At 63.5% G+C, this 57671-nt stretch carries 51 protein-coding genes and 2 tRNA genes (2 of these 53 cut by a window edge); 35 read left to right on the forward strand and 18 right to left on the reverse strand.

Translation table 11 applies throughout. The features are described 5' to 3' along the window. The 6 genes from hflX to C4K40_RS02840 form a co-directional block, all read left to right on the forward strand. A protein-coding gene (gene hflX / locus C4K40_RS02815) for a ribosome rescue GTPase HflX (protein ID WP_022641367.1) crosses the window boundary here: on the forward strand, positions 1-551 show its 3' portion. Its footprint begins 751 nt before the window's first position; 551 of the gene's 1302 nt are visible here — the last part of the coding sequence; its start codon lies beyond the left edge, outside the window; it ends in the stop codon at positions 549-551. Between the two features lie 96 nt (positions 552-647). Next, on the forward strand, positions 648-1826 hold the full coding sequence (gene hflK, locus C4K40_RS02820; protein ID WP_022641566.1) for an FtsH protease activity modulator HflK: 1179 nt from the start codon (positions 648-650) through the stop codon (positions 1824-1826). After that, the gene (gene hflC / locus C4K40_RS02825) at positions 1826-2695 is read left to right on the forward strand and encodes a protease modulator HflC (protein ID WP_022641567.1); all 870 of its coding nucleotides are present in this window, start codon (positions 1826-1828) and stop codon (positions 2693-2695) included. The genes hflK and hflC overlap by 1 nt, the downstream gene beginning before the upstream one ends. A 292-nt stretch (positions 2696-2987) precedes the next feature. Further along, complete coding sequence (locus C4K40_RS02830) at positions 2988-4175, forward strand: ATP phosphoribosyltransferase regulatory subunit (RefSeq protein WP_022641568.1); 1188 nt, start codon at positions 2988-2990, stop codon at positions 4173-4175. Positions 4176-4229: 54 nt separating this feature from the next. After that, the gene (locus C4K40_RS02835) at positions 4230-5522 is read left to right on the forward strand and encodes an adenylosuccinate synthase (RefSeq protein ID WP_022641569.1); all 1293 of its coding nucleotides are present in this window, start codon (positions 4230-4232) and stop codon (positions 5520-5522) included. A 139-nt stretch (positions 5523-5661) separates the two neighbouring features. Beyond that, positions 5662-7596, forward strand: coding sequence for a methyl-accepting chemotaxis protein (locus C4K40_RS02840; protein ID WP_031320654.1), 1935 nt, complete (start codon positions 5662-5664; stop codon positions 7594-7596). Between the two features lie 50 nt (positions 7597-7646). On the opposite strand, the gene C4K40_RS02845 is transcribed toward C4K40_RS02840, so the two are convergent. The 4 genes from C4K40_RS02845 to C4K40_RS02860 form a co-directional block, all read right to left on the reverse strand. After that, positions 7647-9206 carry an iron ABC transporter permease gene (locus C4K40_RS02845; protein WP_053132346.1) on the reverse strand — a complete coding sequence of 520 codons (1560 nt, stop codon included), beginning with the start codon at positions 9204-9206 and terminating at the stop codon, positions 7647-7649. Beyond that, positions 9206-10231 (reverse strand): extracellular solute-binding protein, encoded by a 1026-nt coding sequence (locus tag C4K40_RS02850; protein ID WP_053132342.1) that lies wholly within the window; start codon positions 10229-10231, stop codon positions 9206-9208. Before C4K40_RS02850 ends, C4K40_RS02845 begins: the two co-directional genes overlap by 1 nt. Positions 10232-10413: 182 nt before the next feature. Beyond that, positions 10414-10500, reverse strand: a tRNA-Leu gene (locus C4K40_RS02855). 183 nt (positions 10501-10683) lie between these two features. Beyond that, positions 10684-10770: transfer RNA gene (locus C4K40_RS02860), tRNA-Leu, on the reverse strand. A gap of 225 nt (positions 10771-10995) precedes the next feature. On the opposite strand from C4K40_RS02860, the gene rnr reads away from it, so the two are divergent. From rnr to C4K40_RS02910, 10 genes are all read left to right on the forward strand, one after another. Beyond that, the gene (gene rnr, locus C4K40_RS02865) at positions 10996-13602 is read left to right on the forward strand and encodes a ribonuclease R (protein WP_053132339.1); all 2607 of its coding nucleotides are present in this window, start codon (positions 10996-10998) and stop codon (positions 13600-13602) included. Further along, on the forward strand, positions 13599-14354 hold the full coding sequence (rlmB, locus tag C4K40_RS02870) for a 23S rRNA (guanosine(2251)-2'-O)-methyltransferase RlmB (RefSeq protein WP_053132337.1): 756 nt from the start codon (positions 13599-13601) through the stop codon (positions 14352-14354). The genes rnr and rlmB overlap by 4 nt, the downstream gene beginning before the upstream one ends. A 252-nt stretch (positions 14355-14606) precedes the next feature. Beyond that, entirely contained in the window at positions 14607-15032 is a 426-nt protein-coding gene (gene rpsF / locus C4K40_RS02875; RefSeq protein WP_022641809.1) for a 30S ribosomal protein S6, read from the forward strand. A 28-nt stretch (positions 15033-15060) separates the two neighbouring features. Then, positions 15061-15291 (forward strand): 30S ribosomal protein S18, encoded by a 231-nt coding sequence (gene rpsR, locus C4K40_RS02880; RefSeq protein WP_002551829.1) that lies wholly within the window; start codon positions 15061-15063, stop codon positions 15289-15291. 36 nt (positions 15292-15327) lie between these two features. Further along, positions 15328-16227, forward strand: coding sequence for a hypothetical protein (locus C4K40_RS02885; protein WP_031320687.1), 900 nt, complete (start codon positions 15328-15330; stop codon positions 16225-16227). 21 nt (positions 16228-16248) lie between these two features. Continuing rightward, positions 16249-16695: a 50S ribosomal protein L9 gene (gene rplI, locus C4K40_RS02890; RefSeq protein WP_007921484.1), complete on the forward strand. Its 447-nt coding sequence runs from the start codon at positions 16249-16251 to the stop codon at positions 16693-16695. A gap of 124 nt (positions 16696-16819) precedes the next feature. Next, a complete protein-coding gene (gene dnaB, locus C4K40_RS02895; RefSeq protein ID WP_053132335.1) occupies positions 16820-18217 on the forward strand; it encodes a replicative DNA helicase in 1398 nt (465 codons plus the stop codon). A gap of 181 nt (positions 18218-18398) precedes the next feature. Further along, on the forward strand, positions 18399-20696 hold the full coding sequence (locus tag C4K40_RS02900) for a YgiQ family radical SAM protein (RefSeq protein WP_053132333.1): 2298 nt from the start codon (positions 18399-18401) through the stop codon (positions 20694-20696). A gap of 178 nt (positions 20697-20874) precedes the next feature. Then, complete coding sequence (locus C4K40_RS02905; protein WP_053132331.1) at positions 20875-21807, forward strand: NAD synthetase; 933 nt, start codon at positions 20875-20877, stop codon at positions 21805-21807. Beyond that, entirely contained in the window at positions 21804-22265 is a 462-nt protein-coding gene (locus C4K40_RS02910) for a hypothetical protein (RefSeq protein WP_053132330.1), read from the forward strand. Before C4K40_RS02905 ends, C4K40_RS02910 begins: the two co-directional genes overlap by 4 nt. Before the next feature lie 30 nt (positions 22266-22295). Here C4K40_RS02910 and C4K40_RS02915 read toward each other — a convergent pair whose 3' ends face one another. Continuing rightward, positions 22296-22889 carry a TIGR00730 family Rossman fold protein gene (locus C4K40_RS02915; protein WP_053132328.1) on the reverse strand — a complete coding sequence of 198 codons (594 nt, stop codon included), beginning with the start codon at positions 22887-22889 and terminating at the stop codon, positions 22296-22298. A 350-nt stretch (positions 22890-23239) separates the two neighbouring features. Between C4K40_RS02915 and azu the strand changes: the two genes are divergently transcribed. Beyond that, the gene (gene azu / locus C4K40_RS02920; RefSeq protein ID WP_022641902.1) at positions 23240-23686 is read left to right on the forward strand and encodes an azurin; all 447 of its coding nucleotides are present in this window, start codon (positions 23240-23242) and stop codon (positions 23684-23686) included. A gap of 56 nt (positions 23687-23742) precedes the next feature. On the opposite strand, the gene nadE is transcribed toward azu, so the two are convergent. The 3 genes from nadE to C4K40_RS02935 form a co-directional block, all read right to left on the reverse strand. Beyond that, complete coding sequence (gene nadE / locus C4K40_RS02925; RefSeq protein WP_022641903.1) at positions 23743-24570, reverse strand: ammonia-dependent NAD(+) synthetase; 828 nt, start codon at positions 24568-24570, stop codon at positions 23743-23745. A 3-nt stretch (positions 24571-24573) separates the two neighbouring features. After that, a complete protein-coding gene (gene pncB / locus C4K40_RS02930; RefSeq protein ID WP_022641904.1) occupies positions 24574-25788 on the reverse strand; it encodes a nicotinate phosphoribosyltransferase in 1215 nt (404 codons plus the stop codon). 128 nt (positions 25789-25916) lie between these two features. Beyond that, entirely contained in the window at positions 25917-26810 is an 894-nt protein-coding gene (locus C4K40_RS02935) for a LysR family transcriptional regulator (RefSeq protein ID WP_022641905.1), read from the reverse strand. Positions 26811-26980: 170 nt separating this feature from the next. Between C4K40_RS02935 and C4K40_RS02940 the strand changes: the two genes are divergently transcribed. The 10 genes from C4K40_RS02940 (at position 26981) to C4K40_RS02990 (ending at position 38057) form a co-directional block, all read left to right on the forward strand. Continuing rightward, a complete protein-coding gene (locus C4K40_RS02940) occupies positions 26981-28471 on the forward strand; it encodes an aldehyde dehydrogenase family protein (protein ID WP_022641906.1) in 1491 nt (496 codons plus the stop codon). A 74-nt stretch (positions 28472-28545) separates the two neighbouring features. Further along, complete coding sequence (locus tag C4K40_RS02945) at positions 28546-29829, forward strand: FAD-binding oxidoreductase (protein ID WP_031320728.1); 1284 nt, start codon at positions 28546-28548, stop codon at positions 29827-29829. 362 nt (positions 29830-30191) lie between these two features. Beyond that, positions 30192-31328 carry a branched-chain amino acid ABC transporter substrate-binding protein gene (locus C4K40_RS02950; protein ID WP_022641908.1) on the forward strand — a complete coding sequence of 379 codons (1137 nt, stop codon included), beginning with the start codon at positions 30192-30194 and terminating at the stop codon, positions 31326-31328. Between the two features lie 162 nt (positions 31329-31490). Further along, positions 31491-32405, forward strand: coding sequence for a branched-chain amino acid ABC transporter permease (locus C4K40_RS02955; protein WP_022641909.1), 915 nt, complete (start codon positions 31491-31493; stop codon positions 32403-32405). Between the two features lie 2 nt (positions 32406-32407). After that, complete coding sequence (gene livM, locus C4K40_RS02960; protein ID WP_053132324.1) at positions 32408-33703, forward strand: high-affinity branched-chain amino acid ABC transporter permease LivM; 1296 nt, start codon at positions 32408-32410, stop codon at positions 33701-33703. Continuing rightward, entirely contained in the window at positions 33700-34572 is an 873-nt protein-coding gene (locus tag C4K40_RS02965; RefSeq protein ID WP_022641910.1) for an ATP-binding cassette domain-containing protein, read from the forward strand. The genes livM and C4K40_RS02965 overlap by 4 nt, the downstream gene beginning before the upstream one ends. Then, entirely contained in the window at positions 34569-35285 is a 717-nt protein-coding gene (locus C4K40_RS02970) for an ABC transporter ATP-binding protein (protein ID WP_022641911.1), read from the forward strand. Before C4K40_RS02965 ends, C4K40_RS02970 begins: the two co-directional genes overlap by 4 nt. A gap of 6 nt (positions 35286-35291) precedes the next feature. Continuing rightward, a complete protein-coding gene (locus tag C4K40_RS02975; RefSeq protein ID WP_124421258.1) occupies positions 35292-35483 on the forward strand; it encodes a hypothetical protein in 192 nt (63 codons plus the stop codon). 626 nt (positions 35484-36109) lie between these two features. Further along, the gene (locus C4K40_RS02985) at positions 36110-36877 is read left to right on the forward strand and encodes an SDR family oxidoreductase (protein WP_053132321.1); all 768 of its coding nucleotides are present in this window, start codon (positions 36110-36112) and stop codon (positions 36875-36877) included. Positions 36878-37151: 274 nt separating this feature from the next. Beyond that, entirely contained in the window at positions 37152-38057 is a 906-nt protein-coding gene (locus tag C4K40_RS02990) for a cation diffusion facilitator family transporter (protein ID WP_031320729.1), read from the forward strand. Between the two features lie 25 nt (positions 38058-38082). On the opposite strand, the gene C4K40_RS02995 is transcribed toward C4K40_RS02990, so the two are convergent. The 7 genes from C4K40_RS02995 to C4K40_RS03025 form a co-directional block, all read right to left on the reverse strand. After that, positions 38083-39222: an AGE family epimerase/isomerase gene (locus C4K40_RS02995; RefSeq protein WP_053132318.1), complete on the reverse strand. Its 1140-nt coding sequence runs from the start codon at positions 39220-39222 to the stop codon at positions 38083-38085. 108 nt (positions 39223-39330) lie between these two features. Then, positions 39331-39903, reverse strand: coding sequence for a HupE/UreJ family protein (locus C4K40_RS03000; protein ID WP_053132316.1), 573 nt, complete (start codon positions 39901-39903; stop codon positions 39331-39333). 34 nt (positions 39904-39937) lie between these two features. Next, positions 39938-40552 (reverse strand): urease accessory protein UreG, encoded by a 615-nt coding sequence (ureG, locus tag C4K40_RS03005; RefSeq protein WP_022641998.1) that lies wholly within the window; start codon positions 40550-40552, stop codon positions 39938-39940. Positions 40553-40576: 24 nt separating this feature from the next. Then, positions 40577-41251, reverse strand: a complete 675-nt coding sequence (locus C4K40_RS03010) for an urease accessory protein UreF (RefSeq protein ID WP_053132313.1) — start codon at positions 41249-41251, stop codon at positions 40577-40579. Then, positions 41248-41748 carry an urease accessory protein UreE gene (ureE, locus tag C4K40_RS03015; protein WP_022642000.1) on the reverse strand — a complete coding sequence of 167 codons (501 nt, stop codon included), beginning with the start codon at positions 41746-41748 and terminating at the stop codon, positions 41248-41250. Before ureE ends, C4K40_RS03010 begins: the two co-directional genes overlap by 4 nt. A gap of 267 nt (positions 41749-42015) precedes the next feature. Continuing rightward, a complete protein-coding gene (locus C4K40_RS03020; protein WP_022642001.1) occupies positions 42016-42648 on the reverse strand; it encodes a TetR family transcriptional regulator in 633 nt (210 codons plus the stop codon). Between the two features lie 162 nt (positions 42649-42810). Then, positions 42811-43359 carry a hypothetical protein gene (locus tag C4K40_RS03025; protein WP_022642002.1) on the reverse strand — a complete coding sequence of 183 codons (549 nt, stop codon included), beginning with the start codon at positions 43357-43359 and terminating at the stop codon, positions 42811-42813. 386 nt (positions 43360-43745) lie between these two features. Here C4K40_RS03025 and C4K40_RS03030 point away from each other — a divergent pair, with 386 nt between their 5' ends. Next, complete coding sequence (locus tag C4K40_RS03030) at positions 43746-45821, forward strand: AsmA family protein (protein WP_053132311.1); 2076 nt, start codon at positions 43746-43748, stop codon at positions 45819-45821. Positions 45822-45878: 57 nt separating this feature from the next. On the opposite strand, the gene C4K40_RS03035 is transcribed toward C4K40_RS03030, so the two are convergent. Both C4K40_RS03035 and C4K40_RS03040 read right to left on the reverse strand, forming a co-directional pair. Continuing rightward, the gene (locus C4K40_RS03035; RefSeq protein WP_022642004.1) at positions 45879-46409 is read right to left on the reverse strand and encodes a bacterioferritin; all 531 of its coding nucleotides are present in this window, start codon (positions 46407-46409) and stop codon (positions 45879-45881) included. Between the two features lie 121 nt (positions 46410-46530). Then, positions 46531-47442, reverse strand: coding sequence for a LysR substrate-binding domain-containing protein (locus tag C4K40_RS03040; RefSeq protein ID WP_022642005.1), 912 nt, complete (start codon positions 47440-47442; stop codon positions 46531-46533). A gap of 137 nt (positions 47443-47579) precedes the next feature. On the opposite strand from C4K40_RS03040, the gene C4K40_RS03045 reads away from it, so the two are divergent. The 3 genes from C4K40_RS03045 (at position 47580) to C4K40_RS03055 (ending at position 49538) form a co-directional block, all read left to right on the forward strand. After that, positions 47580-48218 (forward strand): FMN-dependent NADH-azoreductase, encoded by a 639-nt coding sequence (locus C4K40_RS03045; protein ID WP_053132309.1) that lies wholly within the window; start codon positions 47580-47582, stop codon positions 48216-48218. A gap of 9 nt (positions 48219-48227) precedes the next feature. Then, positions 48228-48542, forward strand: a complete 315-nt coding sequence (locus C4K40_RS03050) for a multidrug efflux SMR transporter (protein ID WP_022642007.1) — start codon at positions 48228-48230, stop codon at positions 48540-48542. 105 nt (positions 48543-48647) lie between these two features. Beyond that, complete coding sequence (locus tag C4K40_RS03055) at positions 48648-49538, forward strand: triacylglycerol lipase (RefSeq protein WP_022642008.1); 891 nt, start codon at positions 48648-48650, stop codon at positions 49536-49538. 12 nt (positions 49539-49550) lie between these two features. On the opposite strand, the gene C4K40_RS03060 is transcribed toward C4K40_RS03055, so the two are convergent. After that, complete coding sequence (locus C4K40_RS03060) at positions 49551-50438, reverse strand: DMT family transporter (protein ID WP_022642009.1); 888 nt, start codon at positions 50436-50438, stop codon at positions 49551-49553. Positions 50439-50534: 96 nt separating this feature from the next. Between C4K40_RS03060 and C4K40_RS03065 the strand changes: the two genes are divergently transcribed. From C4K40_RS03065 to C4K40_RS03080, 4 genes are all read left to right on the forward strand, one after another. Continuing rightward, entirely contained in the window at positions 50535-51323 is a 789-nt protein-coding gene (locus tag C4K40_RS03065) for a helix-turn-helix transcriptional regulator (protein WP_022642010.1), read from the forward strand. Positions 51324-51394: 71 nt separating this feature from the next. After that, a complete protein-coding gene (locus C4K40_RS03070) occupies positions 51395-51694 on the forward strand; it encodes a PsiF family protein (protein WP_053132307.1) in 300 nt (99 codons plus the stop codon). Positions 51695-51931: 237 nt separating this feature from the next. Next, entirely contained in the window at positions 51932-53635 is a 1704-nt protein-coding gene (locus tag C4K40_RS03075; protein WP_053132305.1) for a ShlB/FhaC/HecB family hemolysin secretion/activation protein, read from the forward strand. A gap of 35 nt (positions 53636-53670) precedes the next feature. Continuing rightward, positions 53671-57671: the start of a hemagglutinin repeat-containing protein gene (locus C4K40_RS03080; protein ID WP_053132302.1), read on the forward strand. Its footprint extends 5641 nt past the window's final position; 4001 of the gene's 9642 nt are visible here — the first part of the coding sequence; its start codon is at positions 53671-53673; its stop codon lies off the right edge, out of view.

Raw genomic sequence — 57671 nt, forward strand, 5'->3', positions numbered from 1 at the left:
CCGATACCGTGGGCTTCATTCGCCACTTGCCGCACAAACTGGTCGAGGCGTTCCGTGCGACTCTCGAAGAGTCGAGCAACTCCGACTTGCTGCTGCATGTGATCGACGCCCATGAGCCTGAGCGCATGGCCCAGATCGAGCAGGTCATGGTGGTGCTGGGGGAGATCGGGGCTCAAGACTTGCCGATCCTGGAGGTCTATAACAAACTCGATTTGCTCGAGGGGGTTGAGCCGCAGATCCAGCGCGATCCCGATGGCAAGCCGCAGCGGGTCTGGCTTTCGGCCCGTGACGGGCAAGGGCTTGACCTGCTCAAGCAGGCCATCGCCGAGCTTTTGGGTGAAGATTTGTTCGTGGGCACCTTGCGCTTGCCCCAGCGTTTTGCTCGACTGCGAGCACAGTTTTTCCAGTTGAACGCTGTGCAGAAAGAAGATCACGACGACGAGGGTGTCAGTTTGCTGGCCGTTCGCCTGCCCCGTACCGAGTTGAATCGGCTGGTCAGTCGCGAAGGATGGCAACCGTCGGACTTCATCGAGCAACACACTTTGCAATAAAAGCCTGGGCATGCGGTTGTGCCGCTGTAGCAGGCATTCTGTAGCATTGGCCGGCGCGCCGTGGGCGCGTCTTTGCTTTATCAGATGGAGAGCGCTATGGCTTGGAATGAGCCGGGTGGCAACTCGAATAATCAGGACCCTTGGGGCGGTAAGCGCCGCAATAACGGCGATCGCAAGGGGCCGCCAGATCTCGACGAGGCCTTCCGTAAGCTGCAGGAAAGCCTGAATGGGTTGTTCGGTGGTGGTAAGAAACGTGGTGATGACGGCCCCAGCTCCGGCAAGGGCGGTGGTTTCGGCTTGCTGGGCATTGGTCTTGTGGTGTTGGCGGCGGCATGGCTGTACAGCGCCGTCTACGTCGTCGACGAGCAGGAGCAGGCCGTGGTGCTGCGCTTCGGCAAGTATTACGAGACCGTTGGCCCGGGCCTGAACATCTATTTCCCGCCGATCGATCGCAAGTACATGGAAAACGTCACGCGTGAGCGTGCCTACACCAAGCAGGGCCAGATGCTGACCGAGGACGAGAACATCGTCGAGGTGCCACTGACCGTGCAGTACAAGATCAGTAACCTGCAGGACTTCGTGCTGAACGTCGACCAGCCGGAGATCAGCCTGCAGCACGCGACCGACAGTGCCCTGCGCCATGTGGTGGGCTCCACCGCCATGGACCAGGTGTTGACCGAGGGTCGTGAACTCATGGCCAGCGAGATCAAGGAGCGTCTGCAGCGTTTCCTCGACAACTATCGCACCGGTATCACCGTGACCCAGGTGAACGTGCAGAGCGCGGCGGCCCCGCGTGAAGTGCAGGAAGCCTTCGACGACGTGATCCGTGCTCGTGAAGATGAGCAGCGTTCGCGCAACCAGGCTGAAACCTACGCCAACGGCGTGGTTCCTGAAGCTCGCGGTCAGGCCCAGCGCATTCTCGAGGATGCCAACGGTTACCGCGACGAGGTGGTCTCGCGCGCCAAGGGTGAGGCCGATCGCTTCACCAAGCTGGTCGCCGAGTACCGCAAGGCGCCAGAGGTTACTCGCCAGCGCCTGTACCTGGACACCATGCAGGAAGTCTTCAGCAATACCAGCAAGGTGCTGGTGACCGGTGGCAAGGGCGGGCAGAACAACCTGCTGTACCTGCCGTTGGACAAGATGATCGACAGTGGTCGTAGCGGTGGCTCCTCGGTAACGGGCTCTGCTTCTACTTCCAGCAATGAAGCGAATGCGCGCGCGGCGGTTGAGCATATGCAGCAACAGCAGCAGACGCGTTCTAGGGAGAGTCGCTGATGAGCAATAAATCGCTGATCGCCCTGATCGTGGGTGTAGTCGTGGCGGTGGTTGCCTGGAACAGCTTCTACATCGTGGCTCAGACCGAGCGCGCGGTGTTGCTGCAGTTCGGTCGTGTGGTCCAGGCCGATGTCCAGCCTGGCCTGCATGTGAAAGTGCCCTACGTGAACCAGGTGCGTAAGTTCGATGCACGCCTGATGACCCTGGATGCACCGACTCAGCGCTTCCTGACCCTGGAAAAGAAAGCGGTGATGGTGGATGCCTACGCCAAGTGGCGGGTGAAGGACGCCGAGCGTTTCTACACCGCGACTTCCGGTCTCAAGCAGATCGCTGACGAGCGCCTGTCCCGCCGCCTGGAATCGGGCCTGCGCGACCAGTTCGGTAAGCGCACCCTGCACGAAGTGGTGTCGGGCGAGCGCGATGCGCTGATGGCCGACATCACCGGCTCGCTGAACAAGATGGCGGAGAAGGAACTGGGCATCGAAGTCGTGGATGTCCGGGTCAAGGCTATCGACCTGCCCAAGGAAGTGAACCGCAGCGTGTTCGAGCGGATGAGCACCGAGCGTGAGCGTGAGGCTCGCGAGCATCGTGCCAAGGGTAACGAGCTGGCCGAAGGTATCCGTGCCGACGCCGATCGTCAGCGCCGTGTACTGCTGGCCGAAGCCTATCGTGAGTCCGAAGAGGCGCGCGGTGATGGCGACGCCCAGGCTGCGGCTATCTATGCCAAGGCCTACGGCCAGGACCAGGAGTTCTACGCGTTCTACCGTAGCCTGCGAGCCTACCGTGAAAGCTTCGCGAACAAATCCGACGTCATGGTCCTGGATCCGAGCAGCGACTTCTTCCACTACCTGGAAAAGTCCAAGCCTTGATCCGCCCTTGACCCAAGGGCACCCCGCCGGGCGGCTAAAACGCCTCGCGGGGTGATCCTTTGGGAAAACGGGTGTATGATGCGGCAGCCGGGAAATTCCCGGCTTTTTTGCGTCTGCATGTTTGATTGGCCGTGGCTCGTTCAAGAGTCCGGCGAGATTTTTCGAGGAAAAGGGTCTGTACAGCCGATTTCTGGCTGCCTGTCCGGCTGAGCTCGCGTCGGATGCGACTGTTTTCTGCTTCACTCTAAGGCTGGCCCCAGGCTTGCCGCCCGGACCATAGGGGAATGGCGTAATGGCAACGGTAGACCGCTGGCTGCTGCCAGATGGCATCGAAGAAGTATTGCCGCCGGAAGCGGCGCGCATCGAAGTAGCGCGTCGTCAGGTGTTGGATCTGTTTCAGAGCTGGGGTTACGAGTTTGTCGTCACTCCCCATATCGAATACCTGGAATCCCTGTTGACGGGCGCCGGCCAGGACCTGGACCTGCGCACCTTCAAGGTCATCGATCCGCAATCGGGCCGGCAAATGGGGTTCCGTGCCGACATCACGCCACAAGTGGCGCGTATCGACGCCCACACCCTGCGTCGTGAAGGGCCGAGCCGCCTGTGCTACGCCGGCAGCGTGCTGCATGCCCAGCCGCGGGCCCTGTCGACTTCCCGTAGCCCGATCCAGCTGGGTGCCGAGTTGTACGGCGACGCGAGCCCAAGCAGCGACGTCGAGGTCATCAGTCTGATGTTGGCCATGCTGCAGCTGGCCGAGGTGCCGGATGTGCACATGGACCTGGGCCACGTGGGGATCTACCGCGGCCTGGCCCAGGCTGCCGGCCTGTCCGGCGCCGTGGAGCAACAATTGTTCGACGCCTTGCAGCGCAAGGCGATCGATGAAGTCATCAGCCTGACCGAAGGGCTGCCGGCGGACCTGGCGCAGATGCTGCGTTCGCTGGTGGACCTGTGCGGTAGCCGTGAAGTGCTGAGCGATGCTCGCCGTCGCCTGGCCGGCGCGCCGACTCCGGTGCTGGTGGCCCTGGATGAGCTGCTGACGATTGCCGAGCGTCTGTCGGTGCGTTTCCCGGATCTGCCACTGTATTTCGATCTTGGCGAACTGCGTGGCTACCACTACCACACTGGCGTGGTGTTCGCGGTATTCGTCCCTGGCGTGGGTCAATCCATCGCCCAGGGCGGTCGCTACGATGACATCGGCGCGGATTTCGGGCGTGCCCGGCCGGCTACCGGTTTCTCCACCGACCTCAAGACCCTGGTGACCCTGGGGCGTGCCGAGATCGAATTGCCGTCGGGTGGTATCTGGATGCCCGACAACACCGACGCAGCACTCTGGCAGACCGTCTGCCAGTTGCGCAGCGAAGGCCAGCGCGTAGTCCAGGCCTTGCCTGGGCAACCCTTGGCCGCTGCCGCGGAAGCGGACTGCGACCGGCAATTGGTTCAGCAAGATGGTATTTGGCAAGTATTGCCACTGGTTTCCTGAGTTTTCATGCCGGCTCTCGCCGGCACCAAGTTTGCGCGAATGAGGACAAATGTTATGGGTAAGAATGTCGTAGTCCTGGGCACCCAGTGGGGTGATGAGGGCAAAGGCAAGATCGTTGATCTGCTGACCGAACATGCCGCCGCCGTAGTGCGCTACCAAGGTGGCCACAACGCCGGCCATACCCTGGTGATCGACGGTGAGAAGACCGTTCTGCACCTGATCCCGTCCGGCGTGCTGCGCGAGGGCGTGCAGTGCCTGATCGGCAACGGCGTAGTGGTGGCTCCGGATGCCTTGATGCGTGAAATCGTCAAGCTGGAAGAAAAAGGCGTACCGGTACGCGAGCGCCTGCGCATCAGCCCGTCCTGCCCGCTGATCCTGTCCTACCACGTAGCGCTGGACCAGGCCCGCGAGAAAGCCCGCGGCGAAGCCAAGATCGGCACCACCGGTCGTGGCATCGGCCCGGCCTACGAAGACAAGGTGGCTCGCCGCGGCCTGCGCATCGGCGACTTGTTCCACCGCGAGCGTTTCGCCGCCAAGCTGGGCGAGTTGCTGGACTACCACAACTTCGTCCTGGTCAATTACTACAAAGAGCCGGCCATCGACTTCCAGAAGACCCTGGACGAGTGCATGGAGTACGCCGAGCAGCTCAAGCCGATGATGCTCGACGTCACCGCCGAACTGCATCAGCTGCGTCGCGATGGCAAGGACATCATGTTCGAAGGCGCCCAGGGTTCGCTGCTGGACATCGACCACGGTACCTATCCGTACGTCACCAGCTCCAACACCACCGCTGGCGGCATTGCCACCGGTTCTGGCGTGGGTCCGATGTACATCGACTACATCCTGGGCATCACCAAGGCCTACACCACTCGTGTTGGCTCGGGCCCATTCCCGACCGAGCTGTTCGATGACGTCGGTGCCTTCCTGGCCAAGCGTGGCCACGAGTTCGGCGCCACCACTGGCCGTGCCCGCCGCTGCGGTTGGTTCGATGCCGTGATCCTGCGTCGCGCCATCGACGTCAACAGCATTTCGGGCCTGTGCCTGACCAAGCTGGACGTACTGGACGGCCTGGAAACCATCAACATCTGCGTTGGCTACAAGAACCAGGATGGTGCAGTCATCGACGCGCCAACCGACGCCGACAGCTACATCGGCCTGGAGCCGGTGTACGAGCAGATGCCGGGCTGGAGCGAGTCGACCCTGGGCGTCAAGACCCTGGAAGAGCTGCCGGCCGCCGCCCTGGCCTACATCAAGCGCATCGAAGAGCTGGTCGGCGCGCCGATCGACATTATCTCGACAGGCCCGGACCGCAACGAGACCATCGTCCTGCGCCATCCGTTCGCTTGATAAGCTGTTGATGTAGCAAACAAAGGGTCCCTCATGGGGCCCTTTGTCGTTTCTGCCTGCCGCACGGCACGACCCTTGCTGGGAAATCCACTTCTAGAGTGCCATCAGAATAATGGCGTCAAAAGTAGAGGGATTTCCTGTGTCGGCCGTTCTCTCACTGTTACAAAGCCGTTTACTACGGCCTGTATTCGTTACTCTCGGTATCGCCCTTTTGGTGCAAGTGCTGGTCGCCGTTGCCCTGACCCGGAGCACGGTGACAGCCCTGGAGGCAAACCTGGCTTCGCGCCTGGGCGGTGACAGCCAGAAGCTTGCGGGGGAACTGGAGCAGGCGGGCAAGGAGGTTACCTCCAGCCTGGAGAGCCTGTCCGCCAGTACTCGCCAGCGGCTTACGGCTGGCTTGTCGTCGCGGCTCAAGGAGGAGCAGGTACAGCTGCGCGACGCGCTGGAGAAAGACCTGAAGGATTCCGCCAACGATATGGCCCAGTTGCTGGCCTCGGTGGCGCCTCGGGCCATGTGGGACAACGATGTGCCAACCTTGTCCGAGTTCGCGCGGCGGGCCCAGCGCAATCCTAGCGTGCTCTTCGTGGTGTATGACGATGCCACGGGTGCGCACCTGACTCGCTACCTGAACCGTGAAAACCCCATCAACCGCGCCCTGCTGGAGAAGGGCAAGGGCGATCGGGCTCTGGACAAGGTCCTGGATGCGGCGAAGAACGATCCTTCGGTCTACTACATCGAGGCCTCGATCAATCCCAATGGGGTGGAGATCGGCAAGGTGCTGATGGGGGTATCCACGGCTTCCGTGGAGGCAGACATCGCGGCGTTGGACCAGCGCTTCACGGCCTTGATCGCGAGCAGCGACCAACTCGTTGGCGACAGTCTCAAGGGGGCCTCCGCCGACAGTTCGGCGGCGATGCGTTCACGGCTGCAGTCGGCCCAGGGCACGGCGGCCGAGATGCAGGCCAACACTGCCAGTACCGTGCAAGAGGCGGCGGCCACCCTGCGTTGGCAGATTGGCGTAGGCCTGGCCTTGGTAGGCCTGGCGTTGCTGCTGTTGCTGGCGGTGGTGCTGGGGCGGCGGGTGGTCAACAAGCTGCACCTGCTGATTGCCGCGCTCAATGACCTGGCGGCCGGTGAGGGCGACCTGACCAAGCGCGTGCCACTCAACAGCAACGATGAGATCGGCGACATGGCCTCGGCGGTGAATCGCTTCGTCGACAAGTTGCAGCCGATCGTCCGTGAGGCGGGTGATGTGGCGCAGCGCACTGGCGTCGAGATTGGCGCGATGAGCTTGCGTAATGCCGGCGCCGATGCGGCGGCCGAGGCCCAGCGCGACGAGGTGGCGGAGAGCCTGCGGGCCCTGTCGCACATGGCTGACGAGGCCCAGGCGGAAAGCCAGGCCATGCAGGCCGCGTTGCAGCAGGTGGTGGAGATCCGCCAGGCCACTGATGAGACCACCCGGACTTCGGAGCAGGTCGGTAGCTTGATCGAGGCCCTGGCCGGGCAGGTGGATACCGGGGCCAAGGTGATCGAGCGCTTGGCCCAGCAAAGCGAGCAGATCGAGGTGGTGCTGACGGTGATCCATGGCATCGCCGAGCAGACCAACCTGCTGGCGCTGAATGCGGCGATCGAGGCGGCTCGGGCCGGCGAGACCGGACGCGGTTTCGCGGTAGTGGCGGACGAAGTACGGGCCTTGGCCAGCAAGACCCAGAGTTCCACTGGCGATATCCAGGCCCATATCGGCGCTCTGCAGCAAGGTGCGCGCGAAGCGGTGGCGGCTATCGGCCAGGCTGGGCGCCAGGCCAGCGAAGGCTTGCTGGTGCTGCGCGACAGCGCTCGATTGCAGCAGTCGGTGCAGTCATCGGTGGAGCAGGTGCACGCTGCCATTGGCTTGGCTACCCAGGCTGCGGCGCAACAAGCCCAGGGCGCGCAGGCGGTGCGTGGGCGAGTGGAGACCATTCATGCCCAGGCCGAGCGTGCGGCCCAGGCAGTGGTGGAAACCACCGCTAGCGGCAAGGTGCTGGACAGCCTGGCGGCGCAGCTCAAGGCCAGCCTGGGCCAGTTTCGCGCCTGAGGTCGGTACTGGCCGATGGCTCTGGCGAGCCATCGGCCGGCAGGGTGCTTTCAGCGGCTCAGGTACATGCGCGTCGTCAGCAGGTACACCGGCAGGCCCGAGACCAGGATCAACAGCACCGCATAGGGCGCCGCTGCGGCGAACTCCAGGTTCGAGGTATGGGCCCAGACTGCGGTGGCCAGGGTGTTCAGCCCCGTGGGGCTGAGTAGCAGGGTCGCGGTGAGTTCCTTCATCGCATCCAGGAATACCAGGGCGAAGGCCGCACCCAGTGCCGGGAAGATGATCGGCAGGGTGACCCGGCAAAAGGCCTCGAACGACGAAGCTCCCAGGGTTCGCGCCGCCTCTTCCAGCTGTGGTGCTGCCTTGTTCAAGGCTGTGCGAATCGGTGCCTGGGCCAGTGGCAGGAACAGCAAGGCGTAGGCGATCAGCAGCAGCGCCGAGGTCTGGTACAGCGCCGGCACATAGTGCAAGGCGAAGTACACCAGGGTCAGGGCGATCACCAGGCCTGGCAAAGCGTGCAGCAAGTAAGGCAGGCGTTCGGCCCAGATCGCCAGTCGCCCTTTGTAGCGCACCACCAGCAGGCCCACCGGTACCGCCAGCAGCAGGCACAGCGCCGCGCCGCCAAGGGAGAGCGCCAGGGATGAAAGCAGGGCTTCACCGATGGCGGCCATGGGAAAGGCGGCCGATGAACCTATCGCCAGCCAGTAGGCCAGCATTGCCAGGGGAACGCCGCTGCCGATCAGTGCCAGTGCCAGGCAATAGAGCTGTCCGGGCAGGCTCCAGGCTCCCAGGCGCACCTGTTCGGCATGACGGGCGACTCCCTGGCCGATGCGTACGTGTCGGCCCTTGCCGCGGGCTCGCAGCTCCAGCCACAGCAGGGCTAGGCACAACAGCAGCAGGACGGCCGACAGCATCGCCGCATTGGCGTTGCTGAATTCCAGCTCGAATTGCTGGTAGATCGCCGTGGTGAAGGTCTGCAGGCCCATGATCGACAGGGCGCCGAACTCCACCAGCATGTGCAAGGCAATCAGTAGCGATCCGGCCAGTAGCGATGGCCAGAGCAGGGGCAGGGTGATCTTGAAGAACACTCCCCAGCGGTCCTGCCCCAGGGTGCGCGCGGACTCCTCCAGGGATGGGTCGAGATTGCGCAGCGTGGCGGCTACTGGCAGGAATACCAGCGGGTACTTGGAGAGGGTCATCACCAGGATCGCCCCGCCCAATCCTTCGAAGCTGGCGCTCAGGGATACCCAGGTGAAACTGCTGACGAAAGCCGGCACGGCGAACGGCAGGCACAGCACCACGCCCCAGATCCTCCGGCCCGGCAGGTCGCTGCGCTCCAGCAGCCAGGCCAGGGACAGGCCGATGATCGCGCAGGCGCCGGTTGTTCCGAGCATCAACAACAGCGTGTTGCGTAGCAGGCGGAATACGTAGGGGCGCCATAGCAGGTGCCAGGCTTCTGCCCAGCCGGCTTGCCAGGCCTTGAGCACCACATAGCCCAGGGGCAGGAGGCTCAGGCAGACCAATAGCAGGACCGGCAGTAGCAGCCAGGCAGGAGGGGGCTTGCGCCCCGGTGCGCGATGGGCGCGTGCTGCGGAAAACGAAGGGCCCATCAGTTCAGGCCGACATCACGTTCCAGCTCCAGGGCCTGTTCGGCATTGCCCAGGTCGGCGGGTGTCACCCGTGGAGGGTTCAGCTCGCTGAAGGGCTTGAGCCCGCGGTTGGACTCCATGCCCTTGTGCAGCGGATATTCCGCGGTGGTCTGGGTGATCACGCGCTGGCCTTCTTCGCTGGCCATGTAGGCGAGGAATTGCTGGGCTTCCTTGGGATGCTTGCTGGACTTGAGTACCGCAGCACTGGAGACGGTGATCAGGCCGCCGGCGTCGCCATTGGTGAAGTAGTGCAGCTTGGAGTCCAGTTGGCTTCTTTCCCGTTGCAGGGCGAACCAGTAGTAGTTGTTTGCCAGGACCGCGGCCACTTCGCCGTTTTCCACGGCCTTGAGCGCGACCATGTTGTTGCTGTAGACCTTGCCGAACGCTCGTAGCCCGGTCAGCCATTCTTCGGCTGCGTCCATGCCGTGCAGCTTGATGATCGCCACGGCCTGTTCCTGGAAAGCGCCGCTGGTGGGGACGAAGCCGATCTTGCCTTGCCATTGGGGCTGGGAGAATTCCAGTACCGATGTGGGCAGGTCCTTTTCAGCGACTAGCTTGGGGTTGAAGGCCACCACGCGGACGCGGGCGGTGATGCCGATCCAGGTACCGTTGCTGGCCACATACTCCTTGGGCAGTACGGCCAGGGTGGCGGTGTCGGTCTGGGCCAGCAGGCCCTGTTCCCCCAGTTTGTTCAGGGGTGGGGATTCTTCGGAATAGATCACGTCGGCGGGGGAGCGCTCGCCTTCTTCGACTACCTGGCTGGCCAGCTGGTTGCTGCTGCCCTTGCGAACATTGACGTGGATGCCGGTCTTGGCTTCGAAGGCCTTGGCGACCGCTTCGCCGACTTCCTTGTGCTGGCCGTTGTACAGGGTCAGGGAAACGGGTTCAGCGGCTTGGGTGATTGGGGTTGCCAGGGTCAATCCCAGCAAAGTGATGGTCAAGCCACGCAGAAGGGATGTTGGTAGGAGGGTATTTCTGAACATCATTCGCAGGTTTCCTCACTCTTGCATTGCAAAAACTTGTAACAATCATAAACGATATCGTTTCTCATGTGCGCTTTGCGGAGGGCGAGTCTGGTGGAGAGAGGAAAAAATTGGAGGACAGAAACGCAAAAACCCGCTTTCGCGGGTTTTTGTGAGACTTCAGAAAAAATCCTGAAGCTTTGAATTGGTGCCCAGAAGAAGACTCGAACTTCCACGGCCTTGCGGCCACCAGCACCTGAAGCTGGCGTGTCTACCAATTTCACCATCTGGGCAGTATCGCTGACGTCTCCGTCGTTGATGGGGCGAACTATACGGGCAGTATTTTGATCTGTAAACCCCTGTTTTGCTTTTATTAAATCAAATACTTAATAAAATCAGGGACTTAGAACGCAAAAACCCGCTTTCGCGGGTTTTTGTCCGAGTCTTGAAATTGATCTAATCTCAAGCTCTTGAATTGGTGCCCAGAAGAAGACTCGAACTTCCACGGCCTTGCGGCCACCAGCACCTGAAGCTGGCGTGTCTACCAATTTCACCATCTGGGCAGTATCGCTGACGTCTCCGTCGTCGATGGCGCGCACTATACGGACGCTGTTTTGAGCTGTAAACCCCTGGATTCAAAAAAGTTTGAAAAAATGCTCCGGGGGTAGACGGAAGGATGTATCAGGGGAGTGACGAGGTGTTTTCCAGCTTTGTCCAAGCCTGAAATTTCCCGTTTCAATACGCGTATGCCAAACTAACCGGGATATAGACAAGGTGAAATCTATCTAATGGCCGATTGGCAGTCCCTCGATCCCGAGGCCGCTCGTGAAGCGGAAAAATACGAAAACCCTATTCCTAGCCGCGAACTCATCCTCCAGCATCTGGCTGACCGGGGTTCGCCAGCTAGTCGCGAGCAGTTGGTGGAAGAGTTCGGTCTGACCACCGAAGACCAGCTCGAAGCCCTGCGCCGCCGCCTGCGTGCCATGGAGCGCGACGCTCAACTGATCTATACCCGCCGCGGCACCTATGCGCCGGTCGACAAGCTCGACCTGATTCTCGGCCGCATCAGCGGTCACCGCGACGGTTTCGGCTTCCTCGTGCCGGACGACGGCAGCGAAGACCTGTTCATGAGCCCGGCGCAAATGCGCCTGGTATTCGACGGCGACCGGGCTCTGGCCCGGGTTTCCGGCGTGGATCGCCGAGGTCGTCGTGAGGGCGTGATCGTCGAGGTGGTATCGCGCGCCCATGAAAGCATCGTGGGTCGCTACTTCGAAGAAGGCGGCATCGGCTTCGTGGTCGCGGACAATCCGAAGATCCAACAGGAAGTGCTGGTGACCCCGGGCCGCAATGCCAATGCCAAGATCGGCCAGTTCGTCGCGGTGAAGATCACCCATTGGCCAACCCCGCGCTTCCAGCCGCAAGGCGATGTAATCGAAGTGGTTGGCAACTACATGGCGCCGGGCATGGAGATCGATGTCGCCCTGCGCACCTACGATATCCCCCATGTCTGGCCCCAGGCCGTGCTCAAGGAAGCCGGCCGGCTCAAGCCGGAGGTAGAAGAGAAGGACAAGGAAAAACGCATCGACCTGCGAGACCTGCCCTTCGTCACCATCGACGGCGAGGACGCCCGGGACTTCGACGATGCGGTCTATTGCGAAGCCAAGCCCGGCAAGCTGCGCCTGTTCGGCGGTGGCTGGAAGCTGTACGTGGCGATCGCCGACGTCTCCAGCTACGTGAAGATCGGTTCGGCCCTGGATGCCGAGGCCCAGGTGCGCGGCAACTCGGTGTACTTCCCCGAGCGCGTGATTCCGATGCTGCCGGAGGAGTTGTCCAACGGCCTGTGCTCGCTGAATCCGAAGGTCGATCGCCTGGCCATGGTCTGTGAAATGACCATCTCCAAGTCCGGCGAAATGACCGACTACCAGTTCTACGAAGCGGTGATCCACTCCAAGGCGCGCCTGACCTACAACAAGGTCAGCTCGATGCTCGAGCACCCCAAGACCGGCGAAGCCAAGCAACTGCGCGGCGAATATGCCGACGTGGTGCCGCACCTCAAGCAGCTCTACGCGCTGTACAAGGTGTTGCTGGGCGCGCGCCATACCCGTGGCGCCATCGATTTCGAGACCCAGGAAACCCGGATCATCTTCGGCTCCGAGCGCAAGATCGCCGAGATCCGGCCGACTACGCGCAACGATGCCCACAAGCTGATCGAGGAGTGCATGCTGGCGGCCAACGTGGCCACCGCCGAGTTCCTCAAGAAGCATGAAATTCCAGCGTTGTACCGGGTGCACGATGGTCCGCCGCCGGAGCGCCTGGAAAAACTTCGGGCCTTCCTCGGCGAGCTTGGCCTGACCCTGCACAAGGGCAAGGAAGGTCCGACGCCGAAGGACTACCAGGCCCTGCTGGAAAAGATCAAGGACCGCCCGGACTACCACCTGATCCAGACCGTGATGCTGCGCTCGTTGAGCCAGGCGGTGTACAGCGCCGATAACCAGGGCCACTTCGGCCTGAATTACGAAGCCTATACCCACTTCACCTCGCCGATCCGTCGCTATCCGGACCTGTTGACCCACCGGGCCATTCGCAGCGTCATCCACTCCCGGCAGGAGACGCCGCATGTGCGTCGTGCTGGCGCGACGAGTATCCCCAAGGCGCGTATCTATCCATACGACGAAGCCATCCTGGAGCAGCTCGGCGAGCAATGCTCGATGAGCGAGCGGCGTGCCGACGAAGCCACGCGGGACGTGGTGAACTGGCTCAAGTGCGAGTTCATGAAGGATCGCGTAGGCGAGTCCTTCCCAGGTGTGATCACCGCCGTGACTGGTTTCGGTCTGTTCGTCGAACTGACCGATATCTATGTCGAGGGCCTGGTGCACGTCACCGCGCTGCCGGCGGACTACTATCATTTCGACCCTGTGCACCACCGCTTGGCGGGCGAGCGCACGGGTCGCAGCTTCCGCCTGGGCGACACGGTGGAAGTGCGGGTCATGCGCGTCGACCTGGACGATCGCAAGATCGACTTCGAAATGGCGGAAAAAACCTTCAGCGCCCCTGTTGGCCGCAAGAAGCGCGGCGCGGCTGATGCTCCGGCGAGCAAGGTGGTCGAGGAGCGCGCTCCGGCCAAACCCGCTCGGCGCAGTTCCAGCAAGGAAAAGGCCTCCGATGCCTACCGTCCCAGCGATGCCGCGGCGAAAAACGCCGAGGTGCGCAAAAGCCGGGAGATGAAGAAGGCGTTGCTGGCCGAGGCCAAGGCCGGCGGTAAGCCCGCGGCTGGAAAGTCCGGCAAGCCGGCGTTCGACAAGCCTGCCAAGCCCACCAAGCATCGCAAGGGGCCGTCCAAGTCAGGCTCCGGCGCAAAGAGCGGTGGGGCGCGTAAACCTAAGGCCAAGCCATGAGTCAGTTGGAAAAGATCTACGGCGTACATGCCGTGGAAGCATTGCTGCGTCACCATCCCAAGCGGGTCAAGCAGATCTGGCTGGCCGAAGGCCGCAGTGATCCCCGGGTCCAGGTGCTGTTGGACCTGGCGGGGCAGAACCGGGTTGCGGTCGGCCAGGCCGAGCGTCGTGAGATGGACGCCTGGGTCGAGGGCGTGCACCAGGGCGTGGTGGCGGAAGTCAGTCCCAGCCAGGTCTGGGGTGAAGCCATGCTCGATGAGCTGCTGGATCGCACTGAAGGTGCACCGCTGTTGCTGGTGCTCGATGGCGTGACCGACCCGCATAACCTCGGTGCCTGCCTGCGTACCGCCGATGCTGCGGGGGCCTTGGCGGTGCTGGTGCCCAAGGACAAGTCGGCGACCCTGACGCCAACCGTGCGCAAGGTCGCTTGTGGCGCTGCAGAAGTGATTCCACTGGTGGCGGTGACCAACCTGGCCCGCACCCTGGAGAAGCTCCAGCAGCGTGGCCTGTGGATCGTCGGCACTGCCGGCGAAGCCGAGCAGGAGCTGTATGATCAGGACCTGACCGGGCCGACCATCATCATCATGGGTGCCGAGGGCAAGGGCATGCGCCGCCTGACCCGCGAGCACTGCGACTATCTGGTGCGCTTGCCGATGGCCGGTAGTGTCAGCAGCCTCAACGTCTCCGTGGCCACAGGCGTCTGCCTGTTCGAGGCCATGCGCCAGCGCGGCGCCAAGGCCGCGCGCAAGTAACAAGCGGCGAGTCATGGGCGGCAGGTGCTATTGCCTGTCGCTCGCGACCCATGGCTTGCAGTTGTTGTTCAAATATTCACCAATTTCCTTGCGCCGCTGTTTCCCCTTCTCTACAATTGCGCCCCTTGCCGTACGGCAGGTATCCCTTTGTTCGTTTCTTGGGGGCCTGCGACCAGGCAAGACACACAAAGTGTCATTCACTCCTTGTCTGACCGCTTACAGGCGGCAGGCTACAACCCGTAAGGAGCATTCATGCGTCATTACGAAATCATCTTCCTGGTCCACCCGGATCAGAGCGAGCAAGTCGGCGGCATGGTTGAGCGTTACACCAAGCTGATCGAAGAAGACGGCGGCAAGATCCACCGTCTGGAAGACTGGGGCCGTCGTCAACTGGCCTACGCAATCAACAATGTTCACAAGGCTCACTACGTGATGCTGAACGTTGAGTGCACCGGTAAAGCCCTGGCTGAGCTGGAAGACAACTTCCGTTACAACGATGCAGTGATCCGTAACCTGGTCATCCGTCGCGAAGAAGCCATCACTGGCCAATCCGAGATGCTCAAGGCCGAAGAAAACCGCAGCGAGCGCCGTGAGCGTCGTGACCGTCCTGAGCATGCTGACAGCGCCGATGGCGACGACAGCAATGACAGCGACAACAGCGATAACGCTGACGAGTAATCCACGGATCTTTTGAGGAGCCAATCACATGGCACGTTTCTTCCGTCGTCGTAAATTCTGCCGCTTCACCGCTGAAGACGTGAAAGAGATCGATTACAAAGATCTCAACACTCTGAAAGCCTACGTATCCGAGACCGGCAAAATCGTTCCAAGCCGCATCACCGGTACCAAAGCTCGTTATCAGCGTCAGCTGGCCACCGCTATCAAGCGCGCCCGCTTCCTGGCCCTGCTGGCCTACACCGACAGCCACGGCCGCTGAGACCGGGCAGTCGACAAGTAGTAAGGGATTGAATGCATGCGCGCCTTAGCTGAGTTCATCATGCGCGGTCGTGTGCAGGCCACTCTGGTAGTGGCTGGCTGTTCGGCATTGCCGTTGTTGTATTGGTTGGGTGCTGCCGCTGCAAGCCTTGTGCTGCTGCGGCGCGGATTGCAGGGCGCCATTGGTGTCCTGGCTCTGGGAGTGCTGCCAGCGTTGCTCTGGTGGCTGACGTTCGATGATCCACGAGCGCTTCTGGTGCTGCTGGGGTCTTCGAGCCTTGCGTTGGTTTTACGCGCAAGCGAATCCTGGAACCGCGTGCTGCTGGTCAGCATAGCGATGGGGTTGGTGTTCGCTGGAGTCCTGGGTGCGGCATTCCGCCCTCAGATCGAAGCGCTGTCACAGGAACTGATCAAGATCCTGCCGATGGCGTTGGGTGAGGTCTACCAGCAGCTTTCGGTGGAAGAGCGAGCGCGCCTCGCCACGCTGATCGCCCCGATCCTGACCGGCCTGATAGCGGCCTTGCTGCAAGCCATCAGCGTGCTGAGCCTGATTCTTGGGCGTTACTGGCAAGCTGTGTTGTATAACCCGGGTGGTTTTGGTCGCGAGTTTCGCGCCATCAGAATCCCCCTTGGGCCAGCGATGTTGCTGCTGGCGTGCATGCTGGTCGGGCCGAGCTTCGGACCGCAACTGGCCATGCTGACGCCGATGTGCAGTGTGCCGCTGGCCTTCGCCGGGCTGGCCCTGATCCACGGGCTGGTGGCGCAAGGGCGACTGGCCAGGTTCTGGCTGGTTGGGGTGTACATCACGATGCTGCCGTTCATGCAGCTGATCTATCCGTTGCTCGTGGTCTTGGCCATTGTCGACAGCCTGATTGATTTTCGCGGTCGTTTGGCGCCGAAAGACGCCGATAACGGTTCTGCGAACGGTGAAGGTTAAAAGTTAAGAGGTTATTACCAAATGGAACTGATCCTGCTGGAAAAAATCGCCAACCTGGGCAACCTGGGCGATAAGGTAAACGTTAAGGCTGGTTACGGCCGTAACTACCTGCTGCCTTTCGGCAAAGCCACCGCTGCTACCGCTGCCAACCTGGCTGCATTCGAAGCGCGTCGTGCCGAGCTGGAAAAACTGGCTGCAGAGAAGAAGGCTTCTGCCGAAACTCGCGCTGCGCAACTGGCTGAGCTGGAAGTGACCATCACTGCCACCGCTGGTGACGAAGGCAAGCTGTTCGGTTCGATCGGCACCCACGACATCGCTGACGCACTGACCGCCTCTGGCGTTGAAGTTGCCAAGAGCGAAGTTCGTCTGCCGAACGGCACCATCCGTAACGTGGGCGAGTTCGACGTAGCCGTGCACCTGCACGCTGAAGTCGAAGCTACCGTACGCGTTGTCGTGGTGGCTGCTTAAGCAGTACTAAATCGTCTGGCACCTCGTGTGGCTGACGGTTAACATCGGGCACGATCCTGTTCACAGGTCGTGCCCTTTGTCTTTCTGCCGATCCTGATTTCCGTCTCTAGAATTCCAAGTGGCCATGAACGATATTTCCGCTCCCGAGCAATACGATCTGCAAACCGCTGCCCTGAAGGTGCCGCCGCACTCCATCGAGGCCGAACAGGCCGTGCTCGGTGGTCTGATGCTGGACAACAACGCCTGGGAGCGTGTGCTGGATCAGGTCTCCGACGGCGATTTCTATCGACATGACCATCGCCTGATTTTCCGCGCCATCGCCCGCCTGGCCGACCAGAACCTGCCCATCGACGTGGTGACCTTGTCCGAGCAACTGGACAAGGAAGGCCAGACCTCCCAGGTCGGTGGCCTCGGCTATCTGGGCGAACTGGCGAAGAACACCCCGTCGGTCGCCAACATCAAGGCCTATGCGCAGATCGTTCGCCAGCGGGCGACGCTGCGCCAGCTGATCGGCATCAGCAACGAGATCGCCGACAGCGCGTTCAACCCCGAGGGGCGTACCGCCGAGGAAATCCTCGACGAGGCCGAGCGGCAGATCTTCCAGATCGCCGAGGCGCGGCCCAAGACCGGTGGTCCGGTGGGTGTCAACGAACTGTTGACCAAGGCCATCGACCGCATCGATACCCTGTTCAACACGTCCGACGCCATCACCGGCCTGTCCACCGGCTATACCGACCTTGACGAGAAGACCAGTGGCCTGCAGCCGGCCGACCTGATCATCGTCGCCGGCCGTCCATCCATGGGTAAGACCACCTTCGCCATGAACCTGGTGGAGAATGCGGTGCTGCGTAGCGACAAGGCCGTCCTGGTGTACTCCCTGGAGATGCCAGGCGAATCGCTGATCATGCGTATGCTGTCCTCCCTCGGCCGGATCGACCAGACCAAGGTCCGTTCCGGCCAGCTGGAAGACGATGACTGGCCGCGCCTGACCTCGGCGGTCAACCTGCTCAACGACCGCAAGCTGTTCATCGACGACACCGCGGGTATCAGCCCTTCGGAAATGCGGGCCCGGACCCGGCGCCTAGTGCGTGAGCACGGTGACATCGGCCTGATCATGATCGACTACCTGCAGCTGATGCAGATCCCGGGCTCCAGCGGCGACAACCGGACCAACGAGATTTCCGAGATCTCCCGTTCCCTCAAGGCCCTGGCCAAGGAATTCAACTGCCCGGTGGTGGCGCTGTCCCAGCTCAACCGCTCCCTGGAGCAGCGTCCCAACAAGCGTCCGGTGAACTCCGACCTCCGGGAATCCGGAGCGATCGAGCAGGACGCCGACGTGATCATGTTCGTATACCGGGACGAGGTGTATCACCCGGAGACCGAGCACAAGGGCATCGCCGAAATCATCATCGGCAAGCAGCGGAACGGTCCCATCGGTTTCATCCGCCTGGCCTTCATCGGCAAGTACACGCGCTTCGAGAACCTGGCCCCGGGCAGCTACAACTTCGACGACGACGAGTAACCGCGCCTCTTCCGGCACTGGTTGAATGCGGCGAGAGCGCAGGTCTCTTCGCCGCGGATTGTCCTGGCCATGAATTCCGACTGGCGCAGTCGGAATTGGTCATTTTTTGTGCTATATTCCGCGCCCGCGAATTTCCCTGTCATTCAGCGCGTCCTTATCTGCGCCAACACCGGTCATCGACATGCAAGCAGCCAAGCCGTTATTCGACTATCCAAAGTACTGGGCCGAATGTTTCGGGCCAGCACCGTTCCTGCCCATGAGCAGGGAGGAGATGGATCAGCTCGGCTGGGACTCCTGCGACATCATCATCGTCACCGGTGATGCCTATGTCGATCACCCGTCCTTCGGCATGGCGATCATCGGCCGGCTGCTGGAAGCCCAGGGCTTTCGCGTAGGGATCATCGCCCAGCCCAACTGGCAGTCCAAGGACGACTTCATGAAGCTCGGCGAGCCGAACCTGTTCTTCGGTGTCGCGGCGGGCAACATGGACTCGATGATCAACCGCTACACCGCCGACAAGAAGGTTCGCTCCGACGATGCCTACACCCCGGGTGGCCTGGCGGGCAAGCGTCCGGACCGCGCCAGTCTGGTGTACAGCCAGCGCTGCAAGGAAGCCTACAGGCATGTGCCGATCATCCTCGGCGGCATCGAGGCTTCCCTGCGCCGAATCGCCCACTACGACTACTGGCAGGACCGGGTGCGCAACTCGATCCTGATCGATGCCTGCGCCGACATCCTGCTCTACGGCAACGCCGAGCGCGCCATCGTCGAGGTGGCCCAGCGCCTGTCCTACGGCCAGAAGATCGAAGACATCACCGATGTGCGCGGCACCGCGTTCATCCGTCGTGACACGCCCAAGGACTGGTACGAAGTGGACTCCACCCGCATCGACCGTCCGGGCAAGATCGACAAGATCATCAACCCCTACGTTAACACCCAGGACACCGCCGCCTGCGCCATCGAGCAGGAAAAGGGCCCGGTCGAGGATCCGAACGAAGCCAAGGTGGTGCAGATCCTGGCCAGCCCGAAGATGACCCGGGAAAAGACCGTGATCCGCCTGCCGTCCATGGAAAAGGTGCGTAACGACCCGGTGCTCTATGCCCACGCCAACCGCGTGCTGCACCTGGAGACCAACCCGGGCAACGCCCGTGCGCTGGTGCAGAAGCACGGGGAACAGGATGTCTGGTTCAACCCGCCACCGATCCCCATGACCACTGAGGAAATGGACTACGTGTTCGGCATGCCTTATCAGCGCATCCCGCATCCGGTCTATGGCAAGGAGAAGATCCCGGCCTACGATATGATCCGCTTCTCGGTGAACATCATGCGTGGCTGCTTTGGTGGCTGCACTTTCTGCTCCATCACCGAGCACGAAGGGCGGATCATCCAGAACCGCTCCGAAGAGTCGATCATTCGCGAGATCGAAGAAATTCGTGACAAGGTCCCGGGTTTTACCGGAGTTATTTCCGACCTTGGCGGCCCGACCGCCAACATGTACCGCATCGCCTGCAAGAGCCCGGAAATCGAATCCGCGTGCCGCAAGCCGTCCTGCGTGTTCCCCGGCATCTGCCCGAACCTGAACACCGACCACTCGTCGCTGATCCAGCTGTACCGCAGTGCCCGCGCCTTGCCTGGCGTGAAGAAGATCCTCATCGCTTCCGGCCTGCGTTACGACTTGGCGGTGGAATCGCCGGAATACGTCAAGGAGCTGGTGACTCACCACGTCGGTGGCTACCTGAAGATCGCCCCGGAACACACCGAGGAAGGTCCGCTGAACCAGATGATGAAACCTGGGATCGGCACCTATGACCGCTTCAAGCGGATGTTCGAGAAGTACTCCAAGGAAGCGGGCAAGGAGCAGTACCTGATTCCGTACTTCATCGCTGCCCACCCGGGCACCACTGACGAAGACATGATGAACCTGGCCCTGTGGCTCAAGGGCAACGGCTTCCGCGCCGACCAGGTGCAGGCGTTCTATCCGTCGCCGATGGCCAGCGCCACCGCCATGTACCACTCGGGCAAGAACCCGCTGCGCAAGGTCACCTACAAGAGCGACGCGGTGACCATCGTCAAGAGCGAGGAGCAGCGCCGTCTGCACAAGGCGTTCCTGCGCTATCACGATCCCAAGGGCTGGCCGATGCTGCGCGAGGCCTTGCTGCGCATGGGCCGTGGTGACCTGATCGGTTCGGGCAAGCAGCAGCTGATCCCGGCGCACCAGCCGTCTACCGACAGCTACCAGAGTGCCCGACGCAAGAACTCGACCCCGGCCGGCAGCCACAAGGTGGCCAAGGAAACCCGGATCCTGACCCAGCACACCGGCTTGCCGCCCCGTGCCAGCGATGGCGGCAACGCCTGGGACAAGCGCGAGCAGGCCAAGGCCGCGGCCTTCGCCCGCAACAAGCAGGCCGCCAAGGAGCGGGCCGACGCAGCCAAGGGCAAGGGCAAGAAGCCGACCCGCAAGCCGGTGGTGCCGCGCTGATACAACAAGACGCCAGCTGTGAAGCTGGCGTCTTGCTTTCTCCCCCATGGATTTTTAACGGGTACAGGGCAACAAAAGCCCGGTGCTTTGTTAAGGTTGGCGACCTGCATTCAGTGTGATGCCGAGGTGGCCTCAAGCCATCAGGCAACCTTCCACCGCCAGACCAAGGACGAATCTCGTGGCCAGCGTTATCGACGGAGTCATCAGGGACCTCAACATCACCCAGGTCCTCGCCCGCCAGCGGATCGAAAGCCAGCTCAACCTGCCACGGCTGTTCGCCGCCATCGATACCGATCCGGCGATCGCCGGGGCGGGGGTGGTGTACATCGATGCCGACTTCAACGTGATTACCCTGCGCGAGTTCAGGCCGATTTGCAGCATCACCCCCAAGCGTGTGGTCCTGCGGGAAGCGAAGAGGTACATCGCGCCCCAGCAGTTCGTCGACCAGGTGAAGAACAACCCCCGCGAGTCACGCCTGGCTACCGAATCCTTCAATACCTCGCTGTCCTGTGCCGCCGCGGTGATCGGTTGGCTGGTGGTGTTCAGCGGCACCGTCGCCGTGCCCTTCACCGCCGGTGCCAGCGCCTGGATGGTGGCGCTCGGGGTGTCGGCGGCGGTGGCCGGGACCGCCCAGTGCGTGATCGGCGGGGCGCGGGTGATCAACGAGATCCAGGACCCGGCGGCCAACGACCGGATGGACGATGCCGAGTGGTACACCATCGTCTCGCCGATCCTGGATGGCATTTCCCTGGTAGGCGTGGGGGGCTCCGCGCTGACCACGGTCAAGCTGCTCAAGGCCAGCAAGGCGGCCAATACCGGCAAGAGCTGGACCCAGTTGCTCAAGGGCCTCAACCGCCAGGAGCGGGCCAGGCTGACCAAGGAGCTGTTGACCCTGCGCGATCCGAGCCTGACCCCCAAGTTGCTGAAGCTCAAGCAGCGCACCGAAGGATTGACCAAGCGCTATTCGACGACGCAGATCAGGCACGCGACCCTGACGCAGATGCAAGATGCCCTGGGCGCGGTCCTGAGCACCACCGGCAGCATTCGTTCCGGCAACCTGGGCACGGCGAAGACCCTGGCCGTGGGGCTCTACGAGGAGTTCGACGAATGATCGGCGGGGGCAGCATGCGCGAGTTCCTGGCGCGCTATTTCCCGACCTTCATGCTCACGGTGCTGCTGGGCTGCTTCAGCGCATCGTTGCTGTTGTCGCTGGCGCAAGTCACCTACTGGCGCGGCATGGCACCAGAGCAGAGCAACGACTACATGGGCCTGGGCTTGCTGGTGCTGATTGTGTTGCTAGTGGTTGGCAATCTGCTGGTGGTGCGCGGCATTGCCTGGGGCGTGTGGCTGGTGGCCGGTTACTTCGCCCTGTGCCTGGCCCTGGTGGCGCCGATGTTCCAATACCATCCCCACCAGGGCATCTACCTGGTGGGGCTGTTGCTGCCCTTGCTGGGATTACTTTTGCTCAACAGCCGCCGTCACCGGCAAATGCGTGGAAAGCTGGTGGAGATCCGCCATCAGCGGCAACTGCTCAAGGCGTCGTTGAAGCCGCAGCGCAAGCGCCCCTGATAATCACTGTGGGGCGCCTGGGGGAGTGGTTCAGCTCGGCTTTGAATCGACCCACTTGGCCGAGACCGAAGGTTGCCAGGCGCTCAGGGCATCCAGCAGGCCGGCCGGCGACTGGTTGATCTGCAGCATCTGGCGGTGCGCAGTACTGACGAACCCCTCGCCGACGATATGGTCGAGGAAACCTCCGAGTTTTTCGTAGAAGCCGTTCACTTCCAGCAGCCCCAGGGGCTTGCGGTGGTAACCCAGCTGGCCCCAGGTCCAGACTTCGAACAGTTCTTCCAGGGTGCCAAGGCCCCCGGGCAGGGCGATGAAGGCATCGCTGAGTTCGGCCATGCGTGCCTTGCGCGCATGCATGCCATCCACCACTTCCAGGCGGGTCAGGCCGTTATGGCCGATCTCGATGTCTTTCAGGCTTTGCGGAATGATGCCCACGACTTCCCCGCCAGCGGCCATGGCCGCATCGGCGACGATGCCCATCAGGCCCACCGCGCCACCGCCGTAGACCAGGGTCAGGTTGCGTTCGGCGATGGCCCGGCCCATGGCCTGGGCGGCTTCACGGTAGGCAGGATTGGCGCCGGCGCCGGCGCTGGCGCCACAAAATACACAGACTGAAGTTAACGACATGTCTTGCTCCCAGCTCAAAGATCGCCTCAGGGTAAAGGCTCGATGAGTCGAGTCCAAGCATTAAACGTCGCGTTGCGGGGTCTCGTGGGTGCCACTGGCACCACAGGCGTAGGCGGCGAGCAAGCTGCGAAACAGGCTGTTGAACGACATGATCCAGGCTCCGGTGGGGTGGTGGCGGTGATTCTAGGGACAGCTCCCGGGGCTGGCTGCTTGATTGTTTCGATCGGCCTGATAGCAGAGAGTTGTATACAGTTTCTTGATGCAAATCATAGGCAGTAGCGAGAAATTCAGGCAGTCTTGGCTCCCATGGATTCAGATGGATTTTGTTAACCCTGCCTTGGAGATTCACCATGTTTGCCAAACTCGTTGCAGCATCCCTGTTGACACTGGCCAGCAGCCAACTGATGGCCGCCGAGTGCAAGATCGACGTCGACTCTACCGACCAGATGTCCTTCAGCACCAAGGAAATCACCATCGACAAGAGCTGCAAGACCTTCACCGTGAACCTGGGCCACTCCGGCAGCCTGCCGAAGAACGTCATGGGTCATAACTGGGTACTGAGCAAGACCGCAGACATGGCTGGCATCGCTGCCGACGGCATGGCCGCTGGCATCGACAAGAACTACCTGAAGGAAGGCGACACCCGCGTCATCGCCCACACCAAGATCATCGGTGCCGGTGAAAAAGATTCGGTGACCTTCGACGTGTCCAAGCTGACCGCTGGTGAGAGCTATCAGTTCTTCTGCTCGTTCCCAGGCCACAACTCGATGATGAAAGGCGCCGTGATCCTGAAGTAATCAGGCCCGGCTGCAACGAAAAAGCGCCCCTAGGGGCGCTTTTTTGTGCCTGGCGCTCAGGGCGCGAAGGGCATGACCCGCTTGTGGTGGGTCTTGCGATAGGTGTCGCAGATGGTCTTGAAGGCTTCCTCGCGCACTGGCTGGCCGTGCAGGAAGGCATCGATCTCGGCATAGGTGACGCCATGGGAGGCTTCGTCCGGCTTGCCCGGCGACAGGTCCTCGAGATCGGCGGTGGGGATCTTCTCCACCAGCGACTCGGGGGCCCCGAAATACCGGGCAATGGCGCGCACCTGGTTTTTCACCAGGCCGCTCAGGGGGGCCAGGTCGCAGGCGCCGTCGCCGAACTTGGTGAAGAAGCCCATCACGGCCTCGGCGGCATGGTCGGTACCGATCACCAGGCCCTGGGTGGCGCCGGCGATGGTGTACTGGGCGACCATGCGCATCCGCGCCTTGGTGTTGCCCAGTACGAAGTCCCGGGATACCGCGTGCTGGCCTTCGAAGGCCGCCACTTCATTGGCCAGGGCCTTGACCGCCGGGCCGATGTTCACCGTGTGGCGCTCGTCGGGGTTGATGAAGTCCACGGCGGCCTGGGCGTCATGCTCGTCGAACTGGGTCTCGTAGGGCAGGCGCACGGCGATGAAGCGGTAGCGCTGGTCGCCACTGCTGGCACGTAGCTCGACCATGGCCCGCTGGGCCAGCAGGCCGGCGGTCAGCGAGTCGACCCCGCCGCTGATGCCCAATACCAGGGTCTTGAGGCCGGAATTGACCAGGCAGTCCTGGATGAAGCGCACGCGCCGGGCGATTTCCGCTTCCAGGGCGGCGTGGTCGGGAAAAGGTGCTTGGACCTTGAGCTGCTGCGCAATCTCAAGCTGTACGGCTTGCATGATTCACTCCTTGCCAGGTAGGGCAGGTACTTGGAAAACGTGGCGCAAATAGGCGACGAAGTTCGGGTCCTTGCAATGGGTCTTGCCCGCTTCGTCGGAGATCTTGGCGACGGGCTGGCCATTGCAGGCGGCCATTTTAAGCACGATGCTCATCGGCTCCACACCGGGGATGTCACAGGTCAGGTTGGTGCCGATGCCGAAGCTGACATTGATCCGCCCGCGCAGTGTCCGGAAGATCTCCAGGGAGCGCGGCAGGGTCAGGCTATCGGAGAACACCAGGGTCTTGCTCATCGGGTCGATGCCCAGCTTGTGGTAGTGGGCGATGGCCTTTTCCGCCCAGAGGATCGGGTCCCCCGAGTCATGACGCAGGCCGTCGAACAGTTTGGCGAAGAACAGGTCGAAATCCCCCAGGAACGCATCGGTGGTGATGCAGTCGGTCAGGGCGATGCCCAACAGGCCCCGGTACTCGCGGACCCAGCAATCGAGGGCGGCGATCTGGCTGTCGATCAACCGTGGCCCCAGCTGCTGGTGGGCCATGATCCATTCATGGGCCATGGTGCCCAGGGGCTTCATGCCCAGCTCGCGGGACAGGTGCACGTTGCTGGTGCCGACGAAACGCCCGGGGAAGTCATGCTTGAGCACATTCACCACCTCCTCCTGGACGCGATAGGAAAAGCGCCGGCGAGTGCCGAAGTCGGCCACCTGCAGTTCGCCCAGTTCCTCGCTACTGGCGTTGGCGGTCAGCCAGTCGAACTTGCGATACAACTGCTCACGGGCTTGCACCAGCTGGGTTTCCCGGTAGCGGTAGCGATTGCGCACCTCGCTGATGATGGCCAGCATCGGCACTTCGAACAGGATCACATGCAGCCATGGGCCACGCAGGCGGATGAACAACTCGCCGTTCTCGATGCCGGTGTGCACGTAGCGCAGGTTGAAGCGGAACAGCCCGAGAAAGCGCAGGAAATCCGCCTTGAGGAAACTGATGCGCTCGAGAAAGCCCAGCTGGTCGGGGCTCAGGCTCAACTCCGCCAGGTGCTCGAACTGATAGCGGATCTCCGCCAGGTAGGGCCGCAGATCCTCGCTGTTACGGCAGCGAAACTCCCATTCCACCTCGGCGTTGGGGTAGTTGTGCAGCACCGCCTGCATCATGGTCAGTTTGTAGAAGTCGGTGTCGAGCAGGTTCTGCACGATGCGATCGGCAAACACACTCTCGCTCATAACGGGAATCTCCATGCTGGCCGCGACTGACAGGTGCGGCACTCAGCTCTTTCAGTGAAGGCGCTAGTGGCGCATAGACGCCTTGGGCTTTGCCAGTGTTTTTTCGGCCCGGGGCTGAAGTCGGGGAACTACGGATCGATCCGCTCCAGCATCCAGCGCACGAAATCGCGAACCTTGGGCACTTCCGCCGCATGCTCGGGGTAGGCCAGGTAGTAGGCATCCTGGCTGGGCATGGCGTACTCCCAGGCGATCACCAGCTTGCCCTCGGCCAGTTCTTCCTCCACCAGGAACCGCGGCAGCAGGGCCACGCCGCAGCCGACCTGGGCGGCGCGGATGCACATGTAGAAGGTCTCGAAGCGCGGGCCGTGATAGCTGTGCTCGGTCTGGTAGCCCTGCTGCTCGAACCACTCGTGCCAGCCCTGGGGCCGCGAGGCGTTCTGCAGCAGCACCAGGTCGGCCAGTTGCCGGGGATCGGTGAGCGGTTCGGCCGGCAGGCTGTCGGGGGCGCATACCGCCACCAATTCCTCGCTGAACAGCTTCAGGCTCTCGGTGCCGGGGCGCGCGCCCTGGCCGAAGTAGAACGCCAGGTCGCTATGGCCCTGGAGCAGTTCGTCGGGCTCTTGTTCGTTGCACAGGTCCAGGTGGATGTGCGGGTGGCGCAGGCGCCAGCCCTTGAGCCTTGGCACCAGCCAGCGGGCGCCGAAGGTATAGGGCGTGGAGACCCGCAGTACTTCGGTCTCGCCGCCGTAGGAGCGCAGGTAGTGGGTGGACATCTCCACCTGGGTGAGGATCTTGCGCACTTCCACCAGGTACAGGTCGCCGGCCGGGGTCAGCTGCAGGCGCCGGCGCACGCGGCGGAACAACAAGTGCTGGAGCAGCTCTTCCAGCTGCGCCACCTGCTTGCTCACCGCGCTCTGGGTCAGGTTCAGCTCCTCGGCCGCGCGGGTGAAGCTCAGGTGCCGGGTCACGGCCTCGAAGCACTGCAGGGCCGTGATCGACGGCAGGTAGCGTTTGTTCAGCATGGCTTGTCCTTGTTCTTATCGGTGCTGGATGCCGGCCCAGCATGAATAAACGGAATGATATCTCGCTTAAAGGTCGTTTGTTGGCAAGTCTGTGGCCAGCTACAACTACAGGTCTCGACGACCGCCACGGCGGTCCTGGTCTTTCGCTTGCCACCTGTAAGGAGTCACCCATGGTTGCCGCATTGCTTGATCGTCTGGGCGTGAACCCGGCCCTCTACCAGTCGGGCGCACACCCTGTGCATTCGCCCATCGACGGCAGCCGGATCGCCGCGGTGAACTGGCAGGGGGCCGCCGAAGTGGAGCAGCAGGTCAGTCGCGCCGAGCATGCATTCGCCCTCTGGCGCAATGTCCCGGCCCCTCGCCGTGGCGAGCTGGTGCGGCAGTTCGGCGAGGTGCTGCGCGAGCACAAGGCCGACCTCGGCGAGCTGGTGTCCTGGGAGGCCGGCAAAATCACTCAGGAAGGCCTGGGGGAAGTGCAGGAGATGATCGACATCTGCGACTTCGCCGTCGGCCTGTCGCGCCAGCTCTATGGCCTGACCATCGCCTCCGAGCGCCCCGGCCACCACATGCGCGAAACCTGGCATCCACTGGGGGTGGTGGGGGTGATCAGCGCCTTCAACTTCCCGGTGGCGGTCTGGTCCTGGAACACCGCCCTGGCCCTGGTCTGCGGTAACCCGGTGATCTGGAAGCCCTCGGAAAAGACTCCGCTGACCGCCCTGGCTTGCCATGCCTTGCTGGAGCGAGTGCTGAAGAACTTCCATGACGCCCCCGAATACCTGAGCCAGGTGATCATCGGCGGTCGCGATGCCGGCGCGGCGCTGGTGGACGATCCCCGCGTGGCCCTGGTCAGCGCCACCGGCAGCACTCGCATGGGCCGTGAAGTGGCGCCCAAGGTCGCCGCGCGCTTCGCCCGCAGCATTCTCGAACTGGGTGGCAACAACGCCATGATCCTCGGGCCCAGCGCCGACCTGGACATGGCCGTGCGCGCGATCCTGTTCAGCGCCGTCGGCACCGCCGGCCAGCGTTGCACCACCCTGCGCCGCCTGATCGCCCATGAATCGGTGAAGGAAGAGATCGTCGCTCGCCTCAAGACCGCCTATGCCAAGGTACGCATCGGCCATCCGCTGCAAGGCAACCTGGTCGGCCCGCTGATCGACAAGCACAGCTTCGAGGCCATGCAGGATGCCCTGGAGCAGGCGCTGAGCGAGGGCGGGCGGGTGTTCGGCGGCCAGCGCCAGTTGCAGGACCAGTACCCCAACGCCTACTACGTGTCGCCGGCGATCGTGGAAATGCCCGAGCAGAGCGACGTGGTGTGCAGCGAGACCTTCGCCCCGATCCTCTACGTGATCGGCTACCAGGACTTCGATGAGGCCTTGCGCCTGAACAACGCCGTGCCCCAGGGCCTGTCCTCGTGCATCTTCACCACCGATGTGCGTGAGGCCGAGCGCTTCATGTCAGCGGTGGGCAGCGACTGTGGCATCGCCAACGTCAACATCGGCCCCAGCGGTGCGGAAATCGGTGGAGCCTTCGGTGGCGAGAAGGAAACCGGCGGCGGGCGCGAGTCCGGCTCCGATGCCTGGCGTGGCTACATGCGTCGCCAGACCAACACCGTCAACTACTCCCGCGAGCTGCCGCTGGCCCAGGGCATTACCTTCGACTGAGCCCCGCGCGGCACGCCTGCCGGCCAGGCGTGCCAGGGGCGGTTGGTCCATGTGGGTTGATTTCGGAGTTGGCGATGGCACTACAAGAACAATGTCTATGGGAACGATTGACTCCGCAAAGGCCTGACCACGCACCGCTGCGGGGCGAGCAGACGGCGGATGTCTGCATCATCGGCGCCGGCTTCACCGGCTTGTCGGCGGCGGTGCATCTGCTGGAGCAGGGCAAGCGGGTGTGCGTGGTGGAGGCCCAGCGTGCCGGGCAGGGGGGCTCGGGGCGTAACGTCGGCCTGGTGAATGCCGGCATGTGGATTCCACCGGACGAGATCGAGGCCGGCTTCGGCGAACAAGTCGGCAGCCAGCTCAATCGCATGCTCGGTGCGGCGCCATCGCTGGTGTTCAGCCTGGTGGACAAGTACCGCATCGATTGCCAGTTGCGCCGCGAAGGCACCTTGCACATGGCCCACAACGCCCGGGGCGAGGCCGACCTGCGCAGCCGCGAGCAGCAATGGAAGCGTCGGGGCGCGCCGGTGGAGTTGCTCACCGGCGCGGCCTGTGAAACCGCCACCGGGACCAGGAAGATCGCCGCGGCCTTGCTCGATCGCCGGGCCGGGACCATCAACCCCATGGCCTATGTCAGCGGCCTGGCCAAGGCCGCGGCCGACCTGGGTGGCCGGCTGTTCGATCATTCGCCGGTAACCCGCCTGGAACGCCAGGGCCAGCGCTGGTCGGTGCAGACCGACCAGGGTTCGGTGCTGGCCGAGCAGGTGGTGATCGCCTCCAACGCCTACACCGAGGGCGACTGGACCGAATTGCGGCGCAATTTCTTCCCGGGTTACTACTACCAGGTGGCCTCGGTGCCGCTGACCGAAGAGGCTGCCCAGCAGATCCTGCCCGGTGGCCAGGGTTCCTGGGATACCCGCCAGGTGCTGAGCAGCATCCGCCGGGATGCCGAGGGCCGGTTGCTGCTGGGCAGCCTGGGCAATGGCAACCAGAAGCCCCTGTGGTTCCTCAAGGCCTGGGCCGACCGGGTGCAACAGCATTACTTCCCCTACCTCAAGCCAGTGGAGTGGGAGTGCACCTGGACCGGCTGCATCGCCTTCACCCCCGACCACCTGATGCGCCTGTTCGAGCCGGCCCCGGGGCTGGTGGCCGTCACCGGTTACAACGGCCGCGGGGTGACCACCGGCACCGTGGTCGGCAAGGCTTTCGCCGACTACCTGTGCAATGGCGACCCGCAGGCCTTGCCGATCCCCTTTGCGCCCATGCAGCCGTTGCCTGGCGTGGCCCTGCGCAGTTGCCTGTACGAGGCCGGGTTCTCTCTCTACCACGCCGGCCAATGCCTGCGAATCGTTATCTGAATGAGGAAATGCACAGCCATTGACGACGCTTTTCGATGCAGCGACTAGCCTGTAGTGGTGCGGCTCGTAGCAGTTGCGCACCACTGGTGTGCAGTTCGGTGACGCAGGCTGTTACAAGAGGGTTGCACGTTGAATTGTGTCGCGGTTGCAATGATGGCACGAGTGGGTTGCGCCCACTGGAAAACAGGGTTTTACCTTCCGCGGTTTAGACGGTTGCACGCCCAATGAAAATGGGCTCGAAACAGTCGAAATAACAATAAGACAGCGACTTTTCTAAGAATAAAAAACCACTGGCACGGCGCTTGCTCTGAGCATTGATGTAAGTCGCAGTGCCAACTAAAAAAACCTTGGAGCATCACCTCATGTCCCAGACGTTTTACAAGAAAGGCTTCCTGGCCCTCGCAGTGGCAACTGCGCTGGGTGTTTCTGCGTTTGCTCAAGCCGACCTGAAGATCGGCGTAGCGGGTCCCATGACAGGCGCCAACGCGGCATTTGGCGAGCAGTACATGAAGGGTGCACAGGCAGCGGCTGACGAAATCAACGCCAAGGGCGGGGTCAACGGCGAGAAGATCGTGCTGGTCAAGGGCGATGACGCTTGCGAGCCGAAGCAGGCGGTCGCAGTGGCCAACCGCCTGGTGGACCAGGACAAGGTGGCCGGCGTGGTCGGGCACTTCTGCTCCTCGTCGACCATCCCGGCTTCCGAGGTCTACAGCGACGCCGGGGTGATTGCCATCACTCCGGGCTCCACCAACCCCCAGGTCACCGAGCGTGGCCTGTCGGCGATGTTCCGCATGTGCGGGCGTGACGACCAGCAAGGTGTGGTGGCCGGCGACTACATCATCGATGTGCTCAAGGGCAAGAAGGTCGTGGTACTGCACGACAAGGACACCTACGGCCAGGGCCTGGCCGACGCCACCAAGGCGCAGTTGACCAAGCGCGGCGTGACCCCGGTGCTGTATGAGGGCCTGACCCGGGGCGAGAAGGACTTCAGTGCCGTGGTGACCAAGATCCGCGCCGCCGGTGCCGACGTGGTGTACTTCGGCGGCCTGCATCCCGAGGCCGGCCCGCTGGTGCGCCAACTGCGCGAGCAGGGCCTGAAGGACGTCAAGTTCATGTCCGACGACGGTATCGTCACCGACGAGCTGGTGACCACCGCCGGTGGCCCGCAGTACGTCGATGGCGTGTACATGACCTTCGGCGCCGACCCACGTCTGCTGCCGGACAGCAAGGCCGTGGTGGACGCCTTCCGCAAGGCCGGCACCGAGCCCGAGGGCTACACCCTGTACGCCTACGCCTCGATCCAGGCCCTGGCCGCCGGCTTCAATGGCGCCAAGTCGAACAAGGGCGAGGACGCCGCCAAGTGGCTCAAGGCCAATCCGGTGAAGACCGTGATGGGCGAGAAGACCTGGGACGCCAAGGGCGACCTGAAGGTCTCCGACTACGTGGTCTACCAGTGGGACAAGGACGGCAAATACCACCAGCTGGAAAAACAGAAGTGACATGAGTCCGCACGGACCGATACCGGCCCCCTGGTATCGGTCCGTACTCGTGCAGTACTTGCCTTTTCTCGTAGAGCTGCACAACGGACGTGTTGCGCGGATGGGTGATCCCTGTCCGGCGTCGACGCCCTGTGCCGTCTCTCAAGTCCGTGAGATTGCGTTATGGATGGTATTTTCCTGCAGCAACTGATCAACGGACTGACCCTCGGGTCCGTCTACGGTCTGATCGCCATCGGCTACACAATGGTCTATGGCATCATCGGCATGATCAACTTCGCCCATGGCGAGGTGTACATGATTTCCGCCTACCTGGCGGCAATCAGCCTGGCCTTGCTGGCCTACTTCGGCATCGAATCCTTCCCGCTACTCATCCTCGGCACCCTGATCTTCACCATCGTGGTCACCGGGATCTACGGCTGGGTCATCGAGCGCGTCGCCTACAAGCCCCTGCGCAACTCCACCCGCCTGGCACCGCTGATCAGCGCCATCGGCATCTCGCTGATCCTGCAGAACTACGCGCAGATCAGCCAGGGCGCCAAGCAGCAGGGCGTGCCCACCCTGCTGGCCGGGGCCTGGAAGGTGGATATCGGCAGTGGCTTCGTGCAACTGACCTACACCAAGATCTTCATCCTGGTGGCGGCTTTCGCCGGCATGGCACTGCTGACCTACATCATCAAGTACACCAAGCTCGGGCGCATGTGCCGGGCCACCCAGCAAGACCGCAAGATGGCCTCGATCCTGGGGATCAACACCGACCGGGTGATCTCCTACGTGTTCATCATCGGCGCGGCCATGGCCGCCCTGGCCGGGGTGCTGATCACCATGAACTACGGCACCTTCGACTTCTACGCCGGCTTCGTCATCGGCATCAAGGCCTTCACCGCCGCGGTGCTCGGCGGCATTGGCTCGCTGCCCGGGGCCATGCTCGGCGGGATCATCCTCGGTATCTCCGAGTCGTTGTTCTCCGGCTTGATCAACTCCGACTACAAAGACGTGTTCAGCTTCTCGCTGCTGGTGCTGATCCTGATCTTCCGTCCCCAAGGCCTGCTGGGTCGCCCACTCGTGGCGAAGGTGTAAGTATGTCTGCTGCCAATAAACCGATCGACATCAAGAAGAGCGTCGTCGACGCCGTGCTCGCCGGGCTGATCTCGCTGATAGTGTTCGGCCCCATCGTGGGCGTGGTCCTGGACGGCTACAGTTTCAACCTGGAACCGACCCGGGTCGCCTGGCTGGTGGCCATCGTCATGGCCGGGCGCCTGGCCCTGAGCCTGTTCCTGCAGACCCCGCGCGGGCTGAAGATCCTCCAGGGTTTCGAAAGCAGCGGCTCGGGCGTGCATGTGCTGGCGCCGGACTACAAATCGCGGCTGCGCTGGATCATTCCGGCGCTGATCGTGATCGCCATCGTCTTTCCGTTCTTCGCCAACAAGTACCTGCTGACCGTGGTGATCCTCGGCCTGATCTACGTGCTGCTGGGCCTTGGGCTGAACATCGTGGTGGGCCTGGCCGGGCTGCTGGACCTTGGCTACGTGGCGTTCTACGCCATCGGCGCCTACGGCCTGGCCCTGGGCTACCAGTACCTGGGCCTGGGCTTCTGGACGGTGCTGCCCCTGGCGGCGATCGCCGCGGCACTGGCGGGGTGCATATTGGGCTTCCCGGTGTTGCGCATGCATGGCGATTACCTGGCCATCGTGACCCTCGGGTTCGGCGAGATCATCCGCCTGGTGCTCAACAACTGGCTGTCCTTCACCGGTGGTCCCAACGGCATGCCGGTGCCGTCGCCGACCTTCCTGGGCCTGGAGTTCGGACGCAAGGCCAAGGACGGTGGAGTGCCGTTCCATGAGTTCTTCGGCCTGGAATACAACCCCAACCTGAAGTTCCTGTTCATCTACATCGTGCTGTTCCTGGTGGTGCTGCTGGTGCTCTACATCAAGCATCGGCTGACCCGCATGCCCGTGGGCCGGGCCTGGGAAGCCTTGCGCGAGGACGAGATCGCCTGCCGCGCCATGGGGCTGAACCATGTACTGGTGAAGCTCTCGGCCTTTACCCTGGGTGCCTCCACCGCGGGCCTGGCCGGGGTGTTCTTCGCCAGTTACCAGGGCTTCGTCAACCCGTCGTCCTTCACCTTCTTCGAGTCGGCGCTGATCCTCGCCATCGTGGTGCTGGGGGGCATGGGGTCCACCGTGGGCGTGGTGATCGCCGCATTCGTGCTCACCGTGGCGCCTGAACTGCTGCGCAGCTTCTCCGAATACCGGGTGCTGCTGTTCGGCATCCTCATGGTGTTGATGATGATCTGGCGGCCGCGGGGCTTGATCCGCATCAGCCGCACCGGGGTGACCCCGCGCAAAGGCGTTTTGACCCCAAGGAGCGCACCATGAGCGAATACATTCTTTCGGTCGAGAACCTGATGATGCATTTCGGCGGCATCAAGGCCCTCAGCGATGTCAGCCTCAAGGTCAAGCGCAACTCGATCTTCGCCCTGATCGGCCCCAACGGTGCCGGCAAGACCACGGTGTTCAACTGCCTCACCGGTTTCTACAAGGCATCCGGGGGCCGCATCGAACTCAATACCCGGGGCCAGCAGACCAACGTCATCAAGCTGTTGGGCGAGCCGTTCCGGGCCAGCGACTTCGTGTCGCCGAAAAACTTCTCCAGCCGCCTGTACTACAAGATGTTCGGCGGCACCCACCTGGTGAACCGGGCCGGCCTGGCGCGGACCTTCCAGAACATCCGCCTGTTCCGGGAAATGTCGGTGGTGGAGAACCTGCTGGTCGCCCAGCACATGTGGGTCAATCGCAACCTGCTGGCGGGAGTGCTCAACACCAGGGGCTATCGCAAGGCGGAAAGCGATGCCCTGGACCAGGCCTTCTACTGGCTGGAAGTGGTGGACCTGGTGGACTGCGCCAACCGCCTGGCCGGCGAGTTGTCCTACGGCCAGCAGCGGCGCCTGGAGATCGCCCGGGCCATGTGCACGCGGCCGCAGGTGATCTGCCTCGACGAACCGGCCGCGGGCCTCAACCCCCAGGAAACCGAGGCGCTGAGCGCGATGATCCGGTTGCTGCGCGACGAACATGACCTGACCGTGGTGTTGATCGAGCACGACATGGGCATGGTGATGAGCATTTCCGACCATATCGTGGTACTGGACCACGGCAACGTGATCGCTGAAGGCGGGCCGGAGGCGATCCGCAACGATCCGAAGGTGATCGCCGCCTACCTTGGTGCCGACGAAGAGGAACTGGCATGACTCAACCTATCCTCGAGCTCAAGGACCTGGATGTGTACTACGGGCCGATCCAGGCCTTGAAGAAGGTCTCGCTGCACATCGACGAAGGGGAAACCGTGAGCCTGATCGGCTCCAACGGCGCTGGCAAGTCGACCCTCTTGATGTCGATTTTCGGCCAGCCCCGGGCCGAGTCCGGACAGATCCTCTATCGCGGTGTGGACATCACCCGCAAGTCGTCCCACTACATCGCGTCCAACGGCATCGCCCAGTCCCCTGAAGGGCGCCGGGTGTTCCCCGACATGACCGTGGAGGAAAACCTGCTGATGGGCACCATTCCCATCGGCGACAAGTACGCGAGCGAGGACATGCAGCGCATGTTCGAGTTGTTCCCCAGGCTCAAGGAGCGGCGCAACCAGCGGGCCATGACCATGTCCGGCGGCGAGCAGCAGATGCTGGCCATCGCCCGGGCCTTGATGAGCCGGCCCAAGTTGCTGTTGCTGGATGAACCGAGCCTGGGCCTGGCGCCGATCGTGGTGAAGCAGATCTTCGCCACCCTGCGGGAGCTGGCGGCCAGCGGCATGACCATCTTCCTGGTGGAGCAGAATGCCAACCATGCGCTCAAGCTGTCCGACCGCGCCTACGTGATGGTCAACGGCGAGATCCGTCTCAGCGGCAGCGGCAAGGAACTGCTGGTCAACGAGGAGGTGCGCAACGCCTACCTGGGCGGTCACTGACCGGCTGTGGATGAAAAGGCCCTGCCGGTTCGCGCCGGCGGGGCCTTTTTTATCCACACCCGCAGGTTCAGCCTGATTTCCGGGGTTGGCTGTGAGGAGGGTGCTGATTTGCGTCCGACAATTGTGGAAAACCTCTTGGGCAAGTTGCCAAAACGCCGCATGAAGATGCCGCAAACGGTTGTTTTTCCACCGTTTTGAGTTGTCCCCGTTTGTTGTGGAACGGGCTGTGGGTAACGTGGGAGTAGCTGGCTGAAAGCCTTGCAGGACGTGGCTTGCAGGCAATCGTTGGTTTTTTGATCAGTGGCTTTTGGCGATCTTCAGGACGGCTTTGTCAACCTTTTTATTGTCGCAGCAGGCGGTGGGCGAAGCCCTGTACAAGCCTGTGGATAAGTCTGTGATTAAACTCTGGAAAGAACTCCCGGGGCGGCGTGGTTACTGGCCTCTGGCCTTCTATTGTTTGACCGTTCGGTCATCTTTTCAGGCTGCGGCCGCACGGACGGCCGGCCCAGGTCAAGGGAAAAACTTTGCCTGTGCCCGCGCAGGCCTTGTGGATCGTGGCCTGGAGTATTTGCCAGTTGCCCCCAAAGACTGTGGACCGGCCTGTGGATAAGGTGCGCGCACCTGGCTACAGGCCACGCAGGGCCTGGCTTTGCGCCTGGTGATTGTTTTTTGTACAGGCACCTGGGGATATCCACAGCGACTGCGGGCGCTGTGGCCATGAAGCTTCCTGGGTACAGGGCCGGTTGCCGCCCGAGGCCGGGCCGGGCATGCTGCGAAACGTTTTTTTATTGAAATGGCGGCCCGCCCCCAGCAAGGAGAACACCATGACTTCCACTCTGTTCATCACAGGCGCGACTTCCGGTTTCGGCGAGGCTTGTGCCCGGCGCTTTGCCGAGGCCGGCTGGTCGCTGGTACTGACCGGTCGCCGCCAGGAGCGCCTCGATGCCTTGTGCGCGGAGCTCTCCAAGCAGACCGAAGTCCATGGCCTGGTGCTGGACGTGCGAGACCGCAAGGCCATGGAACAGGCCATCGACAACCTGCCGCCGACGTTCGCCAAGCTGCGCGGCCTGATCAACAACGCCGGCCTGGCCCTGGGCACGGATCCGGCGCCCAAGTGCGACCTGGACGACTGGGACACCATGGTCGATACCAACATCAAGGGCCTGATGTACAGCACCCGCCTGCTGCTGCCGCGGCTGATCGCCCATGGCCGTGGTGCCGGGATCGTCAACCTGGGCTCCGTCGCTGGGAACTACCCATACCCTGGCAGCCACGTGTATGGCGGCACCAAGGCTTTCGTCAAACAGTTCTCCCTGAACCTGCGCTGCGACCTGCAGGGCACTGGGGTACGGGTGACCAACATCGAGCCGGGCCTGTGCGAAAGCGAGTTCTCGCTGGTGCGCTTCGCCGGCGACCAGGCCCGTTATGACGCTACCTACGCCGGCGCCGAGCCGATCCAGCCCGAAGACATCGCCGAGACCATCTTCTGGGTCATGAACACCCCGGCCCACGTCAACATCAACAGCCTGGAACTGATGCCGGTCAGCCAGTCCTGGGCCGGTTTCGCCATCGACCGCAACGCCAAGGCCTGACCTGCCACGGTGCAGCTTCGCGGGCAGTGCGCGGTACTTTTGGCGCTGCTGAGCTGGCGAGGCTGCGCCAAGGTCCGCGGGACCTTGCACGGCGCTCATGATCATGCCCAGCGACAGCCGTTATCCACAGCCTCGCAGCGAGGCTGGACGCACGCGGAAATATATAAGCTGATTCGTTTCAGCTTGCCGAAGCCGAGGCACGCTAGAATTCCTCCCCTAAATTTGTACTGCCGCTGTATCGAGGCGGTGTTTTCCAAGTTCCGTGGGAGGAATCGTGAGTAACCGAGGTGAGCAGGCTCTGCTCAAGCAATCGACCGTACTGATGTTCGCCGTGGCGATCGCCGGTATCGCCACAGGTTTTGTTTCTGGCGCCCAATCCATCCTGTTCGATGGTTTCTTTTCCCTGATCGCCACCTTCATCAAGGTGCTGATGCTGATCACCGCCAGGCTGATCACCAAGCCGGGCAACCAGCGCTTCCAGTTCGGCTTCTGGCACCTGGAACCCATGGTGCTGTTGATCGAGGGCAGCTTCCTGCTGCTGATCGCCATCTACGCCTTTCTCAACGGTGTGTTCGGCATCATCAATGGGGGCCGGGAAATCGAGCTTGGGCTGGTGATCGTCTACGCCGCCGTGTTCACCGTGGTGGAGTTCGCCTACTTCTTCTACGTGCGCCATCGCAACCGCAAGCTCAAGTCGTCGTTGATCCAGTTCGACAACATCAGCTGGCTGGTGGACGCCATGCTGTCGGTGGGCCTGCTGGTGAGCTTCCTCTGCGCCTTGTTGCTCAAACACTACGGCCATGACCAGTGGGCGGTGTATGTCGACCCGCTGATCCTGATCGCCCTGGCCCTGAGCATGCTGGCGCCAGCCCTGAAGATCCTGCGCCCGGCCTTGCGCGAGGTGCTGGGCATCGCTCCCGACCAGTTGGACGAGACCGTGCGCACAGTGATGGAACAAGCCAAGGCCACCCATGGTTTCGAGGACTATGTCAGCTATGTGCAAAAGCACGGCCGGGCGCGTTTCATCGAGATCCACGTGGTGCTGCCGGCCGGCTATCCGCTACAGGATGTCGCAACCCTGGACCGCTTGCGCGAGGACATCTCCCGCCAGTTGGGCGGAGCCGATGCCGCACGCTGGCTGACCATCAGCTTCACCGGCGATCGCAAGTGGATCGCCTGACCGGCCTGTGGGCCGGCCAGGCGTTTCAGCCGAAGTAGCCAGCCAGGGCCTGATAACAGGTGGCCAGGTGATAAGGCGTGGTCGAAGGCATGTCCTGGCGGCTGACCGCGCCATTGGCGTCCAGGCATTCGTGCCAGCCGCCGGCATGCAGGAAGTTGCCTTGCAGCGCCTGTAGCTGGCGCTCCAGGAAGGCCTGGCCATCGGTGCGCAAGGTCAGCGCGCGCAGATATTCGGCCTGGGCCCAGATACGCTGGGTGGCATCCCTGGGGCTGGCCTGGGGGGGCAGTTCGAGCATCGCGCATACCGCGCCGCTCTGGGGATCGACCCCCAGCCGTTCGCTGAGGACGAAGGCCCGTTCCAGGCAGGCGTGCAGCGGCCCCTGGCGCAGCAGGGGCGAGGAGGCGAGGAGGAAATACCACTCGAACTGGTGTCCTGGCTCGAACCAGTTATCCACAGCCCCCAGGGGTTTCTCCATCATCACGCCCTGCTGTGGCTCGATGAAGTGCTGCTGCATGGCCTGGCACAACTCGAGCAAGGCTGCCTCCACCGAGGCATCGTCACGGGCCGCGAGGGTGGCGAGGAAGGCCTCGGCCAGGTGCATCGAGGGGTTCTGCAACGGACCGCTGCCCAGCAAGGACCAATCCTCGCCCAGGCTGGCTTCGTAGAGCCCCTCGCCCTGGGCGAAACGCTGGGCCACCACTTCCAGGGCGGCATTGAGTGTCGACTCCACCAGCGGTTCGCGGACCTTGGCCCAGTAGTGGGCGCAGGCGAAGACGATGAACGCGTGGGTGTAGAGGTCCTTGCGCCGGTCCAGCGGCGCGCCTTCGGGGTCGATGCTGTAGAACCAGCCGCCGTGCTCGGCATCGTGGAAATGCCGTTGCAGCGAGCGGAACAGTGCTGCGGCGCGCTCCGCGGCGAAGGGCGCGCTGGCCTCGCCGATCAGTTGGGAAAACACGTACAACTGTCGGGCGCAGGCCATGGCCCGATAGCGCTGCGGCGGCAGGGGCTGGTGCTCGGTGTCTAGCGCCTCGTAGGGCAGCGCCAGTTGCGGGTTCCAGCCCGGCCCTTGCCACAGGGGCACGATCACCTTGTGAAAATGCTGCTGCACGGCCTGGAACACAGCGTTGGCGACTGGCGAGGGGGTAGGGCGGGATACATCGAGCATTGGCTGGCGTCTTCTAACGGCAGGTTTGAATGCGCGACATGTTAGCAGAGAAGGCCGTGCCGATTGGCCCTGCGTCGCAGCCACCGCGGCGGCTGCGACCTGAGGGTTTCAACCGGCGAGCAGCCACACGCCGGCGGCGGCAGAGGCCGCGCCGGCCATGCGCACCAGGGGCGCGGCGGTCCGCGGTAGCGCTCGCACCAGGGCGTACCCTGCGGCATGCAGCGCCGCGGTGGCGGCCACGAAACCTGCGGCATAGGCCCAGGGGCTGGACATCTCCGGCAGTTCCAGGCCATGGGCCACGCCATGGAACAGGGCGAACAAGGCTGTGGCCGCCATGGCCAGGGCCAGCGGCGGGCGTACTGCCAGCGCGACCGCCAGGCCCAGGGCCAGGACCGAGGCGGCGATGCCGCTTTCCAGGGCTGGCAGTTGCAGGCCGGTGAAACCCAGCAGCCCACCCAGCAACATGGTGCCGACGAAGGTGCAGGGCAGCGCCCAGCGGGCCACGCCTTGTTGCTGGGCGGCCCACAGGCCTACCGCGACCATCGCCAGCAGGTGGTCGAGGCCGCCGAGCGGATGGCCGATGCCGGCCACCAGGCCGTTGTCGCCATGGCCGGGGTGGGCCAGGGCCAGGGTGGGAGCCAGCAGCAGGGCCAGGGCCCCGAGGATGCGTTGGAAGGTCATGGATCGCTGTCCTTTTCGAGGGTCGAGGTTGGGTTCAGGCTGCGCTCAGCAGGCCCTGGCGTTCGATGAAGGCGATGATGTCCGCCAGGCCCTGGCCGGTTTTCTGGTTGCTGAAGACGAACGGCTTGCCGCCACGCATGCGCTGGGTGTCGCTGTTCATCAGGTCCAGGGAGGCGCCGACCAGCGGCGCCAGGTCGATCTTGTTGATCACCAGCAGGTCGGATTTGCAGATGCCGGGGCCACCCTTGCGTGGCAGCTTGTCGCCGGCCGAGACATCGATCACGTAGATGGTCAGGTCCGAGAGTTCCGGGCTGAAGGTAGCGGACAGGTTGTCGCCGCCGGACTCCACCAGGATCAGGTCCAGCCCCGGGAAGCGGCGGTTCAGCTGATCCACGGCCTCCAGGTTGATCGAGGCGTCTTCGCGAATGGCGGTGTGCGGGCAGCCACCGGTCTCCACGCCGATGATCCGTTCCGGTGCCAGGGCCTGGTTGCGCACCAGGAAGTCGGCGTCTTCGCGGGTGTAGATATCGTTGGTCACCACCGCCAGGTTGTAGCGCTCGCGCAGGGCCAGGCACAGGGCCAGGGTCAGGGCGGTCTTGCCGGAGCCCACGGGGCCTCCGATACCGACGCGCAAGGGTTGTGTATTCATGTGCTTCTCCAAAATGACGGGCCCTCAGGAACGAAACAGGCGGCTGTACTGGCGCTCATGGGCCATGCTCGCCAGGGACAGGCCGAAGGCGGCGCTGCCGTAGTGTTGGGGATCAAGTGTGGTGGCCTGCTGCTGGGCCTGTTGCAGCAGTGGCAGCAGGTCGCTGGTCAGGCGCTGGGCGGCCTGCTGGCCCAGGGGCAGGGTCTTCATCAGCACTGCCAGCTGGTTCTCCAGCCAGCTCCAAAGCCAGGCGGCCAGGGCATCGCGCGGGGCGATTTGCCAGGCACGGGCGGCCAGGGCCCAGCCCAGGGCCAGGTGCGGTTCGTCCTGTCGCGCCAGCATTTGTCGGGCGCCGGCGTCCAGTTCCGGCAGGCCTTCGAGCAGTTGCTTGAGGGAGTAGCCCATTTGCCGGCTCTCCAGGTACAGCTCGCGGGTTTCACGACTGGCCCGATGCTCTTCACCGAGCTGGTGCAGGCGCTGCCAGTCCTGCTCCGCTGCGGCCAGGCAATGGTCCCAGAGCAGCGGGGCCTCGAAGCGCGCCAGGTTGAGCAGCAACTGGTCGCCGATCCAGCGCCGGGCGCTGTCAGGGTCATGCACCCGCTGTTGTTCCACCGCCATCTCCAGGCCCTGGGAATAGCTGTAGCCACCGATGGGCAGTTGCGGACTGGCCAGGCGCAACAGGGCCCAGGCCGGGTTCACGGGCGAGCGCCGAACTGGTGCAGGCGTGGCGGGTAGTTGAAGTCCGCATCGCCGTGATGGGAGTGATGGTGTCCGCCCCCATAGGCGCCATGCTCGGGCTGGAATGGCGCCTCGATGACGTTGGCGCTGGCCCCCAGTTGTTCGAGCATGGCCTTGAGCACGTAGTCGTCCAGCAACCGCAGCCAGCCATCACCCACTTGCAAGGCCACGTGGCGGTTGCCCAGGTGATAGGCCGCGCGGGTCAGTTCCAGGGCATTGCCACAGGTGACATGCAGCAGGGTCTCGGCGCGGGCGCAGACCCTGACGACGCGCCCGTCCTCGGCGACCAGGAATTCACCATCATGTAGCGGTGGCTGGCCACGTTCCAGGAACAGGCCGACGTCCTCGCCCTCGACGCTGAAGCAGCGCAGGCGGCTCTTGCTGCGCGCTTCATAGGTCAGGTGCAGTTCAGCGGACCAGGAGGCCTGGGGGGTGGTTCGGCGATGGATCACCAGCATCGGAAAGCTTCCAGCTATGAACGATGCACAAGCCTGAGCAAGGGCCTTGCCAATCGCTCGAAGGAAAGGAAAACCCCTGGTACTGCGCCTGGAAAAGGGGCAAAACCTTGTTTCATCTTGTTACAAATTGCTGCGCCGAGCTGATTTATAGCACTGGCTTGGTGCGCTGCAAATGTTTTTGCCGCAATCCGGTGCCTGTTTGACGGGCAGGCGCAAAGGCCTGCTCCAGAGCAGGGCGGGGGAGATCTGGCGCAGTGGTGGGGGGAATTACTCGGTACTGCCCAAGCCGTTCCAGTGCTTGAGCCCGATGAAGATGAAGCGCAGTTGCTGGGTCATCTTCGCCTGGGGCGTGAGGTGTTCGGGCAAGGCCTGGACCGGCGGATCGATGATGTCCGGCAAGGTGGCGAACACGCTCTTGACCACCAGGTCGGCCATGACGCTGAGGTCGGCCACATCGAGGTGCTGCAGCTTGGGCATCAGCGCCAGGTCGGCGGCCAGGTCCGAGCTGATGTTTTCCCGCAGGCTGGCGATGGCTTGGCGTACCGGCAACGAGCCGCCGTATTGCTCGCGAGCGAGAAACAGGAACTGCACGCGCTTGGCTTCCACTACATCGAGGAAGATGCGCACCGACGCGTCGATGATGCCGCCCATGACGAATTCGTTATGGCGGACCAGGCGGATGGTTTCGCGAAAGGTCTGGCCCACTTCGCTGACCAGCTCCAGGCCAAGCTGGTCCATGTCGCTGAAATGCCGGTAGAAACCAGTGGGGACGATGCCGGCGGCCTTGGCCACTTCCCGCAGGCTCAGGCTGCCAAAACCACGACCACCCTCCATCAGGTGCCGGGCGGCATCCATCAGGGCGTTGCGGGTCTGTTGCTTCTGTTCGGCGCGGGGCAGCATCTGGAAGGGAATTCTTCGCTTGGGAGAGCGGGGCACTCTAGCAAATCAACTTTGCCCGAGTCGAACTGGCGTCAGGCCTGGGTAGGCCGGGGGTGGGATTGCTGCGCTGGAAAGTCAAAAGCCCGATCCAGGGACCGGGCTTTTTTCTGGGCCAACATGGCCTCAGCTCGCAGCTTGATGACGTTCGGCCAGGCGATCGGCACCGCCTTCGGCAACGGTCTGGCCTTGTGGGGTACGGCTGTAGCCATCTTCGACCAGGCCTTTTTCTTCCAGGCGATCACGGCCGCCTTCGGCAACGGTCTGGCCTTGTGGAGTGCGGCTGTAACCATCTTCGACCAGGCCTTTCTCTTCCAGGCGATCGCGGCCACCTTCGGCAACAGTCTGGCCTTGTGGAGTGCGGCTGTAGCCATCTTCGACCAGGCCTTTCTCTTCCAGGCGATCACGGCCGCCTTCGGCTACGTTTTGACCTTGTGGAGTACGGTCGTAGCCATCTTCGGCAACGCTCTGGCCTTGTGGGGTGCGATCATAGCCATCGGCGGCGACCTTGTTGCGCTCGATCAGGCGATCCGAACCACCTTCGGCCAGGGTCTGGGTGAACACGCTGCTATGGCTGGCCTGGACCTGTGGAGTGGCCTGTTCGGCGGCGGGCAGGGCGAAGGCGTTGGCGGCCAGGATGGATAAGGTCAGGCTCAAGAGGATGTGGCGTTTCATGATAGGGGGTGCTCCTTAGGAGGGCGAAAAACTGGGTACGGAGCTAATGTTACCGCCACAAAATCGATATAAAAGTTCATAAACACAATGATGATAATCAACAGAATTGATTGTTTGCCGCGAGGCTCTAGCCCGGGCTTCTCCGCTTGCAGGGGCGTGCACCGGGGTGGGTAGTTTCGACTCACCCATGCTCCAGGGAGGGGCGATGAGCGGTAACACATGGCTGTCCAAGTGGTCAGTAATGACCGGTTTTTGCCCCGGGTCGGCGTCGCCGATCAAACCTGTGGGGACTTTGTCAGTCGTAGTTTCAATGCCGGTGGTTTTGCCCCGGTTCTTCATCGATGCGTCGTGGTTCGGCGCTCAGTTGTCTCAAGGAGCCTCGTGCCATGACGCGCACTCGTAAAATCCTCGCCTGGACCTTCACCGGCCTGGTCCTGTTGCTGGCCCTACTGGTGCTGGTGGTGGCCTTTTTCGACTGGAACCGGATCAAGCCGGCCCTCAATGCCAAGGTGTCCGAGGAATTGCACCGGCCGTTCGCGATCAATGGCGACTTGTCGGTGGCCTGGCGGCGCGAGCCCGACGAGGGTGGCTGGCGGGCCTGGGTGCCTTGGCCCCATGTGGTGGCCGAGGACCTGACCCTGGGCAACCCGGACTGGTCCAAGGCACCGCAGATGGTCGGCCTCAAGCGGGTCGAACTGCGGATCTCGCCCCTGGCGCTGCTGGCGCGGCAGGTGAGCATCCCGCGCATCGACCTCACCGAGCCCGAGGCGGCCTTGCAGCGGTTGGCCGATGGCCGTGCCAACTGGACCTTCACCTTCGATCCCGCGGACCCCGATGCCGAGCCATCCAGCTGGACGGTGGACATCGGCGCCATCGGCTTCGACAAGGGCCACGTGACCCTGGACGACCAGAGCCTCAAGACCCGCCTGGACCTTTTGGTGGAACTGCTCGGCCAGCCAATTCCGTTCAGTGACATCGTTGGCCAGAGCGAGGCGAAGAAAGCCGCCGAGCAAGGCGCCGAACCCCAGGCCTATGCCTTCGCCCTCAAGGTCAAGGGCCAGTACCACGGGCAGAAGCTCGCTGGCACCGGCAAGATCGGCGGCCTGCTGGCCCTCAAGGACAGCAGCAGGCCGTTCCCGCTCCAGGCCCAGGCGCAGATCGGCGACTCGCGCATCGAGCTGCGCGGCAGCCTCACCGATCCACTGAACCTGGGCGCCCTGGACCTGCGCCTGAAGCTGGCGGGCACTAGCCTTGGCAACCTCTATCCATTGACCGGGGTGACCCTGCCCGATTCCCCGCCGTACTCCACCGATGGCCACCTGAGCGCCAAGCTGCACGACCCGGCCGGCGCGACGTTCAGCTACAAGGATTTCAACGGCAAGATCGGCGACAGCGACATCCACGGCAACCTGACCTACGTAGCCAGCCAACCCCGGCCCAAGCTCAGCGGGGCGCTGGTTTCCAACCAGCTCCTGTTCCGCGACCTGGGGCCGCTGATCGGCGCCGACTCCAATGCCAAGCAGAAGGCCCGGGGCGGCGAGAGCAAGCAACCGGCGGACAAGGTGTTGCCGGTGGAGGAGTTTCGCACCGAGCGCTGGCGCGATATGGACGCCGACGTCGAGTTCACCGGCAAGCGTATCGTCCACAGCTCCGACCTGCCGTTCACCGATCTCTACACCCACCTGGTGCTCAACGACGGCCAGCTCAGCCTGGAACCCCTGCGCTTCGGCGTGGCCGGCGGCAAGCTCGATGCCCAGGTACGCCTCAATGGCCACACCGCGCCCATGGAAGGCCGGGCCCGGCTGACCGCGCGCAACTTCAAGCTCAAGCAACTGTTTCCCACCTTCGAGCCCATGAAGACCAGTTTCGGCGAGCTCAACGGCGATGCCGATCTCTCCGGGCGCGGCAACTCGGTGGCGGCCCTGCTGGGCAGCGCCAACGGCGACCTGAAGATGCTGATCAACGATGGCGCCATCAGCCGCGGGCTGATGGAGATCGCCGGGCTCAACGTCGGCAACTATGTGGTGGGCAAGTTGTTCGGCGACAAGGATGTGAAGATCAACTGCGCCGCCGCCGACTTCGGCATCAAGACTGGCCTCGCCACTTCGCGCCTGTTCGTCTTCGATACCGAGAACGCCATCATCTATGTCGATGGCACCGCCAACATGGCCACCGAGCAGCTGGATTTGACCATCACCCCCGAGTCCAAGGGCCTGCGCCTGTTCTCCCTGCGCTCGCCACTCTATGTGCAGGGCAAGTTCATCCAGCCCAGCGCCGGGGTCAAGGCCGTGCCGCTGGTATTGCGTGGAGCGGGAATGGTGGCGCTGGGGGTGATCGCCGGTCCGGCGGCAGGGCTCCTGGCGTTGGTGGCGCCGAGCAACGACGAACCCAACCAGTGCGCGCCACTGTTGCAGCAGATGCGTGCGGGCAAGGCGCCGGCGACGGTCAAGCCGGGCAAGTAAGACAGGGACTGAGAGGGGCCGGCCCGCTCCTGCATCCAGGGGCGGGCCGGGCGGGCGCTACAGATCTTGGAGGATGTCCGCCATGTCGTCGGCGTGCTCTTCTTCCTGGGCCAGGATCTCTTCGAACAGGCGGCGGGTGGTCGGGTCCTTGTCGCCGATGTACTGGATGATCTCGCGGTAGCTGTCGATGGCGATCCGCTCGGCCACCAGGTCCTCGTAGACCATTTCCTTCAAGCTACTGCCGGCCACGTATTGGGCATGGGACTTGGCCGACAGCAGGTCGGGGTTGAATTCCGGTTCGCCACCCAGCTGGACGATGCGCTCGGCCAGCTTGTCGGCATGCTCGGCTTCCTGGGTGGCGTGTTCGAGGAACTCGTCGGCGGCCACGCTGGCCTTGAGCCCGTTGGCCATGAAGTAGTGGCGCTTGTAGCGCAGCACGCAGACCAGCTCGGTGGCCAGGGCTTCATTGAGCAGGCGCAGCACTTCCTCGCGATCGGCGTTGTAGCCGGCGGTCACGGCGCCGTTCTCCACGTGGCTGCGGGCCCGTTCGCGCAGGCTGTTCACATCGGACAAATGCATCTGGCTCATCTTGGTTTCTCCTAGGGGGCTAATCCGTCTTGCGCCGGGCTCTGCGGGCCTGGTCGCTACCTAGGGTGTGAGTCGTGGGAGCGGCAAAAAGTTTGATCGGATGTGCCGCGACGGCCAGGCTTCAGCTGCGACCCAGCAACGGGTGCCCGGCCAGCAGCGCTTCCTGCTGCAACCACTGGAGGAATACCCGCACCGGCGGATGGCGCTCGCGCCCGGGCACGCACAACGCGCAATAGCCGGCGCCGCCCACATGGATGTCCGGACGGTAGGCCTGCAACAGACCGCTGGCCACGCTCTGCGATACCAGGATATTGCTGGCCAGCACCAGGCCCTGGCCAGCGATGGCCGCTTGCAGGGCGTACTGCTCTTCGTCATAGGAGCGTACCTGCGGCTGGCCCTCGAGCCAGTTTTCCCCGGCCTGGGCACACCAGGCCTGCCAGCCATCGGCATACAGCGTGGAGCTGCGCCAGTGCACGCTGATCAGTGCCGGCCGTTGCTGCCCGGCCAGTGCCACTTGTTGCGGCGAGCCATAGACCGCGAAGCGTTCATCGAACAGGCACAGGCCGTGCAAATTCAGGTAGCCGTCCTGGCTATAGCGGATGGCCACGTCGATGCTGGCATCCTGTTGCAGGTCCACCACCTCGCACTGGGTGTCCAGGCGCAGGTTGATGCCTGGATGCTGGGCGTAGAAGCGACCCAGGCGCGGCACCAGCCACAGGGCGGCGAAGGCGGCCGTGGTGGACACCGTCAACTGCCCGTTGTCCGGGGCCGGGCGCAGGGTGGCGACGCTCTGCGCCACATCCAGCAGGGCGCCATGCAGGCTGTGGAACAAGCGATCGCCGGCTTCGGTGAGGCGCACCTGGCGTGGCAGGCGTTCGAACAAGGGCACGCCCAGCCAGTGCTCCAGGCTGCGGATCTGATGGGACACTGCCGTGGGCGTCACCGACAGGTCGTCGGCCGCCTCCTTGAAGCTCAGCAAGCGCGCGGCAGACTCGAAGGTCCGCAGGGCGGTGAGAGGCAGGTGGGCGAACATAGAGCTCTCCATGGCTGAGTTGAATTCATCTGAATGGATTTTAATTCGTTTGTTGGCGAATGCCGCTGGCTCTAGCTTTAGCGCGAAATCGATAGGCATTCAAGGCCGTCCAGGTTCTAGCGCATGAGGAAGTTCAGATGAGTAAAGTTCTTGTAGTCCATGGCAGTCCCCGAGGCGAGCGATCCCACAGCCGGCGCCTGGCCGAGGTACTCCTGCAGGCCTGGCAAGCGGCCAACCCTCAAGGTTCGTTGACCCGCCGGGAAGTCGGGCGCGGGGCCATTCCCCATGTCAGCGAGGCCTTCATCGCCGCGGCGTTCTACCCACAACCCGAGGCCCGCCCGCTGTCGATGCAGGCCGACCTGGCCCTGAGCGATGAGTTGGTCGGCGAGCTGTTCGAGCACCAGCGCCTGGTGATCTCGGCGCCCATGCACAATTTCAGCGTGCCCAGTGGCATCAAGGCCTGGGTCGACCATATCGTGCGCCTGGGGCTGACCTTCGACACCCAGCTGGATAACGGCGTGGCCCACTACCAGCCGCTGGTACTGGGCAAGAAGGTGCTGGTCATCACCAGCCGTGGCGGCGGCGGTTTCGGCCCGGGTGGCGAGCACGAGGCGATGAACCACGCCGACCGCTGGCTGCGTACCGCCCTGGGCTTCATGGGCATCGACGACGTCACGGTGATCGCGGCCGAAGGCGAAGAATCGGTGCCCGAGCGATTCCAGCAATCCTGCGCCCAGGCCGAACAGCAATTGCTGGCCCTGGCCCGGCACTTCTGAGGTATGCCCATGGCCTGGGGATTGTTGTTGCTGGCTGCGGCCTTCGAGGTGGCGTTCGCCATGGGCATGAAGTACGCCGAAGGTTTCACCCGGCCCTGGCCGTCGCTGCTGACCCTGGTGGCGGCACTGGGCGGGGTCTACTTCCTGACCCTGGCCCTGCGCGAGCTGCCGGTCAGCGTGGCGTATCCGATCTGGACCGCCATCGGCTCCCTGGGCACGGTGCTGCTGGGGTTCGCCTTGCTGGGCGAGAGCCTGACGCCGCTCAAGCTGGTGTCGGTGGGGTTGATCTTGGCGGGGGTAGTGGGGCTCAAGCAGGGCGCGTGAGGGCTTGTCATGGGGCGGTCGCCAAACGGTCACAAAGACTGACCACGGCCTTGGTTATGGTCTAGCTTTCAGCCAGGCCACCGTCCCCGTACAAGGATGTCCCCCATGTCCCAAGAGCTTGCCACCCGTTATCCCCTGGTCCTGGTGCCCGGCATGCTCGGTTTTGTCCGCCTGCTGCTCTATCCCTATTGGTACGGGATCATTCCGGCCTTGCGCCAGGGTGGCGCCCAGGTGTTTGCGGTACAGGTCTCGCCGCTCAACTCCAGCGAGGTGCGCGGCGAGCAACTGCTGGCGCAGATCCAGCAGATCCTGGAGCAGACCGGCGCCGCCCGGGTCAACCTGATCGGCCATAGCCAGGGCGCGCTCACGGCACGCTACGCAGCGGCCCGGCGGGCGGACCTGGTGGCTTCGGTGACGTCGGTGGCGGGTCCCAACCATGGTTCCGAACTGGCGGACTACCTGCAGCGGCATTCCCCGGCCCATAGCTGGCGCGGACGCATGCTGAGCCTGCTGCTGCGTGGGCTCTCGGCGCTGATGACGCTGCTGGAGACCGGCTATCGCGGGCCGAAGCTGCCTTCGGACATCCATGCTTCGCACCAGTCGTTGACCAGCGAGGGCGTGGCCCTGTTCAACCGCCAGTATCCACAGGGCCTGCCGGCAACCTGGGGCGGGCAGGGCGCGGAAGAGGTCGCCGGCGTGCGCTACTACTCCTGGTCCGGCACCTTGCAGCCGGGCAAGACCAATCGTGGCGGGAACTTGATGGACGGCTCGAGCCGCAGTTGCCGGTTGTTCGCCCGGACTTTCGTGCGCGAGGCCGGGCAGTGCGACGGCATGGTGGGCCGCTACAGCTCGCACCTGGGAATGGTCATCGGCGACGACTATCCCCTGGATCACTTCGATATCGTCAACCAGTCCCTGGGGCTGGTGGGCAAGGGCGCCGAGCCGATCCGCCTGTTCGTCGAGCATGCCCGGCGGCTGAAGGCGGCCGGGCTTTGAGCCGGTGGTTCTTCAGGCCGTACGCAGGCGCGAGCCCAACTCCTGGGTCCAGCGTTCGGACAGCACCACGCCGCCCAGGGTCAGGACCCCGCCCACCAGGTGGAACCAGGCCAGTTGCTCGCGCAGCACCACGGCGGCGATCAGCGCGGTGACCAATGGCAGCAGGTTGAAGAACAGCGTGGTCCGGCTCGGCCCCAGGCGTACCACGGCTTGCATCCAGGCCAATGGCGCGAGCATCGAGGCCAGCAGGCAGGCATAGAGCACCAGCGGGATGTTCTGCAGGGTCGGGCCCACTTTCGGCGATGCCAGGAACAACGGCAGCAGCACCAGCACCGCGACCAATACCTGCAAGTACAGCAGCACCAGGGGGGGCAGGCGCAGCTGCCATTTCTTCAGCAGGGTGCTGTACACCGCATAGGCCAGGGTGGCCACCAGCATCATCGCGTCGCCCAGGTTGACCCCGTGCTGCAGCAAGCTGGCCAGGCTGCCGGAAGACACCACCACCAGCACCCCGGCGAAGGACAGCACCGCGCCGACCAGCGCCCCCGCGGTCAGGCGCTGGCCCAGCACCGCGATGGCCATGGCCAGGGACATCAGCGGCATCAGGGAAAGGATGATGCCCATGTTGGTGGCCGAGGTCTGGATGGCGGCGAAGTAGGCCAGGCTCTGGTACACCGCCATGCCCAGTACGCCGAGGACGAAGATCCGGCCAAGGTTCGGGCGGATCACCGGCCAGTGGCGGCGCACCGGTCCGAGCATGAACGGGGTGAACAACAGGCCCGCCAGCAGCCAGCGATAGAAACCGATCTCCGCCGGGAAGATCGCCCCCACTGCGAGTTTGTTGACCACGGTATTGCCGGCCCAGATGAAGACGGCCAGTAATGGATAAGCGTATTGCATGGAGACAGCCAGGAAGTGAATGAGGGCTGATTATCCTCCTGTCCGGATCAACGCCTATACTGCGAACCAGACAACCCGCCCCTGCATCCGGACAGCATGAGCAAAAAACACATCGACCTGCTGGACTTCCATGGCCTGCCCGCGCCGGTGTACTTCCGCTATGCCGACTTCGCCGCCCACAGCCATGCCCTGGAGCACCGCCATCCCTGGGGTTGCCTGGAGTATTCGGCCCATGGCGTGATGCACATGGAGATCGCCGGCCAGCGCTTCATGTCGCCGCCCCAGTATGCGGTCTGGGTGCCGCCCTACACCGCCCACAGTTTCTATACCAGTCAGCCGATCAACTATCGCGCGGTGCTGCTGGCGCCGGAGCTGTGCCACGACCTGCCGCAGCAAGGCTGCACCTTGAGCATCAGCGAGATCCTCAAGGCGATCCTCAAGGACTTCGCCAGCCGGGACGTGCAGATCCCCGAGGGCGCAGCCGACCAGCGCCTGGCCCAGGTACTGCTGGACCAGTTGCGCCAGGCTCCGGTGCACACCTGCTTCCTGCCCTACGCCAACAATCCCGACCTGCTGCGGGTGCTCCAGGCGCTGCAGGCCGAGCCGGGCAACAACCAGCCGTTGGCCTACTGGGCGCAACAGGCCCATGTCAGCGAACGGACCCTGGCCCGGCAGTTCGTGCGCGAGCTGGGCATGAGCTTCGGCGAGTGGCGCCAGCGCCAGCGGTTCCTGGCGGCGATCCAGGCCCTGGAGAGCCCCCGCAGCATCCAGGAGATCGCCTTCGACATGGGCTACAGCAGCGCCTCGGCGTTCATCGCGATGTTCCAGCGCCACGCCGGCTGCACCCCCGAGCAGTACCGCCGGACTGGCCTGCAGAACAGGTGAAGGTGTAACAGGCTTTGTCTACACTGCCTGGGAGGCCGCGCCCATCGGTGCGGTGACAAGGAGAAAACTCCATGAAGATATTGCGTATCCCGTTGCTGATGGTGGGCCTGCTGCTGTGCTCCCAGGGTTTTGCCGCTACCGCCCAGCAGAACAAGATGACCACCTGTAACACCGAAGCCACCGCCAAGAGCCTCAAGGGCGATGAGCGCAAGGCCTTCATGAGTACCTGCCTCAAGGCTGCGCCTGCCGCCGCCGCGACGCCTTCCACGCCCCAGGAAAGAATGAAATCGTGCAACACCGACGCCACGGCCAAGGCGCTCAAGGGCGATGCGCGCAAGACCTTCATGAGCGACTGCCTGAAGAAAAAATGATCGCTGATCGATGAGGGCGAGGCGCCGGAAGCCCGCTGGGCCCTGGCCCTCATCGAGTTCTGGCGCCATGAGCCAGCCATAAACATCCACTGTTTCAATTGGTTACCCAAATAATTACCGTTCGTCGGTTTTTTAGGGGGTTGCCCGATTTACATTTAGAATTCATGCCCTTCAAAAACAGGCGCCTGGATGCGCCGTACGGACCTTCCCCAGTGTCCGTTTCAAGGGAATGACGGCATGCCGCGTTTTGGCTGGTTGAAGCCTGTTGTAGCGTTTTGTGCTCTATCTGGTTCTTTTGTCGTTTGCGCCGCGCCTTTTCAGACGCCGGGCGACCGCGACCTGATTCGCGACCGCCAGCAGCAATTGCTGCAGGAACAGCAGCGACGTCTCGATGAACTCCAGCAGCTGCCCGGCAAGACCTTGCCCGCCGAACCGGCTCCCCAGCCTGGCGAACAGCGCTGCTTCACCATCAGGACCGTGGTCCTCAAGGGCGCCGAGCACCTGAGCGCCGCCGACCAGGAGCGCCTGGTGGCGCCCTATCGCGACCAGTGCCTGTCGGTCGCACAGATCAACACCCTGCTCAAGGCCATCACCCACCACTACCTGCAACTGGGTTATGTCACCACCCGGGCCTACCTGCCGGCCCAGGAGCTGGGGGCCGGGCAACTGACGATCGTGGTGGTCGAAGGGCGACTGGAGAGCCTGGACAGTTCTGCCCTGGCCAGTTCCCGGGAGCTGGCCATGGCGTTTCCCGGTACCACCGGCGAGGTGCTGAACCTGCGGGAGCTGGAGCAACTGGTGGATCAGCTGACCCGCCTGCCGTCGCGCCAGATCGAACTGGAACTGGCCCCCGGCGCGCAGCTCGGCGATAGCCGGGTAGGGCTCAAGGGCGAGCGCCTCAAGCCCTGGCGGCTATCGGCGACGCGCAACAACAACGGTGACAAGAGCACCGGCGAACAGCAGATGGGCCTCGGCCTGGATTGGGACAGCCCTCTTGGGCTGGCGGACCAGTTGAGCCTGCGGGCCAACCAGGACGCAGTCAGCGACCGCTGGCGTCATTCCGACAACCAGAGCCTGTTCTACAGCCTGCCCTGGGGCTGGTGGACCTTCAGCTATTCCTATAGCCAGAGCTACTACCGCACCCGCAACGACGCCACCGGCTTCAATTTCTCCATGGATGGCCAGAGCAAGAACCAACAGCTGCGGGCCGAGCGCGTGCTGCACCGGGACAACCTCAGCAAGACCGGCATGAGCCTGGGGATCAGCCACCTGCGGACCCGCAACTACATCGACGACAACCTGATCGATGTTTCCAGCAATCGCATCACCGAAAGCCAGTTGGGGTTCAACCACGGGCGGCGCATTGGCAACGCCCTGGTCAACGCCGACATCGGTTGGCAGCAGGGCATCGGCGCCCTCGACGCCCAGGCCAGCGGACATCCCCACGGCAGCGAGCCGGTGTCGCGCTACAACAAGTACAGCCTGACCCTGAGCTACCTGCAGCCCTTTCGCTTGTGGAACGAAAACTTCAGCTTCGACAGCATGGCCACCGAGCAGCGTAGCGAAGACCCGCTCTTCAGCCCCCAGCGCATCAGCCTCGGCGGCCTCAACTCGGTACGCGGCTTCCAGGATCAGACCCTGTCCGGCAACAGCGGTGGCTACTGGCGCAACCAGCTGCGCTGGCGCCGGGCAGTGACCTGGCAGGCGCTGCAACCCTTCGTCCAGGAGTACGGCCTGGCCTTCGCCTACGACGTCGGGGCGATCAAGGGTGATCGCTACAACCGCGACGCCAAGGGGCGCCTGAGCGGCAACGCCATCGAACTCAATGCCCGCGGCCAATACCTGGCGGCATCGCTCAGCTTCGCCCGCTCCCTGGAGCGGCCGGCAATTATCGAGAGGCGAGAACACCCGGTGTACTTCCGGGTAGACCTGTTCTTCTGACTCTGCTCAACCGTTAGTGGATGGATGATTTGCACATGGACGTACGCAAGCCTTTTGCCCAATGCATTGCCTTGTCGCTGTCGGGGATCCTGTTCCTCAACCCGATCATCAGCGTCGCCGCCGAGCTGGCCCTGGACCCGGCGGCCGGTGGCAACGCGACCATCGGAGCGGCGGGTAACGGCGTGCCCATCGTCAACATCAACGGGGCCAATGGCAGCGGTTTGTCCCATAACAAGTTCAGCGAGTACAACGTCGGCAGTAACGGCCTGATCCTCAACAACGCCACTGGCTCGACCCAGAGCACCCAATTGGGTGGCTACATCCTCGGCAACCCCAACCTCAAGGGGCAGGCGGCGCAGGTCATCCTCAACGAAGTCACCGGCAGCAACCGCAGCAAGCTGGCCGGTTACACCGAAGTGGCCGGCCAGGCCGCCCGGGTCATCGTCGCCAACCCCCATGGCATCACCTGCAACGGTTGCGGCTTCATCAACACCCCCAGGGCGACCCTGACCACCGGCAAGCCGGTGATCGACAGGCAGCAGCTCGACCGGTTCCAGGTCGAGGGTGGTGACATCAGCATCGAGGGTGCCGGGCTCAATGCCAGCAACATCGACCAGTTCGACCTGATCACCCGCAGCACCAAGCTCAATGCCAACCTCTACGCCAAGAAGCTCAACGTCATCACCGGGCGCAACGATGTCAAGGCCGACGACCTGAGCGTCACGGCCCGCGACGGCGAGGCCGATGCCAAGCCGGAGCTGGCCATCGACAGCTCGGCGCTGGGCGGGATGTATGCCGGGGCCATCCGCCTGGTGGGCACGGAACGGGGCGTGGGGGTGAACATGTCCGGGGACATGGCCGCCAGCACCGGCGATATCCAGATCGACGCCAATGGCAGGGTCACGGTAGCGGGTATCAGCGCCAACCAGGCCATCGCCGTGAAGGCCCGGGACATCGATCTCAAAGGCAAGGCCTATGCCGGTACCGAGGCGACCCTGGAGGCCGGCGAGCAGGTCCAGGTGCGCACCAGCCTGGCGGCCCGTGACCGGGTCCAGGTGATAGACGCCGCGCAGGTGGTCAACCACGGCATCATCGAGGCCGGGGTCAATGCCGACAACAGCCGCAACGACCACGGCGAGGTCAAGCTGGTCGCCGGCAACCTGGAGAACCGTGGCGATGTCCTGGCCAGTCGCAATCTCGAACTCAGGGCGCGCCAGGCCCTGAACAACCAGGGCGGGGTGATCCAGGGGCCCAAGATACAGGTCAACGCCGCACGAGTTCTCAACCAGGGCGAGCAGGCACGGCTGTTGGCCCAGAGTGAGCTGGTGCTCAATACCCCGGCCATTGCCAACCTGGGCGGCCTGATCCGCTTCGGCGACCGGCAAGCCGTGGACCTGGCGCTCGATAGCTTGAACAACAATGGCGGGCGCCTGGAGGTGGCCGCCGCGGGGTTGACCGTCAAGGCCCGCGAGGTGAGCAACCAGAAGGGCTCGGTGATTGCCGACAGGCTGCACATCACCGCCGACCGGCTGGATAACCAACAGGGCCTGATCGGCGCCAGCCAGGACGCAGCGACCTTCGTCGTCGCCGAGCAACTCAACAACAATGCCGGCCGGCTCCAGGCCCAGACCCTGCTCAAGACTTCCGGCGGCGAAGTGCTCAACCAGGGTGGCAAGCTGCTCGCCGACCAGGTCACGGTGACCGGCAAGCGCCTGGACAACAGCCATGACGGCCTGGTCAGCGCCGAGCAGGGCGCTTTGCACCTGGAGCTCGAGCAGGACCTGCTCAACGTCAGCGGCAAGCTCCAGGCCACGTCGCGGCTGGACCTCAAGGCCGCCAGCGTCGACAACCACAACGGGACCCTGCACGGCCCGCAACTGATCCTCGACAGTGCCGGCAAGCTCGACAACCAGGGCGGCACCGTGGATGCCGGCAAGCTGGAGTTGCGGGTCGCCGATATCGACAACCAGGGCGGCCTGCTGCAAGGCAAGGAGCAGCTGCTGCTGGTGGCCAGGGACTTGGCGAACGACCAGGGCCAGGTCATCGGCAACGTGGTGGATGCCACCCTCGACAGCCTCAGCCAGAACCAGGGCGGGGTGGTGAGCGCCGAGGCTGGCAAGCTGACGCTGACCGTCACCCAGCACCTGAACAACGCCCTGGGCCATCTGCAGGCCAAGCATGGCGACGTGCAGCTCAAGACGGGTGGGTTGGCCAACCGGGGTGGCGTGGTGGTGGGCAACCAGGTGCAAGTCAGCAGCCATGGCTTGCTGGATAACCGTGGCGGGCAGTTGGTGGGGGATCGCCTGGCCATTGGCGCCCAGCGCCTGGACAACCGCGAAGCCGGCCTGCTGGCGGCGGGCAGCGATGGCCTGAAACTGACCCTGGAGGCCGACGGCGCGACCCCAGGCCAACTGTTCAACAGCCAAGGCCGCCTGCAAAGCGACGGTCATCTGCAACTGAGCGGTGGCCAGTTGAACAACGCCGGCGGGGTGCTGTTGGGTAACAGCGTCGGGATTGACGCCGCAGGCCTGGACAACAGCGCCGAGGGCGCGGTGGTGGCCAAGGCCGGTGCCGTGGAGCTGGACCTGAACAATGGCGTACTGGACAACCGCGGCGGCACCATCGATGCCGCCGAGCAGAAGCTGCGCGCCAGCCAGTTGGCGCTGCTGGACAACCAGGGCGGTACGCTCAAGGGCAAGCGCCTCGAGGTCCAGGGCACGACCCTGGACAACCGCCAGGGGCAACTGCAGGCCGGCGCCGATGGCTTGAGCCTGGTGGGTGACAGCCTGAAGAACAGCCAGGGCCTGGTCCTGGCCAAGGACGGCCATGGCGAGATCGCCCTGGGCCAGGGCACCCTCGACAACCAGGGTGGCACCGTACAGGGCGCGTCCCTGGGCGTGACTGCCGGAGTCTTGGACAACAGCGCCCTGGACGGCAAGGCCGGTCTGGTCAGCAGCCAGGCCGGCACCCTCAAGCTGGTGGTGGACCGCCTGACCAACCAGGCGGGCAAGCTCTACGCCAATGGCCTGCTCAAAAGCACCGGGCAGGTTATCGACAACCGCCTGGGCGGCCAGATCAGTGCCCAGCAGCTGGACCTGAATGCTGCGGCCAACCTCTACAACCAGGGTGGCCTGATGGAGTCGGCCGGTTCCCTGCTACTGCTGGGCGGCAACCTCGACAACAGCGCCGGAGGTCGCGTCCGGGCCCTGGCTGGCGAGCAGAGCCGGATCACCCTGGGCGGCGTCCTGAACAACCAGGGCGGCAGCCTCGCCCTGGGTTCCAGCGCCCTGGCACTGAGTGCCGGGCAATTGAGCAACATCGGTGGTGGTGTCGAACATGCTGGTACCGGCCTGTTCAAGCTCGACCTGGGTGCGCTATCCGGCGCCCAGGGGCGCATCACCGGCCTGGGCCATGGAGACTGGGATATCGGTGCCGTGGATCGTAGTGGGCTGATGCAGCTCAACGGTGCGCTGGACCTGAGCACCGGCGGCGACCTCACGCTCAACGCCGGCGACCGCATCGCCAGCGCCAGCGGCCTGCGCCTGGGCGCCACGACTCTGAACAACGCTGGCGAACTGGCCAGCGATGGCTACCTGACCCTGGACCTGGGCGGCAACCTGAACAACAGCGGCCTGTTGTCGGCCCGGGGCAAGCTGACCGTAGGGGCCGGCGACCTGAACCAGAATGGCGGGCGCATCGCCAGTGGCGGCGATACCGAGCTGAACCTGCGTGGCACCCTGGACAACCTCGGTCGGCTGATCGCCAGCCAGAACCTCTACACCTCGGCGGCGCAGATCAACAACCGTGGCACCCTCGGCGCCCTGGGCCAGATGCAACTGCGCTCCGGCAATGGCATCGGCAACAGCGCCGATAGCCTGATCTACAGCGGTGCCGACATGCTTCTGCGGGGCAACAGCCTGAACAACAGCTACGGCGACATCTACAGCGTCGGCAACCTCGGTTTCGCTGCCCTCGACGGTGGCCGCGCCAGCTTGCTGAGCAATCGTTCCGGGACCATCGAGAGCGAAGGAGACAT

Source organism: Pseudomonas sp. CMR5c (genome assembly GCF_003850545.1).
GTDB classification, from domain to species: Bacteria; Pseudomonadota; Gammaproteobacteria; order Pseudomonadales; family Pseudomonadaceae; genus Aquipseudomonas; species Aquipseudomonas piscis.

Bases quoted from the DNA above. Each gene is read 5' to 3' on its own strand.
- C4K40_RS02985 (WP_053132321.1), top strand. From the start codon at position 36,110: ATGACTTCCACTCTGTTCATCACAGGCGCGACTTCCGGTTTCGGCGAG.
- ureE (WP_022642000.1), bottom strand. From the start codon at position 41,748: ATGCTGGTGATCCATCGCCGAACCACCCCCCAGGCCTCCTGGTCCGCT.
- C4K40_RS02915 (WP_053132328.1), bottom strand. From the start codon at position 22,889: ATGTCGTTAACTTCAGTCTGTGTATTTTGTGGCGCCAGCGCCGGCGCC.
- rpsR (WP_002551829.1), top strand. From the start codon at position 15,061: ATGGCACGTTTCTTCCGTCGTCGTAAATTCTGCCGCTTCACCGCTGAA.
- livM (WP_053132324.1), top strand. From the start codon at position 32,408: ATGTCTGCTGCCAATAAACCGATCGACATCAAGAAGAGCGTCGTCGAC.
- rlmB (WP_053132337.1), top strand. From the start codon at position 13,599: ATGAGTCAGTTGGAAAAGATCTACGGCGTACATGCCGTGGAAGCATTG.
- nadE (WP_022641903.1), bottom strand. From the start codon at position 24,570: ATGCAAGCCGTACAGCTTGAGATTGCGCAGCAGCTCAAGGTCCAAGCA.
- azu (WP_022641902.1), top strand. From the start codon at position 23,240: ATGTTTGCCAAACTCGTTGCAGCATCCCTGTTGACACTGGCCAGCAGC.
- dnaB (WP_053132335.1), top strand. From the start codon at position 16,820: ATGAACGATATTTCCGCTCCCGAGCAATACGATCTGCAAACCGCTGCC.
- rnr (WP_053132339.1), top strand. From the start codon at position 10,996: ATGGCCGATTGGCAGTCCCTCGATCCCGAGGCCGCTCGTGAAGCGGAA.
- C4K40_RS02940 (WP_022641906.1), top strand. From the start codon at position 26,981: ATGGTTGCCGCATTGCTTGATCGTCTGGGCGTGAACCCGGCCCTCTAC.
- C4K40_RS03030 (WP_053132311.1), top strand. From the start codon at position 43,746: ATGACGCGCACTCGTAAAATCCTCGCCTGGACCTTCACCGGCCTGGTC.
- rpsF (WP_022641809.1), top strand. From the start codon at position 14,607: ATGCGTCATTACGAAATCATCTTCCTGGTCCACCCGGATCAGAGCGAG.
- C4K40_RS02850 (WP_053132342.1), bottom strand. From the start codon at position 10,231: ATGATGTTCAGAAATACCCTCCTACCAACATCCCTTCTGCGTGGCTTG.
- C4K40_RS03065 (WP_022642010.1), top strand. From the start codon at position 50,535: ATGAGCAAAAAACACATCGACCTGCTGGACTTCCATGGCCTGCCCGCG.
- C4K40_RS03020 (WP_022642001.1), bottom strand. From the start codon at position 42,648: ATGCTGCCCCGCGCCGAACAGAAGCAACAGACCCGCAACGCCCTGATG.
- C4K40_RS03075 (WP_053132305.1), top strand. From the start codon at position 51,932: ATGCCGCGTTTTGGCTGGTTGAAGCCTGTTGTAGCGTTTTGTGCTCTA.
- C4K40_RS02885 (WP_031320687.1), top strand. From the start codon at position 15,328: ATGCGCGCCTTAGCTGAGTTCATCATGCGCGGTCGTGTGCAGGCCACT.
- C4K40_RS02900 (WP_053132333.1), top strand. From the start codon at position 18,399: ATGCAAGCAGCCAAGCCGTTATTCGACTATCCAAAGTACTGGGCCGAA.
- C4K40_RS02955 (WP_022641909.1), top strand. From the start codon at position 31,491: ATGGATGGTATTTTCCTGCAGCAACTGATCAACGGACTGACCCTCGGG.
- ureG (WP_022641998.1), bottom strand. From the start codon at position 40,552: ATGAATACACAACCCTTGCGCGTCGGTATCGGAGGCCCCGTGGGCTCC.
- hflC (WP_022641567.1), top strand. From the start codon at position 1,826: ATGAGCAATAAATCGCTGATCGCCCTGATCGTGGGTGTAGTCGTGGCG.
- C4K40_RS02835 (WP_022641569.1), top strand. From the start codon at position 4,230: ATGGGTAAGAATGTCGTAGTCCTGGGCACCCAGTGGGGTGATGAGGGC.
- C4K40_RS03025 (WP_022642002.1), bottom strand. From the start codon at position 43,359: ATGAAACGCCACATCCTCTTGAGCCTGACCTTATCCATCCTGGCCGCC.
- C4K40_RS02995 (WP_053132318.1), bottom strand. From the start codon at position 39,222: ATGCTCGATGTATCCCGCCCTACCCCCTCGCCAGTCGCCAACGCTGTG.
- C4K40_RS02830 (WP_022641568.1), top strand. From the start codon at position 2,988: ATGGCAACGGTAGACCGCTGGCTGCTGCCAGATGGCATCGAAGAAGTA.
- hflK (WP_022641566.1), top strand. From the start codon at position 648: ATGGCTTGGAATGAGCCGGGTGGCAACTCGAATAATCAGGACCCTTGG.
- C4K40_RS03040 (WP_022642005.1), bottom strand. From the start codon at position 47,442: ATGTTCGCCCACCTGCCTCTCACCGCCCTGCGGACCTTCGAGTCTGCC.
- rplI (WP_007921484.1), top strand. From the start codon at position 16,249: ATGGAACTGATCCTGCTGGAAAAAATCGCCAACCTGGGCAACCTGGGC.
- C4K40_RS02965 (WP_022641910.1), top strand. From the start codon at position 33,700: ATGAGCGAATACATTCTTTCGGTCGAGAACCTGATGATGCATTTCGGC.
- C4K40_RS02945 (WP_031320728.1), top strand. From the start codon at position 28,546: ATGGCACTACAAGAACAATGTCTATGGGAACGATTGACTCCGCAAAGG.
- C4K40_RS02970 (WP_022641911.1), top strand. From the start codon at position 34,569: ATGACTCAACCTATCCTCGAGCTCAAGGACCTGGATGTGTACTACGGG.
- C4K40_RS03000 (WP_053132316.1), bottom strand. From the start codon at position 39,903: ATGACCTTCCAACGCATCCTCGGGGCCCTGGCCCTGCTGCTGGCTCCC.
- C4K40_RS03070 (WP_053132307.1), top strand. From the start codon at position 51,395: ATGAAGATATTGCGTATCCCGTTGCTGATGGTGGGCCTGCTGCTGTGC.
- C4K40_RS02935 (WP_022641905.1), bottom strand. From the start codon at position 26,810: ATGCTGAACAAACGCTACCTGCCGTCGATCACGGCCCTGCAGTGCTTC.
- C4K40_RS03035 (WP_022642004.1), bottom strand. From the start codon at position 46,409: ATGAGCCAGATGCATTTGTCCGATGTGAACAGCCTGCGCGAACGGGCC.
- C4K40_RS02950 (WP_022641908.1), top strand. From the start codon at position 30,192: ATGTCCCAGACGTTTTACAAGAAAGGCTTCCTGGCCCTCGCAGTGGCA.
- C4K40_RS03055 (WP_022642008.1), top strand. From the start codon at position 48,648: ATGTCCCAAGAGCTTGCCACCCGTTATCCCCTGGTCCTGGTGCCCGGC.
- C4K40_RS03045 (WP_053132309.1), top strand. From the start codon at position 47,580: ATGAGTAAAGTTCTTGTAGTCCATGGCAGTCCCCGAGGCGAGCGATCC.
- pncB (WP_022641904.1), bottom strand. From the start codon at position 25,788: ATGAGCGAGAGTGTGTTTGCCGATCGCATCGTGCAGAACCTGCTCGAC.
- C4K40_RS02845 (WP_053132346.1), bottom strand. From the start codon at position 9,206: ATGGGCCCTTCGTTTTCCGCAGCACGCGCCCATCGCGCACCGGGGCGC.
- C4K40_RS03060 (WP_022642009.1), bottom strand. From the start codon at position 50,438: ATGCAATACGCTTATCCATTACTGGCCGTCTTCATCTGGGCCGGCAAT.
- C4K40_RS02910 (WP_053132330.1), top strand. From the start codon at position 21,804: ATGATCGGCGGGGGCAGCATGCGCGAGTTCCTGGCGCGCTATTTCCCG.
- C4K40_RS03050 (WP_022642007.1), top strand. From the start codon at position 48,228: ATGGCCTGGGGATTGTTGTTGCTGGCTGCGGCCTTCGAGGTGGCGTTC.